The sequence below is a fragment of the Micromonospora sp. NPDC050980 genome (assembly GCF_040653835.1).
GTDB lineage: Bacteria > Actinomycetota > Actinomycetes > Mycobacteriales > Micromonosporaceae > Micromonospora.
The window spans coordinates 1-55308 of sequence record NZ_JBFAGS010000020.1 but is presented as its reverse complement, the minus strand read 5'-3'; the positions used below and the strand labels follow the sequence as shown (position 1 = coordinate 55308).

Here is a 55308-nt window from a genome sequence, read left to right as displayed (position 1 = left end):
CGCGTACCGGGGAGCGTTGCTCGTGGTCAGCCACGACCCGCGCTTCCTGGCCGCGATCGGCGTGGACCGGTGGCTGCGGCTGGCCGACGGCGCGCTGGTCGAGACCCGTGCGCCGGAGGAGGCTGGCTAGTCTGCCGGCATGGCAGATCCATTCCGGGTGCGCGTCACCGTGCGCGGCTACGAACTCGACACGCAGGGGCACCTCAACCAGGCGGTCTACCTTCAGTACGCCGAGCACGCCCGCTGGGAGTGCCTGCGCGCCGCCGGCATCGCTCAGGACCGGTTGCTCGCCGCGGGCGTCGGGCCGGTCGCCCTAGAGGCGACGGTGCGCTACCTGCGGGAGCTGCGCGGCGGCGACGAGGTCGACGTCACCTGCGAGTTCCGCTGGGGCGAGGGCAGGACGTTCCGGATCGGGCAGGAGTTCACCCGCCCGGACGGGACCCCGGTCGCGTCCGTGACCGGCGTCGGCGGCCTGCTGGACCTGGCGACCCGGCGGCTGGTGCCCGAGCCGCGCGAACGGTTCCGGGCGCTGGCCGCCGACCCGGCGCCGATGAGCCTCTGAGCACACCCGCCGCGCGGTCCGGGCTGATCGCGCGGTCCGGCCGGTCGCTCGGTCCGGGCCGGTCGCGAGGTCCGGCCCGGCGAGACGGGGCGGTGTCCGGTCAGCCCGGACGGCGTCCCCACGCCGAGATCAGCGGCGCGAGGGTGAGGTCGAGCTGGCCGGCGTCGACGGCGGTCAGGTGCGCGTCGATCTCGACGTCGTCGGCCAGCCCGGCGGCGAGCAACTCGGCGCGGACCATGCGCACCGTCGCGGCCTCCAGCCGGTCGCAGGCCACCCCGCCGACCGGGAAGCAGCCGGCCGCCGCGACGTCCACCAGACCCGCCGCCCGCAACGCCCCCGGCAGCGTCCGGCCGAAGCGCATGTCGGCGCCCCGGCGGGTCATCAATTCCCGGACGGCGCGCCGCAGCCGGTTGGCCCGTCGCTGCGCCGGGCCGGCCTCGTCCAGGCAGGCCAGCGGCTGCAACTCGGGGTCGGCGTCCTCCACCAGCAGCCACCCGCCGGGCCGCAGCGCGGCGACCATCGTGGCCAGCGCCCGGGCCCGGTCCGGCAGGTGCACGAGCACGAGCCGCGCGTGCACCAGATCGAACGTGCCGGGCTGCGGCGGCGGGTCCGCCACGACGTCGTGCCGGCGCACCTCGTAGCCACCGCGCGGGTCCAACCAGGCCGGGTCGATGTCCGTGGCGAGCACGTGACCGGTCGGGCCGACGGCCGCGGCGAGCGCCTCGGGAACGCCGGGACCGCCGGCGCCCACGTCCCAGCACCGCCACCCCGCCCGCAGCCCGAGCCGTCCGGCGTGCCCCCGCGTGACGTCGTCGAACAGCTCGGCGAGCCAGGTGAACCGTTCGCCCGCCTCCGTGCGCGCGTTGTCGAGCAGGTAGCGGTGATCCGGGCCGGACCCGGTCACCGGGTCGACGGCGTCCCGTGATGCGCTCATGAGCCCATCCTCACGCCCGGGGGCCGCGATGTCAGCACCACGATCGCGTGCCGGCTCAGCCACCGGCGCGCAGGTAGGCGAGCACGGCCAGCACCCGGCGGTTGGTGTCGTCGTCCGGCGGCAGGTCCAGCTTGGCCAGGATGTTGCCGACGTGCTTGCCGACCGCGGCCTCGGTGACGTGCAGCCGGGCCGCGATCGCGCCGTTGGAGTGGCCCTCGGCGACCAGTCCCAGCACCTCCCGCTCGCGCCGGGAGAGCGTGTCGAGCGGGTCGCGCGGGCGGCGCAGCAGGTGCCGCACCACGTCCGGGTCGACGGCCGTGCCGCCGGCGGCCACCCGGCGCAGCGTGTCGGCGAACTCGGCTACGTCGGCCACCCGGTCCTTGAGCAGGTAGCCGACCCGCCGGCCGTCGCCGCTGTCCAGCAGCGCCGCCGCGTACCCGCTCTGCACGTGCTGGCTCAGCACCACCACGGCGAGGTCCGGGCTCTCCGCGCGCAGCGTCACCGCCGCGCGCAGGCCGTCGTCGCGGTGTTCCGGCGGCATCCGGATGTCGGTCACCACGAGGTCCGGCCGGTGGGTACGGACCGCATCCACCAGCGCCGGGGCGGAGCCGACGGCGGCGGCCACCGCGAAGCCGAAACGGGTCAGCAGGCCCACCAGGCCCTCGCGGAGGAGGACCTCGTCCTCGGCGAGGACGACCCGGGTCACGGACGGCACGGCAGCTCCACCCGCAGGATGGTAGGCCCGCCGGGCGGGCTGGCCAGCAGCAACCTGCCGTCCACCGCGGCCACCCGGTCGGCGAGCCCGGTCAGGCCGGTGCCCCGGTCCGGGTCGGCGCCGCCCCGGCCGTCGTCCTCGACCTCCACCACCAGCCGGCGGCCGGTGTGGGCCAACCGCACCTGGGCCCGGGTCGCGCCGGCGTGCCGGGCCACGTTTCCCAACGCCTCGGAAACCACGTACCAGGCGGTGGTTTCGACCAGCTCCGGCGCGGGGCGGGACAGGTCCGCCCGCACGGTGACCGGGACCACCGACCGGGCGGCCAGGTCACCGACCGCGCCGGCCAGCCCCAGTTCGGTGAGCTGCCGAGGGCGGATGCCCTGGACGATGCCGCGCAGCGTCACCATCAGCTCCTTGGCCTGCTCGTGCGCCGCGTCGAGCGGTGGGGCGGCCGGGGAGTCGTCCGGCACGTCGAGACGGGCCAGCCCGAGCTGGAGGGTGAGGCTGGTCAGACGCGGCTGCGCGCCGTCGTGCACGTCCCGCTCGATGCGGCGGCGTTCCGCCTCGTAGGCGCCCATCAGGCGGGCCCGGGACCGGGTCACCTCGCGCAGCGCGGCGGCGTCGGGCGCGCCGTCGAGCAGCCACCGGGCCACCGCCGCCTGGCCGGCCACCAGCGGACCGGCCAGGTAGGCCAGCAGAGGCGCGGCGAGCACACCGGCGACGGCGTACGGGACCGCCCCGGCGGGGGAGTCCACCGTGTCCCAGACCAGCACGATCCGCTCCCCGCCGCCGGTCAGCCACGGACCGGCGACCAGCGCGACGTCGAGCAGCACCAGCAGGCCGAACGTCCCGTAGGCCAGCGGCACCACGGTGGCCAGCCAGGCGCAGTACGCGACCTCCCGCCAGGCGGCGGCGGTGAAGCGGCCGATCGGGCCGCGCCGGAGCGGGCCGGGCAGCGGCCGGGAGTCGACCAGGCCGAGCCGCCACCGCTCGACCGCCGCCACCGGCGCGACGGCCAGCGGCGCGACCGCCAGCGCGGCCAGCGCCAGCGCGGCGAGCACGGCCAGCGCCGGCACGTCGACCGGCCGGTCCCGCCGCAGCGCGCTCACCACCAGCAGCAGCGGCGCGACGACCACCGACCACGCGACCGCCAGGACACCGGCGACCGGCAGGGTGGTCGCGGCGTACGCCAGGGCCCGCCAGGGCCAGGCGGACAACGGGTAGTGGCGGCGGCGCAACGCCCCGGCCAGGTGCGACGGCTGAGTCATGGCCCGACGCTAGCCAGCGGGCGCGCGGCCGGCCCAGCCGTCCAGGCCCCGGTCCCGGGGTGGGTCTGGCCCCACCCCGGGCCGGCCCGCCACACCCCGTGCGCGCGGCCGGTGTGACGCGGTCGACTCGACGGATGACTCGTGACCGGCTCGCCGCGACCTGCTGGCTGCTCGCCACCGCGCTGTTCCTGACCGCCAACGTCGTGGTCGGGCTGGCCTGGCGGCAGCCCCGATTCGACTGGACCGAGCACAACCTCAGCGACCTGGGCAACGTCGGGTGCGGCGTGTGGGACACCACCCGGCCGCGGCTCGTGTGCTCGCCGTGGCACCCGGCGATGAACGCCGCCTTCGTCGCCGTGGGGGTGCTGCTCGCCGCCGGCGTCCTGGCCGGTCGGAGCGCGTTCGGTCGGGGTCGGGCGGCGGCCGTGGCCCGGGCGGGCACGCTCGCCGCGGCCGGCGGGTACGTGCTGGCCGGCGTCTGGCCGGCGGACGTGGACGAGAACCGGCACGTGCTGGGCGCGGTGCTGATCTTCGTGCTGGGCAACGAGGGTCTGCTCGCCGGGGCACGGGCCGTCCGTCCGGCTGCGCTGGACGACCGGTGTCGTGCCGGACTGCTCCTCGGTGCGGCCGGGCTGGTGGGCACCGCGTTCTTCCTGGCCCGGGTGGACGTGGGCATCGGCGTGGGTGGCATGGAACGGGTCGCGGTCGCGCCGCTGTTCGGCTGGGTGTCGTGGGCGGGCCTGCGGCTGCTCCGGGAGCGTCGGCCGGCGCGCCTATCCTGAGCCGATGGAGCTGGCGTTCAGCGGCGAGGTGTGGTTCTGGCGTGGGCCCGCGCCCTACCACTTCGTCACCGTGCCCGACGAGCAGTGCGCGGCGCTGGAGGCCGCGGCGGCCTCGGTCACCTACGGCTGGGGCATGGTCCCGGTGGGCGTCCGGATCGGCGACACTCGCTGGCGGACGTCGCTGTGGCCGAAGGACGGGCGCTACGTGGTCCCGCTGCGGGTCTCGGCGCGCCGGGCGGAGGGCATCGATCTGGGCGACCGGGTGGACGTCCGCCTGACGGTGGACGGGTGACCGCCGCCGGCGACCTGCCGGAGGCGGGCCGACTGCTCACCGCCGCGAGCCGGCCGGTGGTGTTCACCGGCGCCGGCACGTCGGCCGAGAGCGGCGTGCCGACGTTCCGGGACGCCCAGACCGGCCTCTGGCAACGGTACGACCCGAGCCGGTTGGCCACCCCGGCCGCGTTCCACGCCGACCCCGCGCTGGTCTGGGGCTGGTACGAGGGCCGGCGGCACGGGGTGCGCCGGGCCGAGCCGAACCCGGGGCACCGCGCGGTGGCCGCGATCCGGGCCCGGCTGCCGGCCACCGTCGTGATCACGCAGAACGTCGACGACCTGCACGAGCGGGGTGGCGTCCCCGATCCCGTGCGCCTGCACGGCAGCCTGTTCGCGCCCCGCTGCTCGGCCTGCGCCCACCCCGCGCCGGTGCCCGGTGACGCGGCGGAGCCACCGGCCGGCCCGCTCGACCCGCCGGCCTGCGCGCGCTGCGCCGCGCCGGTCCGGCCGGGCGTGGTGTGGTTCGGCGAAGCTCTGCCGGAAGCGGCGCTGGGTGCTGCGGTCGAGGCGGCGTCCCGCTGCGACCTGCTGCTCACCGTCGGCACCTCCGCGCTGGTCCACCCGGCCGCCGAGATCCCGCTGGTGGCGGCCCGCCTCGGCGTGCCCGTGGTGCAGGTGAACCCGGTGGCGACACCGCTGGACGCGGTCTGCGCGGTCAACCTGCGCGGGCCGGCGGGCGAGGTGCTGCCGGCGTTGGTCCGGGCCGCCTGGCCCGACGAGCACACCGGCTGAGCGGTGCCCCGCCCCGGGCAACGGGAGCCGCCCGGCCGGCCCTGACCGCGCCCGGCCGGCCCTGACCGCGCCCGACCGGCCCGGCGCGCCCGACCGGCGGCCGGCGCGCTCGACCGGCCCGGCTCGGCAGCCGGCGAGCCTCGGGCGGCGTGATCGGCGGAACAGCCCGACCGCCCGGCCGGGGCGGCCTACCGTCGGCGGGGGCGGTGCGGCGACGGTAGGGGGCGGGGCGTGGGCCGCGACGGGGTGCGCCGGCATCCGGCGTGGCCCCGCCCGCCCGGGCCGGCGGCGGAGGACCGCCGGGTCACGCCGTTCGAGATCTTCTTCGATCTGGTCTTCGTCTTCGCGCTCACCCGGATCATGGCGCTGGCCGGGCCGCACCCGACCCCGGTCGGGATGACGCAGGGCCTGCTGCTGCTCTGCTCTGGCTCGCCTGGTCGTCGTACACCTGGTTGGGCAACCAGACGCGGGCCGACGTCGGTGTGGTGCGCGGCGGGTTCCTGGTCGCGATGGCGGCGCTGTTCCTGGCCGCGCTGGTCACGCCGGGGGGCCTGGACGTCGGGTCCGGGCCTGGACGGGCCGCTGCTCGTCGTGCTCGCCTACGCGCTGCTGCGGGCGGTGCACCTGGCGCTGTTCCACTGGGCGGCGGCCGACGACGCGGCGCTACGCGCGCGGATCCGGTTCTTCGCGCTGATCAGCGTCGTCGGCTGGCTGACGTTGCTGCTCGGCGCCGCTCGGCGTGGTGCTGCCTCCGGTCCTGGCGCTGGTGGTGCTGGTCGGACTGCTGCTGGCCGCCGTCGGTCTGGACCGGCTCGGTGGGCCGCGCCGGGCGGGTGAGCCTCAGGTGCCGCGCGGCGCGCGCTTCGGGAAGACGGTGTAGGCCACCGGCCAGAACACCAGCCAGGCCGCCATGGCCAGGGTGAGCCGGCCGGCCCACGCCCACAGCTCGCCGGTCCGCTCGGCGTCGCCGACCAGGGCGATGCCGCCGAGCAGCACGGCACAGGCGACCGCCCAGCCGATCATGCCCTTGCCCCACTCCCGCCACTCGTGCCGGGCCCGGGCCCAGCCGTAACGGGGCGCGCGGCGCGGCGGCGGGCCGCCGGCGAAGCGGTGCGCGAACCGCTCGTCGGCCCAGCGGACCATGCTGTGCCCGAACGCGACCGAGAAGCCGAGGTACGCCGCGGCGAGGCCGTGGGCGAACGTGGCGGTGCCGCCGCCGCGCAGGTCGACGACGGTGGCGGCCAGCAGGACGAGGTCGACGGCCGGCACGGCGAGCAGCAGGGCGGCGCCGAGGCGGGGCCGGCGCAGCGGATACCGGGCGACCAGCCCGGCGGCCAGGAACAGCCAGAAGGCCACCTCGCACGCGACGATGACTCCGACGAGCATGCGACCTCCCCGTTTTAGTACGCTGTGCGACAAAGATTCTAGCAACCGCCGCCCATCAGCCGTCGGAGAGGCCCGTGCCCAAGATCGTCGACCATGACGCCCGCCGCGCGGAGCTGGCCGAGGCGATGTGGCGGGTCGTCTACCGCGACGGCGTCGGCGCGGCCACCGTCCGCAGCATCGCCGCCGAGGCCGGCTGGTCGCCCAGCGCCCTGCGCCACTACTTCGCCACCCAGACCGAGCTGCTGGTCTTCGCCATGGAGCACGTGATGGCGAAGGCGACCGAGCGGTTCACCGCCGAGCGCCGGACCGGCACCGTCCGCGACGTCGTCCAGGGGATGCTGGAGGAACTGCTGCCGCTGGACCGGCAGCGCGTCCGCGAGGCCGAGGTGTGGCTGCTGCTCGCCGCCCGGGCCCGGGCCGACCCGGCGGCCCGGAAGCGGATGACCGAGGCCGACGACGGCGTACGCCGCGCCGCCGAGATCGCCGTCGCCCAGCTCACCGGCGAACGGTCGCCCGACGAGGCGGCGGTCGCCCGCCTGCACGCCCTGCTCGACGGCCTCACCCTGCACGCGCTGCTGCACCCCGACCGGCTGCCCCCGAACCGGATGCGCGAGCTGCTCGCCACGCACCTCGACCAGATCGTTTGATACGCTCCGCCGGCGTCCTCGATCAACGTACGGAGGTGAGAGCCATGACCACCACAGTCCTGTGCTCCCACCCCGCAGCGAGGACGCCGCGGTCCTGAACGGGAGCACCATCGCCTCCGGAAGGACCCCATGACCGATCTGGTCATCCGCCCGCTGCACGCGGGCGAGGAGGAGCTCTACTATTCGCTGCCCGATCCCGCACTGGTGGGCCGGGCCGCCTTCGGCGACCCGTACCGCATCGCCGACTACCGCCCCGAATGGACCTGGGTCGCGCTGCGCGACGGCACGGTCGTGGCCCGGGCGGCCTGGTGGGGCGGCCCCGACGACGACCAGCCGCTGGCGCTGGACCACTTCGACTTCACCGACCGGGACGCCGCTGTCGAACTGCTGCGCACCGCGCCGTTCCGGACCGAACACGAGCTGCGGGTACCGCCCGGCTGGCGGGCCGAGCCGGCCCTGCGGGCGGCGGGCCAGGCCCGGATCAACGCGGCCGTCGCGGCCGGCATGTCGGTGCTGGTCGAGCGGTACCGGTACCGCTGGACACCGGAGTGCGGGCTGCCCGACCGTCCGGGTCGCCTGGAGTTCCGGCCGGAGCCCGACGACGGGGTGATCCTCGACGTGCTGCGCCGGATCACCGAGGGCACCCTGGACGCGCACGCCCGGCGGACGGTGGCCGGTTCCGGCGTCGAGGCCGCCGCGAAGGAGGACTTCGACCTCCTCACCTGGCTGCCGAGCCCACGCGACTGGTGGCTGCTGGCGTACACCGCGCACGGCGACCTCGCCGGTCTCACCGTGCCGGCCCGCAACCACACCGACCCGGTCGTGGCCCTCGTCGCCGTGCTGCCCGGGCAACGCGGCCGCGGCTACGCGTACGACCTGCTGGTGGAGGCGACCCACCGGCTGGTCGAGACGGGTGCCGACCGGATCGTGGCGGCCACCGACCAGAGCAACCACCCGATGGCCGCCACGTTCGCCCGGGCCGGCTACCCGGTCGACCTGGAACGCGTCGACCTGGTCTGGCCCGCCGGCTGAGCGCGAACATGTTAAGCGGGCCCCCCTGTACAACAAAAAGCGATAACAGGGGGCCCTTCCTTGCAGCGGATAGGGTCGCAACCGTGCGGACCAAGCAGGAGCTGTCGGCGGCGATCCGGGGACGACGGCGGGCGGCGCTGGTGGTCAACGCGCACTCCCGCCGGGGCCGCCGGCTCCACGACACCGTCCACTCGCGCCTGCGCGCGGCCGGGTTCACGCTGCTCGGCACGTTTGCGGTGGACCGGCCGGGTGAGCTGGACCGGGCGCTGGCAGAGGCGGCCGACCTCGGCCCGGACCTGCTGGTCACCGGCGGCGGCGACGGCACCATCGGCGCGGCGGCGCGGCTGCTCGCCCACCGCGACGTCGCCCTGGGCCTGCTGCCGCTGGGCACCACCAACAACTTCGCCCGCACCGTCGGCGTCCCGCTCGACCTCGACGCGGCGATCGCGGTGCTCACCGACGGCAAGGTGATCGACGTCGACCTCGGGCTGATCGGTGGCACCCGGTTCACCAACCACGTCGGGATCGGCCTGTCCGCCGACATCATGCGGGCCGCGCCGCCCCGGCTGAAACGCGCCGTGGGCCGGCTGGCCTACCCGCTGACCGCGTTCGGCCTGCTGACCCGGCACCGGCCGCTGCGGGTGACCGTCCGGGCCGAGGGACAGGAGCACACGTTCACCACGCACCAGGTGTACGTGGCCAACGGCGGGTTCCACGCCGGCCGGCCGATCACCGCCGACGCCGACGCCGACGACCGGCTGCTGGTCGCGTACCCGGTGGGTGGGGCGAGCCGGCGCGGGCTGCTGCGCGAGACGGCGCGCAACGCCGTGGCCGGCCGCCGCCGCACGCTGCGCGACGAGCCGTTCCTGGCCGTCCGTCAGCTCTGGCTGGAGACCGACCGGCCGGCGAGCATCGAGGTCGACGGCGAGCCCTACGGGCGGACGCCGGTGCGCATCGGCCTGGACCCGAACGCGCTGCGGCTGATGGCCCCGGCGGACAGCCCGGACCACTGACCGGTCACACCCAGCGTTCCTCGTCGGGCCGCGGGATCTCCTGGTTCTGCTCCACCGCGTCGGCCGGGGCGAGGTCGTCGCGGACCGACTCGCCCAGGCCGGCGCGGTCGCTCGGTGGGCGCAGCACACCCTGCTCGGCCAGGTCGGCGTCGGTCGCCTCCGGCACGGCGTCCGTCACCCGGTCGGCCGGGCCGACGACCGTCTCGTCCTGCCGCTGCTCCTGCGCGTCGGCCTCCGGCGGGCGGCGCAGCGCGTCGTCGCTCATCGCACCACCCTCACGCCGGGCGCCGGGCGACCGGCGCGCTCCGGTCGACCACGTCGCCGTACTCGGCCGGGAGCTGGGTGACGGCCTGCGCGTAGGCGGCCGGGTCGACGGCGTCGCGCAGCACGTCGAAGACCGCGGTCACCCCGTCGCGGGCCGCCGCGGCGTCGACGTCCGCGCGTCCGCCGACGCGCGTCACGAACTCGTCGAGCCCGAACCGCTCGGCGGCCTCCGCCGGGCCGAACGCGTACGCCCGCAGCGCCTCCGGGAGCCGGTCGGCCAGGTCGCGGGCCTCCCCGCCGTCGATCCGCTCGGCCAGCGTGGTCAACGTGGCCCGGGTGAGCGCGGTGGCCTGCTCCGCGGACGCGCCGCAGCGCATGGCCACCGCGCCGATGAACTGGTCCTGGTCCATCTCGCCGCCTCCCTCTGCCGGGACAGCGGGATTCCCGCGCTCGGCCGGCGCAAACTGTCCACCGACCGCGCCGGCCGGGTGGTGGCTCTCCCGCCGGCGGCCCCGAGGTGCCGCGCGGCACCGCCGGGAGTAGCGTGCGCTGCGGAAAGACCACAGCGAGGAGGTCGGGACAGTGCAGTCGGCGAACGTGGACGTGCCCACCGGCGACGGGACGGCGGACGCCGTGCTGGCCCGGCCGGACTCCGGCGGACCGTTCCCGGGCGTCCTGCTGTTCATGGACGCGTTCGGGCTGCGGCCCCGGCTGGTCGAGATGGCCGAGACGATCGCCGCCCGCGGTCACGTCGTGCTGGTGCCCAACCTGTTCCACCGCTCCGGTCGCACCCGGCCGGTCGACATGTCCGCGCTGGCCGACGACAGCCGGCGCGCCGAGCTGTTCGAACGATTCGGGCCGATGATGGCCGCGCTGACGCCGGACGCGGTGGCCCGCGACACGGCCGCCTACCTCGACTTCCTCGCCGCCCAACCGGACGTCGCGCCCGGCCCGGCCGCGATCACCGGCTACTGCATGGGCGGCACGAACGCGCTGCGGGCGATCGAGGCCCACCCGCACCGGATCGCCGCGGTCGCGGCCTTCCACGCCGGCCGGGTGGTCACCGACGCGCCGGACAGCCCGCACCTCGGCGTCGGGGCGGTGACCGGCGAACTCTACTTCGGCCACGCCGACCAGGACGCCTCGATGACCGCCGAGCAGATCGCCGTCCTGGAGAAGACCCTGGACGCGGCCGGCGTCACCTACCGTTCCGAGGTCTACCCGGGCGCCCACCACGGCTACACGCAGGCGGACACCCCGATGTACGACGAGCGGGCCACCGAGCGGCACTGGGCCGCGTTGTTCGATCTGCTGGACCGCACGTTCCGAGGCTGATCCGTCCGGCCCGCCCGGCCACAATGGTGCGGTGGCCGTCGAGCTGCTGCCGATGATCGCCACCGAGCGGCGCCGCGCGGCCGACCTGATCGACTCGCTCACGCCGGCCCAGCTGGACACGCCCAGCCTCTGCGGCGCGTGGACCGTGCGCGACGTCGCCGGGCACCCGGTGTCGCCGCTTGTCCAGTCGCCGTGGGCGCTGCTGCCGCTGCTGGTGGGCGCCGGGCTCCGGCCGCACGTGGCGAACGCGCGGCTGGCCCGGCGGCGGTCCCCCGGCGAGCTGGCCGCCGCGCTGCGCGACCGTGCCGAACACCGGTTCCGCCTGCCCGTGGTGGGCTGGCACGGCCAGCTCACCGGCCTTCAGGTGCACCGGCAGGACATCCGCCGTCCGCTGGTGCGCGGCCCGGGCGAGGCGTTGCTGCTCGCGTTGACCGGCCGCCGGGTGGTGCTGGCCGACCTCACCGGCGACGGCGTGACGAGGCTGGCCGGCCACTGACCGACACCGCGACGGCCGGCAGGCCACGGCGACGCAACTGGCACCTGCCGCCGCCGGCCCGGCTGGTTAGCGTCGGCCCATGGACACCGACCACACCACGCCGGCCGGGCGGTTCGCCGCGCTGACCACCGCCCACGTCGCCGACGCCTGCCTGCGGGCCGGGGTGCCGGTCCGCTGCGCCCCGGCCGGCGTACGCCCGCTGCGGGCCGGGTGGCGCCTGGCCGGGCGGGTGCGCCCGGCCCGGCACGCCGGCAGCGTCGACATCTTCCTGGAGGCGATCGACCGGGCGGCGCCGGGCGACGTGCTGGTGGTCGACGACGGCGGGCGCACCGACCGGGCCTGTGTCGGCGATCTGGTCGTGCGGGAGGCGCAGGCCGCCGGCCTGGCCGGTCTGGTGGTGTGGGGCGCGCACCGGGACACCGCGGAGCTGACGGCGGTCGGGCTGCCCGTGTTCAGCGTCGGCGCCACCCCGACCGGGCCGCTGGCGCTGGACCCGTCCCCGGCCGGGGCGCTGGGCTCGGCGCGGGTCGGCAGGTGGACGGTCGACGCCGGTGATCTGGCCCTGGCCGACGACGACGGCGTGCTCTTCGTGCCCGCCGACGCCGCCGGCGAGCTGTTCGACCTGGCCGGGTCCATCCGGGACACCGAGCGGCGGCAGGCCGACCGGATCAGCGGCGGCGAGTCGCTGCGCGGGCAGGTCCGTTTCGGCGACTACCTGGCCGCCCGGGCCGCGGACCCGGCGGTGACGTTCCGGGCGCACCTGCGGGCGGTGGGCGGCGCGGTCGAGGAGTGAGGCTCAGCCGCCGCGGGCCCACAGCGCCAGCCGGACCCGGTTGGGGCTGGCGGTCTTGGTCATCAGGCTGGTGATGTGGGTCTTCACCGTGGTCACGCCGATGTGCAGCCGCTCCGCGATCTCGGTGTTGGACAGCCCGTCCGCCACCAGGGCGAGCACGTCCTGCTCGCGGGCGGTCAACTCGGCCGTGCGCCGCGGCGTGTCGGCCCGGGCGCGCACCGCCCGGTGGACCAGCCGGCGCAGCACCTCCGGGCTGAACGGGCTGTCCCCGGCGGCGGCTCGCCGGACCCCGTCGAGCAGGTCGGCCGGCGGCGCGTCCTTGAGCAGGAAACCGCAGGCGCCCGCGGTCAGGGCCGGGTAGAGATGGTCGTCGTCGCCGAACGTGGTCAGCACCATGATCCGGGTGGCGGGCCGGTCGGCGAGGATCCGGCTGGTCGCGCTGATCCCGTCGACGCCGGGCATCCGCAGGTCCATCACCACCACGTCCGGGCGCAGCCGGGCGGCGAGGGCGGCGGCGTCCCGGCCGTTGTCGGCCTCGCCGACGACCTCGAGGTCGGGCTGGGCGTCGCAGAGCATGCGCAGGCCGGCCCGGATGAGGTGCTGGTCGTCGACCAGCAGCACCCGGATCACGCCGGCCCCGGCGTGGCCGGGCGGGGTGCCGGCGGCCCGGCGGCGGCGAGCCGTTCCGGCGCGTCCGGCGGCAGGACGGTACGCACCCGCCAACCGGACCCGGTCGGCCCGGCCTCCAGCTGCCCGCCGAGCACCTCCACCCGCTCGCGCATCCCGACCAGGCCGTGACCGCCGCCGGACGGCACCCCGGCCGGCGCGGCGCCGCACCCGTCGTCGGACACCGTCCAGTGCACCGCGCCGTCGACGACCGACACGGTCAGCCGGGCCCGGGCCGCCGTGCCCGCGTGCTTCGCCACGTTCGTCAACGCCTCCTGGGTCAGCCGCAGCACCGCCTGGCCGCGGACCGCGTCCAGCGTGCCGACGGCCGCGTCCACGTCGGCCTCCACCACGACCCCCGCCTGCCGGGCCCGGTCCACCGTCGCGTCGAGCGCCGCTGGCAGCGCCGCCGGCTCGATCACGGTCAGCGCCGCGTCGCCCGGCACGCCGTCGGGGTGGCGCAGCACCGCGACCAGCCGGCGCAGGTCGGTCAGCGCCGCCGTGCCGGTGCCGTGCACGTCGTCGAAGACCGCACCCACCCGTGGATCGAGGTCCGGCAGCACGTGCCGGGCCACCCCGACCCGCAGCACCATCGACGCGACGTGGTGGGCGAGCACGTCGTGCAGTTCGCGGGCGATGGCGCTGCGCTCGTCGGCGCGGGCGGCCCGGCTCTCCGACTCGCGCCGGCGCTGCTCCGCCGCGGCCCGCTCCTCGGCCTGCCGGCCCAACTCCCGGGTGGTCCGCACGACCAGCCCGAGCAGCAGCGGCAGGCCGACGGTGACGGCCAGCCCGAACAGCCCGGTGAGCGCCTGCCGGACCGGGTCGCCGACCAGGTCGGTCAGATCGACGGCGATCAGCAGCCCGGCCGCCAGCCCGAACGTCCGCGGCCGGCTGGCCCGCATGGTCAGCTCCAGCAGCGCCCAGCTCGCACCGACCTGATTGATCATCACGTCGTCGACCAAGCCGAACGCCGCGACCAGCAGGGCCGACTGGACCAGCAGGTTCACCAGCGGCCGGCGGTGGCACAGCAACGCCACGGCGAACGCCGCGAGCGCGAGCAGCCACTGCGTCGCCGTCGGCCCCGGCCGGCCGTGCGCGCCGACGACCAGATAGCCGACGCCGCTGAGATCCAGCAGCAGCATCCGCGCGAGCGTGTCCCGCGCGTCGAACAGCCGCCCCACCCAGCCCACCGGGTCAGCCTAGGCAACCGGGGCGACCGCGGCCACCGGCCGTCGCCACCGCTGCCGCAGTCCGAGGTGGACCCCCAGGCCGAGCGGGCCCAGCAGGATGGTCAGCACCAGCACCGGGGCGGTGACCAGGGCTGGGACGCCCCGCTCCCGGGCGTCCTGCCAGATCCACCGGCCGACGAAGAGGTCGAAGGCGATCATGTGGGCCCAGGCCGCCGCCGCGCCGTCGGCGGTGCCGAGCAGCTCCCGCAGGCCGTCCAGCGTGGGCGCGGTGACCACCGGCAGCACCGCGCCGAGCGCCGGCAGCACCAGCAGCGCGTACACCAGCAGCACCGGTGCCACGATCAGCGGCGAGCCGACGACGCGCGCGGTCCACGACCAGCGGGGCGTCAGGATCATCAGCGCCCAGAACGGCGCGGCGAGCGCGAACGTCAGACCGAACAACGCGGTGCTCATCCGACCAGCACCACCCGGGCGGCGCGGGAGGAGCGGGCCAGCACCAGGCCGGCGGCCGTCGCGGTGGCGAGCGCGAGCGCCGCCGCCACGGCCAGGGTGAGCCCGTCCGGGCGGGACAGCGGCTGCCCGCGCAGCGCCTGCCAGGTGAGCAGCAGCGTGACGGCGGCGTACGCGGCGCCGCCGACGAGCACCAGCCGGGCCCGGGTCACCTCGTCCAGCCGGGCGCCGAGGAACCGGTCGAGCAGGATCGCCAGCAGCGGCAGCGCCTGCAACGCGTGCAGCCCGACGAAGTGACCGACGCGCAGGTCGCCACCGGTGGTGCTCCAGCCGACCAGCGGCAGGCCCGGGCCGCCGTCGGGTACGCCGACGCTGTGCGCCCCGTCGACCCCGGCCGGCGTACCGGCCGGCCGGCGCGCCACCATCGGGACCGCTACCAGCATGCCGAGCAGCGACACGCCGAGGCCGAGGCGCACCGCGTACCCGCCGGCCCGGTCCGGCGTGCGCCGGCGCAGCAGGGCGACCGCGAGCGCGACCTGGGCCAGGAAGAGCACCATGATCGCCGCGCCCATGACGTCGAACAGCGCCGCGTTCAGCGCGGTGGAGACGTTGAAGTGGCTGGTGGTGCCGCGGATCACCTGGGCGACGATGACGACCATCTCGACCACCGAGACGGCCACGATCACGGTGGCCGCCCGTTCCGCGAGCCGGCTGCGGGTCGGCAACAGGGACAGCATCCAGGCGAGCGTCACGCCGTAGAGCACGAACGAGATCGCGAACTTCAACGGCTTGAGCCAGGCCGGCGCGCCGGTGAGCACCCGGGGATCGGCCACGACGCCGACCGCGGCGACGACGGTGAGCACCGCCATCGCGGACACGAGGAGCATCAGCGGGCGGTGCCATCCGGCCGCCCGGTTCCACATGGTAGTCATGCCTGTAGATGCTGGTGACGCGCTTGCCCGCGCGCGCCCGACCGGAGGCCGCGGTCGCGGCCACCGGTGCGGGGCACGTCTCCTACCGCGGGAGGAGGCGTTCAGGCCGGCAGCCGGGGCATCTCCATGCCCGGATCGCGCCCGAGCAGCACGCCACGGGTCAGCGCCCGCGAGCCGAACCGGTCCCGCACGGCGTCGACCGCGGCATCCAGCGCCGGCCCCGGCCCGGCGATGAACGGCAGGGTGAGTTGGGTGTGCCCACCGTCCAGGTTGCCCACCGAGACGCCCAGCAGGGTGACGCCGCACCGCTCGATCTGCGGCAGCGCGGCGCGCAGCAGCGCCCGGGCGGCGGCCCGTAGCGGCGCGGTCTGCGCGGTCGGCTTGTCTAGCGTGTGCGAGCGGGTGGCCCGGGTGTAGTCGGCGAAGCGTAGCCGCAGCGTCACCGTGCGCCCGGTGCGCCGGGCGTCGCGCATCCGCCCGGTGACCCGGTCGACCAGCCCGGCCAGCACGGCGTCCAGCTCGGCGGGGGAGTGCGGCGCGCGGCCCAGCGCGTGCTGCGCGCCCATCGAGGAGCGGCGGCGACCCACCTGCACCGCCCGCGGGTCACGGTTGTGGGCGAGGGCGTGCAGGTGCCGGCCGGTGCCGGCGCCCAGCAGCGACACCAGGGCCGGCTCGTCGAGGCGGGCGACCTGCCCGACGGTACGCAGACCGCGCTCGCGCAGCCGGCCGGCGGTGACCGGGCCGACGCCCCACAACCGTTCCACCGGCAGCGGGTGCAGGAAGGCCAACTCCCGCTCCGGCGCGACGACCAGCAGCCCGTCCGGCTTGGCCACTCCGCTGGCCACCTTGGCGAGGAACTTCGTGCGGGCCACGCCGACGGTGATCGGCAGGCCGACCTCCCGGCGGACCCGCCGGCGCAACTCGGCGGCGATGCCGGCCGGCGGCCCGACCAGCCGCCGCAGCCCGCCCACGTCGAGGAACGCCTCGTCGATGCTGAGCCCCTCGACGAGCGGGGTGGTCTGCCGGAAGATCTCGAACACCGCGCGGCTGGCCCGGGTGTAGGCGGCCATCCGGGGCGGCACCACGACGGCGTCCGGGCAGAGCCGCCGCGCCTGCCGACCGCCCATCGCGCTGTGCACGCCCCGCGCCTTCGCCTCGTAGCTGCAGGCCAGCACCACGCCGCCGCCGACGATCACCGGCCGGCCGCGCAGTCGCGGGTCGTCGCGTTGCTCGACCGAGGCGTAGAACGCGTCCAGGTCGGCATGCAGGATGGTGGCCTCGCCCGACACCCGGCCATCATCGCACACACGTTCGAATCACGCGGGTTGACCTGCCCGGACCCGGCCGGCCGGCGGGTGGACTCCGCCGGCCGGCCGGGCGGGTCACCGCCCGTAGACCTCGAACTCGTAGAGCGAGAACCCGTACGAGGTGGCCCGCTCGACCCCGTACATCCGCACGTAGCGGGCGTTGACCGGGGCGAAGGTGACGTTGTCGACGCCACCGTTGCCGGTGGTGGTGGCGAACACCGGCGTCCAGGAGCTGCCGTCGCCGGAGACCTCGATCCGGTACGACGTGCCGTACGCCGCCTCCCAGCGCAGCACCGCCCGGCTGACGGCACGGGTCGCGCCGAGGTCGACGCGCAGCCACTGGTTGTCCTTGTAGCTGCTGGCCCACCGGCTGCCCAGGCTGCCGTCGACTGCCTTGGCGGGGGTGTAGCTGGTCAGGAACTGGGTGCTCGACGCGGTGGCCGGGCGGCCCTGGGCCAGGTTGGTGACGTCGTCGCCGCGGCGCGCCGGGAACGACACCACCTGCTGGTAGGTGGGCCGGTTCTGCCAGGCGATCAGCGGGTGGGTGATGCCGCCCAGGCCGGACTGGGCGATCGAGTCGGCGCACCACTGGTCACCGGCGGAGCAGGACTTGTCGCCGGGGTAGACCGTGCTGGCCGGCGCGGCGGCGGCCTGGCCGAGCGCACCGAGCAGCGCCGTCCGGCAGGCGCCGAGGTCGCCGTTGCCGCAGTACGCGCGACCCAGCCCGCCGGCCACCGGGTCACCGAGCACGGTGCGCACGTCCTTGTCGACGTAGCCCCACCAGCCGTGCTGGAACGACGAGCCCTTGTGCGCCTGGCCCTGCGACGCCCAGCTCGCGGTGCCGTCGCGCCCACCGTTCTGCCCGCCCGACGGCGCCTCGTTGACCTCGATGGCGTCGACGAGCGCGGCGTAGAGGTCGGGCCCGAGCCCGGGACGGAACTCCGCCGAGGCCAGCAGCGGCCACCAGGCGTCGAAGATCCGGATGGCGTCGGCGTGCTGGTAGACCTTCGAGCCGGGCGACGTCTCCACCCGCCGGGTGCCGGCCTGCTGCCAGGCCCGCAGCTTGCCGACCGCGTCGGCCAGCGCCGGGTCGGTGACCGGCGCGCTGTCCAGCACCCGCAGCAGGTCGGGCAGGACCTGCTGGCCGCGCAGGTCGGTCACCGCCGCGTCCGCCATGATCTTCACGACGTCGGCGCGGCCCAGTTTGCGTTGGGCGATCGCGGCGCGCACCGGCCCGTCGAGCAACTGACCCCGGTGTACGGAGCCGAAGCTGAAGTTGCCGTCGGCCGCGGAGAAGTCCCGGGCCTGCTTGTTGTTCCAGCTCACGTAGTAGTCCTGGTCGACCGACTGCGGGTGCGCCGAGGCCGGGGTGTAGCTGGCGTCGTTGGTGTCCGGGTTCCAGCCGGCCCACTCGTACGCCGGCTCGGCCTTCGTCGGCAGGTTCGGGTCGGTGACCGGCGACCGGACCGGGTTCGAGCCGGAGTTGAAGTACGCCGCCTGGGTCGAGTTGACGTAGAACCAGTTGAACGCGTAGCCGACGCTGTTCGCGGACGCCTGGAACGCCGTCGCGCTGCCCATCGCCGACGGGTCGTTGAACGCCTGGAAGCCGATCGCCGAGTCGGCCTCGTGCCGGTAGGTGGAGCGGAGCTTGGTGAACGCGGTCGGCTGTCCGTTCACCAGCCCCCGGTAGGCGACCAGACCGTACTTGGTGCGCAGCGCGCGCAGCGTGTAGGAGCCGGCCGGGGTGGAGTCGGCGAGTGTCGGCGTCCAGGAGTTGCGTTGCTCCAACGTCTCCATGGCGAGGCACTGCCCGTGGTAGAGGTAGCGGTTGGTGCGCAGCGTCGGCGCGCTGCCGTCGGTGGTGCACAGCGGCACCGCGTACGTGTCGGTGAGGTCCTGCGAGGCCGACGTCGCGCTCCACGCGTAGTCCTGGCCGCGGCCGAGCAGCACGTAGAGGTTGAGCCCGGCGAACGCGGCGCCGCGGGCGCTGATCCCCGGCCCCTGCAACTCCTGGAGCATCAGCAGTTGCGGGGCGAAGTAGCCGGTCTGCGGCCCGAACACGGCGACCGGGTTGCCGGTGGTGGTGTGCCGGCCGGAGACCACCACCGCGTTGGACATGCCGTGCGCGCGCAGGTTGGCCAGGCCGCCGAGCAGGTCCTTGGTGGCGGTGCTGGCGCCGGTGCGGGCGGCGGCGCCGCCGGTGGCGTCGTAGGCGAGCGGCTCGGCGACCACGGAGCCGGCGTCGGGCAGCACCGCGCTGGTCGCGCCGGGCGGCGTCGCGCCGTACGGGAAGCTCTGCCCGTCGTGCAGGGTGAGCACGGTCTCCGGGTCGTTCTGGGAGCGGAACGCCGCCCACACCTTGTCGCCCTCGCTTGTGCCGTACTTGGCCCGGGCGGCGACCCGGACCAGCGCGGACTGGATCTCGCTGCCACCGCCGCCGCCGAACAGGCCGCCGATCACGCCGGCGGTGGCGATCAGGTCGGTCATCGTGAAGTGCTTCGGCTTGCCGGCGCCGGCGAGCACGTACTCGCCCGGGTAGTTGTCGTCGGCGATCGACTTGTCGATGTAGGCGTTGATGCCGGCGATGTAGTCGACCACGTCGGTGTAGAGCTGCTGGCCCCGGGCGCCCTTGGTGCGCAGCGCGTCCACCTGGGCCTGCAGGTCCGCCTCGGTGTAGGGCGAGTTGGCCCAGACGCTCTGCTCCAGCTCCCGGTTTCCGGGGGCGCCGCCGGCGAACGAGGTGACGTTGCCGCGGCCGACGTGCCGCAGCAGGTCCATCACCCAGAGCCGGTCCTGGGCCCCGGCGTAGCCGGCGCCGAACATGGTGCCGCCGCGGGTGGTGCCGGTGACGTGCGGGACCCCGGTGGCCTTGTCGCGCACGATGGTGACGTCCGGGCGCGGCGAGACGGTGCTCTCGACCTGCGCGGCCGGGACGCCGAACGAGGAGTCGTTGTAGAAGTGGGCGATCTGCTCGTCGGTCAGCCCGGCGTAGTTGTAGACCAGGTTCGCGTACTCGTCGAGCTGGTCGCTGGAGTGCGCCGGGCGGGTGCCGAGCGCCTGGTGGGCCAGGATGGCGACGAGCGTGGCATTGCCGTTCTGGCCGGGGGGCAGGATGTCGGCGCACTGGCCGAGGCAGTAGTCGTTCGGGGCGAACGTGGTGGCCGCGAGCGCCGGTGTCGGCGGGGTGACGGTCAGGACGCTCGCGGTCAGGGCGGCGGCGGTGAGCGCCGCGAGCCGGGCACGAAGTGGGCGACGGGGCATGGCGATTCCTCCGGGGACGCGGAGTCGGGCCGATCGGTTCGCCCGGCGGTCGGTGCCGACGTCTCGCCCTCCGCGCCCGGGCGTTCCACCCGGAGGTGAGAATGACTCATATCTATCTCCGGGCAATGATCGAGGGCGGACCGCCGCTCGGGATAGCCGTCGTTCACCAGCCGTGAATGCCGACCTTTCGCCCCAGGCTGGGTCCGGACGCGACGGTGGGGGCGGCGTCGTTGCCGCCCCCACCGTCCGCCCGGGCCGGTGCGCCGTCAGTGCTTGCGGAACGACTGGCGCACCACACCTCCCACCAGCGCGCACCAGGTGGTGGTGCTCAGCTTCCCGGTAGGCGGCAGGCCGTGCAGGCGTTGCAGATCCTTCACCGCGGCCCGGGTCGCGTGGTCGTACTCGCCGCTCGGGGTGACCTCCGGGTAGCCCTTGGACGCGAGCATGAACTGCGCCGCTACCACCGGCACACCGGTGTCGCGCTGGTCCAGCTCCGGGGCGAGCGTCTCCCAGGTGGGGGCGGTCAAGGTGGCGTCGACGTCGACCGGGATGCCGTTGCGGGCCTGCCAGTCCTGCACCGCCGCGACGGTGGCCGCGTCGAACACGCCGGTGACCGGCACGGTGTAGCCGCGGAACGTGAGCAGGTACTGCGCGACCCGGACCACCGGGCCGCCGACGAAGCGCCAGATGTCCGGCCAGCGCCGCGCCGGCACGTCACCCAGGTGGGTGCCCAGCTTCTTGAACACCCGGCGCCGCACCGCCGGGAACTCGCGGTAGAACGTCGCGCCCGGGCACTGGGTCTCCCGGAAGTCCCAGTGGCCGAAGATGTCGTGCGCGTGCAGCCCGTACTGCCGGCAGACCGCGGTGCAGAGCCGCACCAGCCCGTCGATCAGCTCCTCCGGCGGGGCCTCGGTGACGTAGGTGCCCTCGTTCTCGATGCCGATCGCCCGACCGTTCTCGCCCGGGCAGTGCGCGGCGATCATCTGCCGGTCGCCGGCCGCCAGGCGCTCCAGGCTGCCGTGCCGTCCTTCCAGGACGTGACCGCCCCGGCTCACCGTGAAGTGCTGCCCGGTGTCCGACCAGCCGTTGCCGTCCATGTGCAGGTCCTGGCAGTCCCGGGCGAGCTGCTCGGCGTGTTCCTCGGAGTAGTCGGTGACGTTCGGGAAGGCCATGTGGTGCAGGATGATCTTGTTGGTGGGGATGGCGCTGACCGACAGCGGGCCCGCCGGCGGGCGGGCGGCCCACTCGTCACAGCTGATGATCCAGTCGAGGTCCGGGCCCGGCGCGGCCTGCGCGGCGGCGGGGAGGGCGAGCTCGGTCCCGACGACCGCGACCGTCGCGGCGCCGAGCCCGGCCCGCAGCAGCGTGCGGCGGTCCAGCTCGGGGTGGTCGAAGTGCATGGCATCTCCTCGATGACCCGACCGACGTCGGGCGATGTAAAGGAACTCCAATGGCAGCGCGCAAAGTGGAGAATATTGCCACGACTGCGCGGTGCGCCAGAGGACAAAAGCCACCGGGCCGCCCGACGTGAGTGGTCCCGCCGGCGCGGGCGGGGAAGGCGGAGCGGACCGCCCGTAGGGTGGACGGGGCGGTCTGGACGGGGGAGGCGTGTGATGGGTGGTGCGGCTCGGGCCGACCGGCGCAGTGTGCTCGCCGCCGCGGGCGGACTGGTGGTCGCCGGGATCGGCGTACCGGTCGGGCTGGCCGTCACCCGCGACCGGCCGCCACCGCCCCGCGGGCGCCGGCCGATCAGCATGGCCATGCACCTGCACGCCTCCTTCAGCGAGGGCGTCGCCAGCTACGCCGCCCACCTCGACCAGGCCCGCCGCAACGCCGTCGACGTGCTCTGGTGGACCGACCACGACTTCCGGGTGGCCGCGCACGACCACCGCCGCGCCGTGCGCTTCGACGGCCCGCAGGAGCTGGAGGGCGAGCTGGCCTGGACCTGGACGTCGGCCACCGACGGGCGGCTCACCGACTCGGCGGCCGACTTCGTCGCCGCACCCGACGCCCCCGGCCGCGCGCTGCGCCTGACCGCTACCGGCGCCGGCACCCACTGGTACGCCGGCAAGGCGTGGAACTGGACGCACACCGGCAACATCTCCGACACCACACTGCACCTGGACGTGCGGCCCGAGTCCGCCGGCCCGGACGCCACGCTCACCGTCGAGGTCGCCCTGTCCCACCACCCGGCCGGACCCGGTCGACCCGCCGGCCAACTGGTGCTGCGCTACCGCCTCGGCGCGGCGGCCACGCCCCGGCACACCACCGACGGCCGGCACGGCACCGTCGACCTGCCCGCCCCGACCGGCGCCTGGCGGCGGCACACCTTCGACCTGCTCGCCGACGTCCGGCGGCTCTGGCCCGACCTGGTGGCCGGCGACAACTCGCTGCGCGGGCTGCGCCTCGGTGTGACCGTCGCCGGCGGCGCGCGCGGCGCGTACCTGGTCGACGGGCTGGTCTTCGACCGGGCCCGGCGCGCCGGGCAGGGCGGGGAGCGGTTGCGCGCCGAGGTGCTGCGCGGCTACGCCGGGGCGTACCCGGGGGTGACCCACCACCGGGCGTACGAGGTGTCGATGGTGCGCCACCTCAACTGGTTCGGCGGCGACGGCACGTTGCCGCGCTTCCCGTCCCCGCCCTACCGGGACAACGACGTCGACGCCACCGAACGGATGGTCGAGTTCCTGCACGCCCACGGCGGCGTGGTCTGCTGGAACCACCCGCTGGACGTGGAGCGACGTGACTCGCTGGCCCGGCTGCTGGTGGCCCAGCACGGGCTCGGCGCAGACCTGATCGAGATCGGACGGCGCCCGGTCGAGGACCACCTCTGGGCGTACGACGTGGCGGCCCGCAACGCGATCCCGCTGACCGCCGTCGGGGTGACCGACGACCACGACGGCACCGACTGGCGGGCCGGGCGGGACCGGTGGATCACCTCCGTCTGGGCCGCCTCGACCGGCCGCGACGACCTGGTCGCGGCGCTGCGCGCCGGGCAGGCGTGGTTCGCCGACCTGGTCGGCTACCGGGGCGCGCTCGACCTGGAACTCGGCGGTCGCAGCGCGATGGGCGCGTTGCCGACCGTCGCCGGCGACACCGTCACGGTACGGCTGCGCGCCACCGACCTGCCGGCCGGGGCCACCGTGGAGGTGGTCACCGGCGAGGTCGACCTGGCCGGAGCGGCGGACCCGACACCGGCGATCAGGACCGGACAGGTGCCGTGGCGGCAGGTGCGGCAGGGCTGGCACGACCTGTCGGTGCGGGTGGGCGGCGGCGCATACGTGCGCACCCAGGTGCGCGACCGCGACGGCGACATCGTCGCGGCGAGCAACCCGCTGTGGCTGCTGCGCCAGGCCCCGCCCCGGGGCGTCCCCGCGGCCCGCCGCTTCTGACCGGTGCCGCCCGGCCGGCTGCGGGGTTGCGCGGGTCTGCTGCAGTGGCGGTGTGTCCGCTACCGACCACCCGCCGCCCGGCCCCGTCCTGGCGGGACACCTCCGGTCCCGGCCCGCCGTCCGGCGTGCGGAAGCGTCCGTTGCGCCGATGGCCGGCGGCGCCGACGCGACCAGAATGACAAGCGAGGCGGCAACCGTCGGCCGTCCCGGGAGCGCGGTGGGGTTCGTCGCATGAGCGGCTGGCAGCTGTCCGGCTACACGCCGGTTCGTACGCTCGGCTCCGGGGCGTCGGGCAGCGTCGTGCTCGCCACCCACGACGCCACCGGCACCCCGGTCGCGATCAAATATCTGGTCCGCGACCTCGGCGCCGACTCCGCCTTCCGGGCCGCCTTCCGGGACGAGGCCCGGCTGCTCGGTGAGGTCGACGACCCGCACGTCAGCCGGCTCTACGAGTACGTGGAGTCGCCCCACGGCGCGGCCATCGTGATGGAACTTGTCGACGGCGTGTCGTTGCGGCAGATGCTGCGCGCGCACGGAGCGACCACACCGGAGGCGGCGTTGTGCGTGCTGAAGGGCTCGCTCGCCGGGCTCGCCGCCGCGCACGCCCACGGGGTGGTGCACCGCGACTACAAACCGGAGAACGTGCTCGTCACCGGCACCGGGTCGAGCAAGCTCGCCGACTTCGGCATCGCCATGCCGATCGGCCAGGGCTCGGACACCACCGTCTCCGGCACGCCCCGCTACATGGCCCCCGAGCAGTGGACCGGCGCTCCGGCCAGCCCGGCCTGCGACATCTACGCCGCCACCGCCACGTTCTTCGAGTGCCTCACCGGGCAACCCCCGTATCCGGGTCCGGGTCTGCTCTTCCTGCGCGACCAGCACGCCACCGCGCCGATCCCCACCGACCCGGCGCCCGCCGAGGTGCACGAGCTGCTGCGGCACGGGCTGGCCAAACGCCCCGACGACCGGCCGCAACCGGCTCAGGTCTTCCTGGCCCTGCTGGACCGGGTGGCCGGCGCCGGATACGGCGCGCAGTGGGAGGAGCGCGGGCTGCGCGAGCTGGCCCGGCGGGCAGCTCTGCTCGCCGCGCTGTGGCCGTTCCCCGACCGGGCGGAGGGCGCGACCGCGCTGGCCGGCACCGCGCTCGGCACCACGACCGGCCGGGGCGGCCGGTCCCGGCGGGGCCGCAAGCGGGTCGTGCTGGCGGCCGGCGCCCTGGTCGCCGCGGTGCTGGTCGGCGGCGCCGGCTACAGCTACGCCGCCCGCGACACCCCGGCCCCCGCCGCTGCACCCGGCGGCCCGACGCCGGCCGGTTCCGCCCCCACCGCGCCGGCCCCGACGGGGACCGCGCCACCGGCTGCCACCCCCACCCCGTCCGCCGGGCCGCCCGCCCTGCCCACGCCGCCGACGGCCACGCCGTCCACCACGCCGGACGCGACCCGGGCGCCGACCCGGCCCCCGGTACGCACCAGTGCGCCGACCCCCACCCCGTCGCGTCGCACCGCGCCGCCGCCCCCGCCGGACGTCACCGCGCCGGTCGTCGGCGGCGTCGGCGCCGACCCGGGTCAGCTCGAACCGAAGGGCTGCCCGTTCGGGGTCCAGAGCAGCACCGTCACCGCCACCGTCACCGACGACCGCGACGCTCCGGCCACCCTGACGGTCACCTTCCGCTACACCCTCGACGGCGCCACCGGGACGGTCCGGATGGCCGCCGCCGGGCGCGGCGTGTTCACCGGCACGCTCGGTCCGCTGGCCGCACCTAAGCAGAGCAGTCGCATCCCGATCCACGTCACCGCCGTCGACGCCGCCGGCAACGCGGCCACCTCGGCGAAACCGGTGTACGTGACGCTTTACCACTACTGCACCCCCGGCTAGGAGTACGACGTGCCCGCTGCCCAGCACCGCGACCCGGACCGGGGACGGCCAACGTGACCCGGCCGGAGGAGCCCACCGTCCACCTCGTTCCGCCCCGGCCACCGGTCGACACCGACGCCACCGCGCCGCTGACCGTCGACCCCGCCTCCGAGGCGACCGCGCACCTGGCCCGCCCGCAGGCGGCCCCCACGGCCGGAACCGCCGCGACGGCGCACCGCGCCGACCCGGCCGCGCCCGTCCCGGCCGGCGCGGAGCCGACCGTGCCGTTCGGTGCACCTGCCGCGGGCGGCGCGGAGCCGACCGTGCGCTTCGGCGGTGCCGCCCCCGGCGGACCCGAGTCGACCGTCCACCTGGACTCGCCGCGGCGGCCCGATGGACAGCCAACCGCCGGGTACCCGCCGACGGCCACCGGACCGATCGTGCCGACCGCGCCCGCCGGGGCGTACCCGCAACCGACGGCGCGGGCGGTGAGCGGCGGGTTCGGGCCCGCGCCCGGCGGTGAGCTGCGCTTCGGTCCGGGCGTGCCGGCGACGCCGCCGCCGGCCCCGCCCTGGCCGGTCGCACCGCCGGCCCGCCCGCCGCGCCCGGTCTGGCGCCGGATCGTCTCGGTCCTGTCCACAGTGCTCACCGCGGCGCTGCTGGTGGTGGTGGGGCTCTACCTGTGGCAGCGGCTGCGGCCGTTGGAGATCGAGCAGGTCTCCGTGGCCGTGCCCCGGCCGGCCGGGGTGGCCTGCGACGTGACCGTCGACGTGGTCGCCACCGTGCGCACCAACGGGCGGGCCGGGACCATCCGCTACCAGTGGTTGCGCTCGGATGCGCCGCCCGGCGCGCTGCTGCGCGAACGGGTCGGCAGCGGGCAGCGGACCGCCACGCTCACCCTCAGGTGGACGTTCAGCGGAGTCGGCGCGACCACCGGGACGGCCACCGTCAACATCGTCGAACCGACACCGATCCAGGCCGGCGCCCGGGTCGGCTATCGCTGCCCGCGCGGCTGAGCGTTTCCCCGCGCTCCGGTGCGGGTAGGGCCCCCCGGTACGACCCTGACATCCCTGCGTGGAGGCCCTTCGATGAGAGACAACTTCGGTGACGCGGTGGGCGACGCGTTCCGTTCGGTAATGCTCTTCCTGCCCAAGGCGGTCGCGTTCATCGCCATCCTCGTCGTCGGCTGGCTGGTCGCCAAGGCCGTGCGGAAGCTGGTGGACAAGGTCCTGGAGCGGGTGCACTTCGACCGGGCCGTGGAACGTGGCGGCATCAAGACCGCGCTGGCCCGTTCGAAGTACGACGCCAGCGACATCGTCGCGAAGCTGGCCTACTACGGGGTGCTGCTGGTCACGCTCCAGCTCGCGTTCGGCATCTGGGGCCCCAACCCGATCTCCGACCTGATCGCCGGCGTGGTCGCCTGGCTGCCCCGGGCGTTCGTCGCGATCGTCATCGTGGTGGTGGCCGCGGCCATCGCCCGGGCGGTGAAGGACATCATCTCCAGCGCCCTCGGCGGCCTGTCCTACGGCCGGGTGCTGGCCAACCTCGCGTCGGTGTTCATCCTCGGCCTCGGCGTCATCGCCGCGCTCAACCAGATCGGCGTCGCCACCGCGGTGACCACGCCGGTGCTCATCGCGGTGCTGGCCACCGTCGGCGGCATCCTGGTGGTGGGCGTCGGCGGCGGTCTGGTCCGGCCGATGCAGAGCCGCTGGGAGAGCTGGCTGACCCGGGCCGAGGAGGAGTCCCGGACCATCGCCACCCACGCCCGCGCCTACCAGGCCGGCCGGCGCGACGTGGCGGCCCGGCTCGCCGCGGACCGCGAGGCCGAGCCGATCCGGCCGGTGGCCGGCGACACCGAGGCCGACCGCACCCGCCCGGGGCCGGCGTACCCGGACCCGGCCGAGTCGACCCAGGTGCTGCCGACGCGGGCCGCCGACGACACGACGCCGGCCGCCGGGGAGACCACCCAGGTCATCCCGTCGCTCGCCGACTCCGAGCGCACCCAGCCGACCACGCCGCGCCAGCCCACCGCCGAGCAGGCCGCGGACAGCGAGGAGACGATGGTCATCCCGCAGGCGGACGCGGACAGGTTCCGCCGCTGAACCGAGCGGGCAGCGAGCGGGGCGGGATCCGATCGGGTTCCGCCCCGCTCGCCGTCCCGGGCGGCGAGCCGAGGGACCACGGGCGGACGACCTCGCGGCTAGGATCGTTCGCATGACCTGGCGATGTTGATGCCCGCCTGAACGACGGGGCCGCGGGCCACCGCGGACACCACGCACTGCGACCGGTGTCCGTCTAGTCCCGTGGGAAGGCCCCATGCTCGTCGCTCCTGCCCGCGTGCCCGCGCCCCGCCGCCTCGCGGCGACGCTCTACGGCTACGCGTTCCTCACCGACCTCGTCCTGCTCTACCCGCTCTACGTGCTGCTGTTCGCCGACACCGGGCTGTCGGTCGGGCAGATCTCCTCGCTCTTCGTCCTCTGGTCGACCGCCGGCATCGTGCTGGAGGTGCCCTCCGGGGCGGTGGCCGACGCGCTGTCCCGCCGGCTGCTGCTCTGCCTGGCCCCGCTGCTCGCCGCCGCCGGCTTCGCGCTCTGGGTGGCGCTGCCGTCCTACCCGGCGTTCGCCGCCGGCTTCCTGCTCTGGGGCGCCGGCGGCGCGCTGCGCTCCGGCGCGCTGGAGGCGCTGGTCTTCACCGAGCTGGACCGGCTCGGCGCGGCCGACCGGTACGCCCGGCTGATCGGTCGGGCCCGCACCGCCGAGGTGCTCGGCGCGGTCGGCTCCGGGGCGCTCGCCGGGCCGGTGTACGCGCTCGGCGGCTATCCGGCGGTCGGCGCCGCCAGCGTGCTGACCTGCCTGCTCGCCGCCGCCGTCGCGGCCCGCTTCCCGGAGCACCGGTCGCCGGTGGCCGGTCCGTCGCCGGTCGTCGACGCGGGCCGGCCGGCGGCGGCGAACGCGGACTCCCCGCCGCAGAGGCGGCCGACCGGGGATGAGCGCGGCTGGTGGGACAGCCTGCGCGGCGGTCTCGCCGAGGTGCGGGCCGACCGCGCGGTCCGCGTCGCCGTGCTGCTGGTCGCCGGCGTGGCCGCGATCTGGGGTGGGCTCGACGAGTACACCGGGCTGCTGGCGCGGGACACCGGCGTCGCCGAGGCGACCGTTCCGCTGCTGCTCCTGCTGGTGTGGGTCGGGATGACCGTGGGCGGGCTGCTCGCGCCGCTGGGCGAGCGGCTGTCCCACCGGGGTCACGCCGGCCTGCTGGTGCTCGCGGCGGCGGCGACGGCAGGCGGGGCGCTGCTGCGCCACCCGGCCGGCTTCCTGCTGCTGGCGCTCGCGTTCGCCGCGTTCCAGCTCGCCACCGTGCTCGCCGACGTGCGGTTGCAGGCGCGGATCACCGGCGACGCCCGGGCCACCGTCACCTCGCTGGCCGGGATGGCCACCGACCTGACCACCGTCGCCTGCTACGCCGGGTACGGGCTGCTGGCCGGTGCGCTGGGCAACCCGGCCGCGTTCGCGGTCGCCGTGCTGCCGTACCTGCTGGTGGCGTTCTGGTTGCTCGCCGGTCGGGGATGACTCGGCCGAAAAGGAAAAAGCCACCGCATTCACGACTACGGTGGCTCCGTGACCCTGGAAGCAGAACGCACCCTGCACGACGAGGACCTGACCGGGCTGGCGGAGCTGGCCGCGCAACTGCGGGTCGACGCCATCCGGTGCAGCACGACGGCCGGCTCCGGCCACCCCACCTCCAGCCTCTCCGCCGCCGACCTGCTCGCCGTGCTGATCGCCCGGCACCTGCGCTACGACTGGTCCTACCCGGGCAACCCCGGCAACGATCACCTGATCTTCTCCAAGGGCCACGCCTCACCGCTGCTGTACGCGGTGTTCCGGGCCGTCGGCGCGATCAGCGAGCAGGAGCTGCTCGAGACGTACCGGCGGGCCGGCTCGCGCCTGCAGGGCCACCCCACCCCGGTCCTGCCGTGGGTCGACGTCGCCACCGGCTCACTCGGGCAGGGCCTGCCGGTCGGGGTGGGTGTGGCGCTGGCCGCGCAGTACCTGGACCGGTCGCCGGCGCGCGTCTGGGTGCTCTGCGGCGACAGCGAGACCGCGGAGGGCTCCATCTGGGAGGCACTGGACAAGGCCGGCCACTACGGCCTGCGCAACCTCACCGCGATCGTCGACGTCAACCGGTTCGGCCAGTGCGGCCCCACCGAGCTGGAGTGGGACCTGGACACCTACCGGCGGCGGGTCGAGGCGTTCGGCTGCCGGGCGATCGTGCTCGACGGGCACGACCTCGGCGCGGTCGACGAGGCGTACCGGCAGGCCCGCGACGGCACCGGACCGACGGTGCTGCTGGCCCGCACGGTCAAGGGCAAGGGCGTGCCCGACATCGAGAACGACCCGTCCTGGCACGGCAAGCCGCTCGATCCCGAGCTGGCTGACCGGGCCGTACGGGCGCTCGGCGGGCCACGGCGGATCCGGGTCACCGGACCGAGGCCGCTCGGCACGCCACGCGCCGAACCGGTCGGGCCCCGCCGCCCGGAGCTGCCCCGCTACGAGCGCGGCACGAAGGTCGCCACCCGGGACGCCTACGGCGACGCGCTGCGCGCCCTGGGCGCCGCCCGGCCGGACGTGGTCGCCCTCGACGGCGAGGTCGGCGACTCCACCCGGACCGACCGCTTCGCCGCCGCGTACCCGGACCGGTTCTTCCAGATCTACATCGCCGAGCAGCAGCTCGTCGCCGCGGCCGTGGGCCTGGCGGTCCGTGGCCGGCGGCCGTTCGCGGCCACCTTCGCCGCGTTCTGGTCCCGGGCCTACGACTTCATCCGGATGGCCGGCATCTCCCGCGCCGACATCGCCCTCGTCGGCTCGCACGCCGGCGTGGAGATCGGCCCGGACGGGCCGTCCCAGATGGGGTTGGAGGACGTCGCCGCGCTGCGCGCCGTGCCCGGGTCCACGGTGCTCTGCCCGGCCGACGCGGTCTCCTGCACGGCCCTGGTCGCCCAGCTGCCCGACCGCCCCGGCGTGGCCTACCTGCGCACCACGCGCGGGGCGTACCCGGTGCTGTACGCCGACGGCGAGGCGTTCCCGATCGGCGGCAGCCGGGTGGTGCGCGCCGGCGGCGACGTGGCGCTGCTCGGCGCCGGCGTCACCGTGCACGTCTGCCTCGCCGCCGCCGACGAGCTGACCCGGGAGGGGATCGACGCCCGCGTCGTGGACCTCTACTCGATCAAACCGGTCGACCGGGACCGTCTGCTCGAGGCGGTCCGGGACACCGGCGGCCGGCTCGTCGTGGTGGAGGACCACTACCCGGAGGGCGGCCTGGGCTCGGCCGTGCTGGAGGCGCTGGCCGACCTGGCCGAGCCGGTCCGCGTCCGGCACCTCGCCGTGCGCGGCGTGCCCGGCTCCGGCACCCCGACCCAGCAGCTCGACCGCGCCGGGATCGGCGTGCACGCGGTCGTCTCCGCCGCCCGCACCCTCGCCTGAGGTGCAAGGAGGGGCCCCTTGTTAACGCATTCCGCAGAGCAGGGGTCCCTTATTAACACCCGCGCTCAGCCCTCCATGTGCAGGAACGACCACTGGTGGCCGTCCGGATCCCGGAAGCCACGCATGTAGAGGTGCCCGAGGTCCCGCCCCGGCCCGAGCACCTCGCCGCCCGCCGCCACCGCCCGCTCCACCAGCGCGTCGACCTGCTCGCGCCGATCCACCCCCAGCCCGATGATCACCTCCCGGGCCGTCCCGGTGTCACAGACCGGGGAACCGGCGAACGCCTCGAAGACGGCCGGAAGGTGGAGCACCAGGTGAATGCCGTCGAAACGGAGCTGTGCGCTGTCCGCGCCGGGCCGTCGCGGCCCGGCGGCGAAGCCGAGTGCGGTGAAGAACCCCACCGCGACGTCGAGGTCGCGGACCGGGAGGTTGACGAAGACGCCGGCGCTCATCGGGCCACCTCCCGCTCCAGCATCGCCTTGAGCGCGCCCAGGCGGTCACGCCAGTACGCCTTGAGCCGGTCGGCCTCGTCCGCGTCGGTCAGCTTCTCGTGCTGCACGGCCACCCGCGTCTTCGCGCCGGTGACCGGCGTCAGCCCGACCACGATCCGGCTCGGCCCGCCGGCCCAGTCCGCCCGGAACGTCTTCGGCGCGGTGGCGGTGCGCACCCGCACCTCCACGTCGGGCAGCCACCGCCGGCGGGTCGGCTCGTCGGCGAACGCGCGGAACAGGGCCTCCATCGGTACGCCGACGGTCCGGCTGCCGGTCGCCTCGAACCCGCCGCCCCGGCGTTGCCCGGGCGCGCGCAGCCCGCGGGCCTGCTCGTAGCCGACGGTGACGGTCTGCGCCCACCAGCCCGGCACGCCGTGCTCGTCGGCCAGCCAGCGAGCAATTTCGGCGTGGGTGCGCTCCACCGCGCCCCACGCGTCGAGCCGGGCGCACCACCCCGCCCAGTCGAGCCCGGTCCGCTCGCGCAGCAGCGCGTCGGAGATCCGGTCCTGCTGGGTCTGCCCGACGGGGCGGGGCTCGGCCGGCGTCGGGTCCGCCCCGGTCCTGGTGAGCAACTGGCGGCGGGCGGTCGTGTAACTCTCGCCGGTCTTGTCCATCCGGGTGCGTACCCGGGTCTTGAACGACTTCTGACGGGTCATCGCGCGCTCCCTGTCACGGCGCGGCCGGGAAACTCACGCTTTCGTCGACCATGCCGTGTGCGGTGGACGCGCCGGTGGTCAGATGTCGCGTCCCGAGGGCTCCAGGCCCCCTTTGCCTCCGCGGGCCGGTGGCGTGAGCACCGGAAAGGAGGTGTGGCGCGGGACGGCGCCGGTGCCCAGCATAGCCCGGACGGCTGCCTGGCGCGCCCTCACTCCGGCAGCGCGTCGAGGTAGACCCAGCGGCCGTCCTCGCGGACGAAGCGGCTCCGCTCGGCCAGCACGCCGGCCCGGCCGCCCTCCCGGTAGTGGGCCCGGAAGCGGACCGTGCCGGTGCGGTCGAAGAGGCCGCCCTGCCCGGTCTCCAGCACCTCCAGGCGGGTCCACCGGGTGCCCGGGTCCAGCTCCAGCCGCCCGGGCCGGGTGCGGGAGTGCCAGCTGTGCCGCAGGTAGTCGGCGTCGCCGAGGACGAACGCGCTGAACCGGGACCGCATCAGCGCCTCGGCGGTGGCCGCCGTCGCGACGCCGCGGTGCACCGGGGCGCAGCAGTCCTCGTACGGCGGGCCGGATCCGCACGGGCAGGCCGTGCCGCGGTTCACCATCCGACGATTCTCGCCCGCCCCATGCCCGCGGGTGCGCAGGGCCCCTGCCGACACGCCCGGTTCAAGCGGGGCGCGTGTCTCTACTGGAGGCGTTAACAAGGGGCCCCTGCTTACCTGCGGGGCAGCACGGGGCGGGTCGGCGCACTAGGGTTCAAAGATCATGAGCGCGAGTCCGACGCGGCGCGATCTCGACCCGGAGCAGGTCCGCCGCTACCTGACCGTCTCGCTCGGCCCGACCGCCGAGGTCGCCGGCTGCGGGCCGCTGGCCGGCGGCGGTTTCGCCGCGGTGTGGTGGGTGCGCCTCACCGACGGGCGCGACGTGGTGCTCAAGGTCGGGCCGCCGCCGCACGTGCCGCTGCTGCGCTACGAGCGCGACATGATCGGCGCGGAGGCCCGCTACCTGCGTCTGGTGGCCGCCCGCGCGCCCGCGGTGCCGGTGCCGTCGCTGCTGCACCACGGCCGCCACCCCGAACTGGGTGACTGGCTGCTCACCGCGCGCCTGCCGGGGCGCACCCTCGCCGACCTGACCCGGGCCGGCGCGGACGTCGGCCCGCTGCGGGCGGAGTTCGGCCGGGCGCTGGCCGCGCTGCACGTCGTCACCGGTGACCGGTACGGCTACGACGGCGGTCGGGCCGCCGCTGCCACCTGGGGGGACGCCTACACCGCGATGGTGGACGGCCTGCTCGCCGACGCGGCGGACTGGGCGGTGCCGCTGCCCGCGCCCGCGACCCGGATCCGGGAGTTGGTCGCCCGGCACGCCGCCGTCCTCGACGTGGTGCGCCGCCCGGTGCTGGTGCACTTCGACGGCTGGGCCGGCAACGTGCTGGCCGTCGACGGACCGGACGGCACGCCCCGGCTCAGCGGCCTGGTCGACGGCGAACGGCACCTGTGGGCCGATCCGCTGCTGGATCTGGTGTCGCCGCTGCTGTTCCGCCGCGCCGAGGACGAGCCGGACGATCCGCTGGTGCGCGCCTACCGGACGGTGGCGCCGTTCGCGTGGAACGCCGGGGTGCGGCGGCGTCTGGGGCTCTACCGGCTGCATCTGTATCTGCTGATGACGGTGGAGATGCCCAGCCGCGGCATCACGGCCGCGTCGGAGGCGGGCCGGGTGGCGCGGCTGGCCGAGTTGCTCGACGCCGAGCTGGCCGACCTCGGCCGCCCGGCTCCGGGCCCGGTGTCCGAGTAGACCGCCCGTTCGGAAGCCGGGGTCAACGCACGGCGGTCGCGAAGACCACGATGTTGTCGGGGTAGCTGCCGGTGCGCGGGTCGAACCGGCCGCCGCAGGTGATCAGGCGCAACCGGGCCGCCGCGTCGCCGCCGTACACCCGCTCGGTGGGAAAGCGGTCCTTCGGGTACGCCCCGACACCGTCCACGGTGAACGCCGCGCTCCGGCCGTCGGCGCGGACCACCCGGACGGTGTCGCCGGGGCGTAGCCGGCCCAGGTCGAAGAAGACCGCCGGCCCGCGCTGCGAGTCGACGTGTCCGACCAGCACCGCGTTGCCGGCCTGGCCGGGCGCGGGGCCGGGGCGGTACCAACCGGCGACCTCCGGGTGGGCAAGGGGCGGCACCTCCAACGCGCCGTTGTCGTCGGTGGCGACCGGGACGACGCCGGCGTCGACGCCGATGCGGGGGATGACGACCCGCAGCGGCGCCGCGCGGGGCAGCGTCGGGCCGGCGGAGCCGGGACGCTCGGTGGCCGGAGCGGCGGCGGCGCCGGGTTGCGGCGGCGCGGTCGAGGTGCTGCCCAGGCCGGCCGAGACCAGCCCGGCGCCGGTGGCGCCGGCGAGGGTGACGGCGGTGACGACGATCGCGGTGCGGGCGCGCGCCGGGCCGCCCGCCTGGCGCTTCGACGAGGACACCGTTTCCACCTCCGTCCGACGTGGACGCGGGGCCCGCGCCGGGGTGGGCCGGCGCGGGCGATCCGCTCGGTGAGCCGGTCAGGCGGTGGCGTCCGCCCGCCGCCGGCGCCGGACGAGGACGTACGTCCCGCCGGCCAGCGCGCCGGCGGCCAGCGCGCCGCCCGCGACCAGGACGCCGGTGTCGCCGTCCCGGCCACCGGCGCCGGCCTGCGCGCCGCCGATCGGGGTGACGGCGAACGTGGCGCTGCCGCCGTCGCTGCCGTCGCCGCAGGTGGCGGCGACCGTGTACGTGCCGAGCGTGAACCCGGCGGTGAACAGTTCGGCGCTCAGTCCGCCGCCCGCGGCGGCCGTGGTGGACCGGACATTCTGGTCGCGGTCCGGGCCGGTGACCCGGAAGATCGCGTCACCGGCGTTCGGATTGCACGTCGTGGTGAGCACGACGGTGCCGCCGACCGGGGTGGTGGCCGGTGAGACCCTGGTGTCCGCCAGCGCGGCGGCCGGGAGCAGCAGTGCGCCGAGGCCCGCGCCGACCGCCGCCGGTCCGAGAAATGACTGTGCCTTCATCCGCGTCTTCCCTCACTTTTCGTCCGCTGTCTGCGTGGGACGTCGTTCGGGTGGCCAACTCCGTGACTAGCACCGGTGTGGCCAACACTAGGAGGGTTGCGGCGGTCACTGGGGGTAATTGAGAATTCTTCGTTGCCGTCCGGTGTTCCCCGTCTCGCCGCCCACGACGGACATGCCGTGACGATGCGGCACCGAGCGGACGGACGGTCACCCGGCCGGCGGTTCCGGCCGGACCAGCCCGGTGTCGTACGCCAGGACCACCGCCTGGATCCGGTCGCGCAGGCCCAACTTGGTGAGGATCGCGGACACGTGCGTCTTCACGGTGGCGGTGCTCAGGTGCAGCCGGGCGGCGATCTCCGCGTTGGACAGGGCCCGCGCGGTCAGCGTGAGCACCTCCACCTCGCGGGCGGTCAGCGCCGCGAGCGCCCGCTCGGCGGCGGGCGCCGGGCCGGGCAGCCGGCCGGCGAACCGGTCCAGCAGCCGCCGCGTCACGGTCGGCGCCAGCAGCGCCTCGCCCCGGGCCACCACCCGCACCGCCTCCGCCAGGTCGGCCGGCCGGGTGTCCTTGAGCAGGAAGGCGCTCGCCCCGGCCCGCAGCGCGGCATAGACGTGCTCGTCGACGTCGAAGGTGGTGAGCATGACCACCCGGGCCGGGTTGCCGGCGGCGACCAGCTCGCGGGTCGCGGCGATGCCGTCCTGGCGCGGCATCCGCACGTCCATCAGCACCACGTCCGGCCGGGTGCGCGCGGCCACCGCGACCGCCTCGACGCCGTCGGCCGCCTCGCCGACCACGGTCAGGTCCGGCCGCGCGTCGAGGACCATCCGCAGCCCGGCCCGGATCAGCTCCTGGTCGTCGGCGACCACCACGCGCACGCTCACCGGGCCACCGCCGTCACGGGGAGCTGCGCGCGGACCCGGAAACCGCCGGCCGGCAGCGGATCGGCGTCGAGCGTGCCGCCGAGCAGCCGGGCCCGTTCCCGCATGCCCACGATGCCGCGTCCACCCACCGCGCCGGGCCGGCGGGCCGGCGCCGGGCCGTCGTTGACCACCTCCAGCCACAGCACCCCGTCGCCGTAGCGGACGTCGACGTCGGCCCGGGTGGCGTGTCCGTGCCGCAACGCGTTGGTCAGCGATTCCTGCACGATCCGGTACGCCGACAGTTGCACCCCGCCGGGCAGCGCCTCGCAGTCGCCCTCCCGGCGCAGCGACACCGGCAGCCCCACCGCCCGCACGGCGTCGACAAGCGCGTCGAGCTGGGCCAGTCGCGGCTGCGGCCCGTCCGGGTCGGACCCGTCGTCGGCGGTCAGCGCGTGCAGCATGGCCCGCAGCTCGGTCAGCGCGGCGCGGGCCGCCGCGTTTATCGACCCCAGCGCGGCCCGGACCTGCTCCGGCTGCTGGTCGAAGACGTCCTCGGCGGCGACGGCCTGCACCGCGATCACCGCCACGTGGTGGGCGACCACGTCGTGCAGCTCGCGGGAGATCCGTTCCCGCTCGGTCGCGCGCACCTGCCGCTCCCACTCGCAGCGCCGCTGCGCCCGGGCACGCATCAGCTCGCCCACCGACCAGCTCAGGCCGAGCGCGGTCACCGCGAGCAGCAGGTCGCGCCAGCCGCCGCTGACCAGCTTCCACGGCGTGGGCGCCATCAGCAGGGCGAGCGCGACGAGCGAGAGGCGGGGCGGCCCCAGCCGGGCCACGTAGGACAGCGGCGCGGCCACCAGGCCGAGCCAGCCGAGCGTCGGGCAGAGCGCCTCCAGGCCGACGCCGGCGAGCGCGGCCACCGCGAGCGCGTACCCGGGTCGGTGCCGGATCCACAGCAGACAGCTGGCCTGGAGCGCGGCGAGGCCGACCGCGACGGCGGTCCCGCCCGGGGTGGCCGGGCCGGTGTCGGTGGTCAGCAGCACGAGCAGCGACACGACCAGGACGACGGTGGCGATGCCGCCGTCGATCAGCAGCAGCACGGATCGGGAGCGGGACGGGCACCTCATGTCCCGGATGCTAGGCCGCCGGGCCGCCGGCCCTCATCGGCCGCCAGACGGAGATCCGGCCGGTCCCTGGTCCCCGCGACGGAGCCGGGAACCGGTCGCCGGCGCGATCCGCGCGGCACCCCGCCGCCCCTAGCGTTTCCCGGCAGTCGATCCCGCCGCACCGGAGGTACCACCGATGGAGACCACGATCCCGAGCACCGCCGCCCGTGCGGCCCACCGCCGCCGTGACCGGCTGTTCACGGTCCTCGCCGCGACCGCGGCCACGCTGTCGGGTTGGGCCGTCGCGGTGCCGCTGGCCGGGGTGGAGTTGACCGTCCGCGGCGGCGGCGTCGAGCAGCGGGTCACCCCGGTGGCCGTGGCGGTCAGCACGCTGCTCGCCGGGCTGGCCGGCTGGGCGCTGCTGGCCCTGCTGGAGCGGTTCACCGGCCGGGCCCGGCCGGTCTGGACGGTGGTCGCGGCGCTGGTGCTGCTGCTGTCGCTGCTCGGTCCGCTGACCGGGGGAGCGGGCCGGTCGGCCACGGCGACGTTGTTGGTCCTGCACCTGCTCGCCGGTGCGGTGCTGCTGCCCGGCCTGCGGCGTACGGCCGGCTGATCGACCGCAGTCGGGACCGCCGCCACGGGGGCAGGCGGTCCCGACGGTGGTCACGTGCGGTGACCTCCGAGTGTGAAAGGGGGGCTCGATCTACACCGTCACACTCGGTGACGACAATCCCGCCTACCGGCTAGCCTCCTAGGATGCCCGGCGAGTGGAGTCCGCACTCACCGATCCGGCCCCCGGCGCAGCCGGACCACGCCGAGACGTACCACCCGCTGCCGGGGACCAAATCCACTCGGCCGGTCGCGACGGCGCTGGTAACTTGCCTCGTCGTGACGGGGGAACGGCTGGGCGGGCGCTTCGCCCGACTGTGGGCCGCGAGCACGTTGTCCGCGCTGGGCAGCGGCACGGCCACCGTGGCCGCCCCGCTCTACGTCGCCTCCCGCACCGACGATCCGCTCGTCATCTCCGCCGGCGCGGCGGTCTCCTGGCTGCCGTGGCTGCTGTTCGCGCTGCCCGGCGGTGTGCTGGCCGACCGGGTGGACCGGCGCCGGCTGATGGTGCTCATCGACTGGGTGCGGGTCGCCGCGTTGGTCGTGCTGGCCGCCGCGATGCTCACCGACCGGGCCGGGGTGGCGCTGCTCTACCTGGTGCTGTTCGTGGTCAACACCGGCGAGGTGGTGTTCCGCACCGCCGCCCAGGCGGTCCTGCCGGCGGTGGTGCCCCGATCCCGGCTGGAACGGGCCAACGGCTGGCTCAACGGCGGCACCCAGGTCACGCAGAACATGGTCGCCGGCCCGCTCGGCGGGTTCCTGTTCGTGCTCGCGGCGGCGGCCCCGTTCGCGCTCAACGCCGGCACCTACGCGCTCAGCGCCGTGCTCGTCGGCCTGCTCGCTGGCACGTACCGCGGGCAGGGGGCGAGGACCGGGCCGCGCTCGGCACGGGCGGAGATCGCCGAGGGGTTCCGGTGGCTGCTGTCGCAGCGGCTGCTGCGCACCATGGCGGCGCTGATCGGGCTGCTCAACGTCACCCTGACCGCTGCGGTCGCGGTGCTGGTGCTGCTCGCGACCGGGCGCCTGGGCCTCGGTTCGGTCGGCTACGGCGCGTTGTTCACCTGCATGGCGGTGGGCGGGCTGCTCGGGTCGGTCATCGGTGACCGGCTGATCGCCGCCATCACCGCCACCTGGACGGTCCGGGTGGGTCTGCTGGTCGAGGCCGGCCTGCACCTGGCACTCGCCGCCTCACGCAGCGCGGCGGTGGTCGGCGTCGCGCTGTTCGCGTTCGGGGTGCACAGCGCGCTGTGGAACATCGTGGCCAACTCGCTGCGGCAGCGGCTCACCCCGCCGGCGATGATGGGCCGGGTGGGCAGCACCACGCTGTTCGTCGCGGCCGGTGGCAACTGCGTCGGCGCGCTGCTCGGCGGGGCGCTCGCCACCCGCTACGGGATCACCGCCCCGTACTGGGTGGGCTTCGCGGTGGCGGTCGGGGTGATCGCCGCGACGTGGCGGGTCTTCGACCGGGCCACGGTGGCCGCCGCGTACGCCGAGCCGGCCGCCGCGGACACCCCCGAACCGGTCACCGGATAGCGGCTCGGTGCGGCGGGGCGCCCGGCGGCGCTGCCCGCCGGTGTGGCAGCGTGGGCGGGTGCCCGCAACCTCCCCGGTCGACGTCGACCTCGCGCTGGTCGGCGGCGGCGGCGCCGCCTCGCTGGTCCTCGCCGCCCTGCACCGGCACCGGGTGGCCGGGGTGCGGGTGGCCGTGGTGGACCCGGTGCGCAAGCGCGGGCAGGACCGCACCTGGGCGTTCTGGGGTGCTCCCGGCGGGGACCTGGAACCGCTGCTGAGCGCGAGCTGGTCGCGGGTCGAGGTGGTCACGCCGGCGGGCCGCCGTGACCTGTCGCTGGACCCGCTGCGGTACGCCATGCTGCGCTCCGCCCCGGTCTACGACCGGGCTGCCGAGGCCGAGCGGTGGCTGAACGCGGTGCGCGTCGGCGCGCCCGCGGGGGAGCTGCGCGACGACGGTGACCGGGTGACCGTGTGTGACCTGGAGGACCGGGCGCTGGTGCGGGCCGGCTGGGTGCTCGATTCGCGTCCCCGCCCGCCGGCGCGGCCCGGGCGCACCAGTTGGTTGCAGCACTTCCGGGGGTGGTGGCTGGCGGCCGAGAAGCCGACGTTCGACCCGGGTTGGGCGGTGCTGATGGACTTCCGCACCCCGCAGCCGCGGCGCGGGGTGTCGTTCGGTTACGTGCTGCCGGTCGACGAGCGGTTCGCGCTGGTGGAGTACACCGAGTTCGGGCCGGCGCTGCTCGACGACGCCGGCTACGATGCGGCGCTGCGCGGCTACGCCGCGCTGCTCGGGCTGGACCTGGCCGCGCTGCGGGTGCGGGAGGTGGAGAACGGCGTGATCCCGATGACCGACGGCCCGTTCGTCACCCGGCCGAGCGCTCGGGTGGTGCGGTTGGGCACCGCCGGCGGGGCGACGCGCCCGTCCACCGGGTTCACCTTCTCCGCCATGCTCCGCCAAGCCGACGAGGTGGCCGCGGCGGTCGCGGCGGGCCGTCCGCCGGTGCCCGCGCCGGCCTATCCGGGCCGGCACCGGTGGATGGATGCGGTGGCGTTGCGCGCGCTGGACCGGGGGCACGTGGGCGGGGTGGAGTTCTTCGAGCGGCTGTTCGACCGCAACCCGCCGCAGCGGGTACTGCGGTTCCTCGACGGCACCACCAGCCCGGCCGAGGACCTGGCGGTGATGCGGTCCAGCCCGTTGCTGCCGATGACCGGCGCGGTGCTCGGCGACGCCGCCGGCCGGTTACGCGCCCGGCTGCGTCCCGCCACTTCGTGACCTGGTCCGCGTTAATCACGGTCCGAGTGATGCTCGCATTGTCCGCCATCTGCATCTCTGCTTTTTTCTGTTTTCGGGTACCAGCGGCGATGGTATTTTTGCTCTGGGTTTTCGAAACGCTCCGGGAAAGTGGACCGCAAGCCGATTCATGAGCGATTCTCGGCGAATTTTTTTGTTGTCGACACCGGTGCTTTCGAGGTGGTCCGTGGAGGAGTAGAACATGGACGGGTGTGCAGTTCGGAGAAGACACAAAACTCTCTTCGCCCCAGGTCGTAAACGGCCGGTGGGTGCGTTCATGCTCACGGGGCTGGCGTTGTTGTTGGTGGCGACCGGCGGACCGGCGGCACGGGCCGCCAACCAGCCTCAGCCCCCACCCCCACCGTCACCTGCCTCGGCGTGGCTCGACGACGTGGTCTCCGTCTCCGTCGGCGGCGGTTACAGTGGCGCGTTGCGCTCGGACGGCACGGTTCTGATCTGGGGCGAGATCATTGACGATGAAATCGAGTTCCGTGCGGGGCAACCGTTTCCGAGGCAGGTCTGCGACGTCGGTCAGTTGCCGCCCTGCACCCGGTTTCTCGACCGGGTGACCGCGATCGCCGTCGGAAACGACCATGCTCTGGCGCTGCGCTCGGACGGCACCGTCGTCGGCTGGGGCCTCGGCGTTCCTTACGGGGCCGGCGTCGGCGACGGAACGAACCGGAACTCGGGCCGTCCGACGCAGGTCTGCGATGTCGGTCAAGTCGCCCCCTGCACCCGGTTCCTCGACCGGGTGACCGCAATTTCTGTGAGCCACGGCTACAGCATGGCGTTACGCTCGGACGGCACCGTCGTCACCTGGGGCACCGGATACGTCGGTGACGGCACCACCGGTACTCGCCTGACTCCCCTCCAGGTCTGTGACGTCGGTCAGACTGCGCCCTGCATCCGGTTCCTCGACCGGGTGACGGCCATCTCCACCAGCGGCGAACAGGGCATGGCGGTGCGTGCCGACGGCACGGTCGTCACCTGGGGCACGAACCTGGACGGCGTACTCGGAAACGGCCTTCAGGGCACTCCCGGCGACGGCGATGACCGCCTGACTCCGGTGCGTGTTTGTGACGTCGGTCAGAGCGCGCCCTGCACCACCTTCCTGGACCGGGTGGTCGCCGTCGCCGGCGACTACCAGACCGGCGTGGCGTCCCGCTCGGACGGCACGGCCGTCGCCTGGGGCACCGGATACACCGGGGACGGCACCGTCGCTGCTCGCCTGACTCCCGTGCGGATCTGTGACGTGGGCCAGACCGCGCCCTGCACCCGGTTCCTGGACCAGGTGACGGACGTCAGCAGCGAACTCCTGTTGCGTGCGGACGGCACGGTCGTTGGCCGCGTCGGGCGCACCCGGACTCCTGAGCCGGTGTGCGATGTCGGTCAGACCGAACCGTGCACGCGGTTCCTCGACCGGGTCACCGCCATCGCCCGCGGCTTCGACTCTGGCGCGCACCTGGCGGTGCGCTCGGACGGCACGGTCGCCGCCTGGGGTTGGAACCGGCTCGGTCAGCTCGGCGACGGCACCACCATCTCGCGCCCGACGCCGGTGCTGGTGTGCAACGCGGGTCGTACCACGCCTTGCCCGATTGGCCCCTGACCGGCCGACCTGGGGCGACCCGTCAGGATCCGTCGGGCGGGCGGAGTGCTTCGGCGACCCGGTCGCGCACCAGCACCCGTAGCCGTTCCATCGGGTCGCCGTCGCCCGCGCCGAGCCGGTTGCGCACCGCCGCCACGGTCAACCCCAGTTCCGGGTACGCGAACGCGAGGCTGCCGCCGCTGCCGGCGGTGCCGAACGACCCGTCGTCGTCGACGGCGTAGCCGAGCCCGAACGTGCTCTCCTGCCCGAACACCCACTCCTGCGCGCGGACCGCGGGCGCGCAGACCGCGCGCAGCCGGTCGGGGGAGATCAGCCGGACGCCGTCGACGGGGCCGAGCAGCGCCGCGTACATCCGGGCGACCGCTCGGGCGCTCATGGTGCCGACCGACGGCACGTCGGCGCGCAGCACGTCGGGGTTGCCGCCGATCGTGGCGTCCGGGCGGACCGCGGGCGGTGCCACCGCGTCGAAGTGCGGCAGGTTGGCGCCGGCCCAGGTCATCAGCCGGCGGACCACCTCGCCGACCAGCCAGCCCCACGTCCAGGCGTGGTACGCCAACCGCTCGCCGGGCGCCCACGACGGCTGCGCGTCGGCGAGCAGCCCGCACACGCGGTCCCAGTCGGTGACGTCGGCGGGGGTGACGTCGGCGTCATCGGCCGCCCCGTCCCGGTGTCGGCCAGGCCGGCCTGCTCCTGCACGATCGGCGTCCCGTCGAGGTAGGCGGCCACCTGCACGCCGGCCTCCCGGCCGGAGGAGACCAGTTCGTCGCCGGCGGCGCGCACCTCGGCCCGCAGGCCGTCCCAGCGACTGTCCACGATCAGCGAGCCTGCCAGAGCGCCCCGTCGCCGTCGTGCGGTTTTTCCTCGTCGACGAGCAGCCGGGCGCGCAGCGCGGCGATGGTCTTCTCGCGCACGCCGAGGCGCCCGGTGACGTAGCCGCGCACCGAGCCGTGCGCGGCGACCAGCTCGGCCAGCACCAGCCGGATCAGCTCGGCCGGCGCCCGCCCGAACGCCGGCCAGCGTGGCGTCGCGCCGCCGTTGCGTTGCCGCCACTCGTCGACCAGCCGGTCGGTGGCCTGCTCGGTTCGGGCGAAGTCCGCCGCGATCTGTTCGTCGTCCACTCCGAGCAGGGCCAGCACCAGCGCGGCGAGCAGCCCCGTGCGGTCCTTGCCGGAGGCGCAGTGGAACACCAGCGGATGTTCCCCCTCGGCGATCACCTCCAGCGCCCGACGCAGCTCCACCACGCCGTCCTCGGCCACCTCGGCGTACCGGTCGGCCAGGTAGCGCCATGGGTCCACGTCCGGGTCGATGTCGGCCTGCGCGTAGGGGCGGTGCTCGATGCTCAGGTTGTGCCAGGTGACGTCCTCCGGCGCCCGGCCGCGCTCGGCGATCTCCCACGGGTAGCGCAGGTCGATGACGGTGCGGACGCCCAGCGCGGCGAACCGGGCGAGGTCGTCGCCGGCGAGCTTGGCCAGGGAGTCGGAGCGGTAGAGGCGGCCCCGGGCGACGGCGCGGCCGTCGGGCGTGCGCCAGCCGCCCAGGTCCCGGAAGTTGCACAGCGTGTCGAACTGCGGGGGTGCGGTCATGTCTGCGCACGGTAGCCGGATGTCGCGGGTCGGGTGGTCCCGCCGGGCGGCGTACCGGGTAGGTTGCCGGGCATGGTGGCGGCGGAGACCGGCCGGGTCGTGGAGATCTGGACCGACGGCGCGTGCAGCGGCAATCCCGGGCCCGGCGGCTGGGGCGCGGTGCTGCGCTGGGGCGATCGTGAGCGGGAGTTGTCCGGCGGCGAGGCGACCGCCACCACCAACAACCGGATGGAGCTGACCGCTGCGATCCGGGCGCTGGAGAGCCTGACCCGCCCGGTCACCGTGCGGCTGCACACCGACAGCACCTACGTGCGCAACGGCATCACCGGCTGGTTGCACGGGTGGAAGCGCAACGGCTGGGTCACTGCCGCGAGGCAGCCGGTGAAGAACGCCGACCTGTGGCAGCGGCTGGAGGCAGCCTGCGCCCGGCACGACGTCACCTGGCTGTGGGTCAAGGGCCACCACGGGCACCCGGAGAACGAGCGCGCCGACGCGCTGGCCAACCGGGGGATGAGCGAGGCGCGGGGCGCCGGCGCACCGGCCACCCCGCGCGCGGCGTCGGGTCACCGCAGCGGGCGGCCCTCCTCGATCTCCTCCGGCCCGTCGGCCGGGTCGGCGGTGCCGGAGACGGCGTCCACGTCGTAGCCGGCTCGGCTGGTGTCCCGGGCGGAGCGCCGGTCCTCGGCGGGCAGGTCGGCGAAGTCGTCGCCGGTGTCGTCCGTGGTGTGCAGGGATTCGCCGGGCGGGCGCAGCGACGCCTCGTACGCGGTGGCACCGTCAGGCTCGTCGCCGGCGGCGCGGCCGAAGGACTCTTCACTGGTCATGTCGCACTCCTGCCCGCATCCGGTGGCGGCAAACGTTCAGCGGGGCGCGTCCGGGTGGGTCGGCATCGACGAGCCGCCCGAGCTGCTGCCGGAGGCCCCGCCGGCAAGGACCGATCCGTCGTCCTCGGTCGCCTTGTCTGGTCGTGGCGCCGCCTACCCGCACCACCTCCGCCGAAACTCACCCTTCCCGGCCCTCGCCCGCCGGTGGTCAAGGGGGTTGGTGTCGGGCGGGCCGCCTTGATCACCGCATGCGCTCAGGGCGGCCCGGTCGGCGGGGGGTGGGGGTGAGCGGCAGGGCGGACCAGTGCGCGGGGCGGCGCAGGCCGGGTGGCAGGACGGTGCGGTGGTCGCCGCGGGCGGCGTCGAGTTGAAACTGGTGCAGGAACAGACACTCGCCGAGGTCGGCGCCGCGCAGGTCCGCGCCGCGCAGGTCGGCTCCGGTCAGGTCGGCGGCGCCGAGCCGCACGCCGCGCAGGTCCGCGCCGATCAGCGTGGCGCCGCGCAGGTTCGCCCCGGCCAGGGCGGCGCGGCGCAGGTCGACGCCGATCAGCGTCGCGCCCCGCCGGTCGGGGCCGGCCCGCCCGGCGCGGGCCCGCTCGCCGGCGCGGAACAGCAGCCGGTTGACCCGGTGCCGGTGGGCGTCGACGGCGACGGCGAGCAGCTCCTCGGGGGTGCCGTCGGTGAGCCGGCCCGTCTCGTCCAGGATCGCGGTCAGGTCGTCGCGCAGCGGGCCGGGCGGGGTGATCCGCAGCGCCTCGGTCAGATACCACAGCAGTTCGTGCATCGGCCGCAGCACGTCGAACGGTGTCGAACATGCGTCGTGCGACGTCCGGGTCGGTGCGCCAGTCGTGGCCGGCGAACGTGCCCTGGGTGAGGTGCTGGCCGGCGCCGAAGCAGTCGAAGACGGCGCATCCGGGGAAGCCTCGTTGCCGTAGTTCGGAGTGGATGCCGCAGCGGGAGTCGGCGCGCAGGTTGGGGCAGGGCCGCCCGGCCGGCTTGTCGATGGCGAAGTCGGCCGACGCGGCGAACGCCGGCGCGACGCAGCAGACGCCGGCGCAGCGCGTGCAGTCCGCCCGCAGCTCCCACCCGCCGCCCACCGCACCCTCACTCACCCCCACATCCTCCCCCACCCACCCCCGGGCCGTCGATCATGAAGTTGCCGGTGACGGATCGGACGATCGGCACCGCCAGCTTCATGATCAACCGAGGGGTGGATGGGTGGCCAGAAGGTGAAGAGGGCGGCGGACATCGTGTGCACCGGGCCGCTCAGAACCCTAGGTGGACGGTGTGAACGCGAAGAGTCACGAGTGTTACGCCCGCAGCCTGCGCCAGCCGACCGGTGTGACATCGGCGGCGAACATCCGGACGGTGAGGGAGGTGCCCCGGGGCCTCAGGTGCGCAGCACGTTGGCGTAGATGAGCCAGGCCAGCGCGGACTTGGCCGCCAGGCTGAGCGCGATGTACGAGATCTCGCCGTAGCGGTAGTCCCGCCATCGGCCGCGCTGGGCGTACTGCAACGCCATGTTGACCGCGAAGCTCGCGAAGAGCAGGAACTGGACGATGATGATCGCCCACACGAAACCGGGGATCTCCGGCGGCTGGGCCACGTAGACGGCGACCGCCAGCCAGGGCGCCAGGCCGACCAGCGAACCGAACCAGAACGCGCTCCAGTCGGCGCGGCCCGGTGTCTGCTGCCGCTCCATCAGCAGACCGAACAGGATCATCGCGGTGTTCGCGGCGAAGATCCCGATGACCGCCGCGAGATCGCGGATCCCGACGAACAGACCGATCAGCACGATCATGATCGACGCGCTGACCGAGTACTCGATCCAGCGCGCGTAGTTGGCCCGCCGATCCAGGTTGCGCTCGTACCAGCGGTGCGCTCCCGGGGCCGCGGTCACGAAGTGGTCGACGGCGGCGAGCAGCAGGAACACCGCCACCGCCGGCCCGACGGCGATCCGGAAGGCCACCTCGGGCAGCGTGGCGTCGCGGAGGGTCACCGGGTCCGCCGTCAGGTACGACGCGGTCACCGGCAGGGACAGGTCGTTGCTGGCCGCCCACATCCAGATGCCCTCGGCGGCCAGCAGCAGACCGACGAGCACGTTGACGCCCCGCAACCGCCGATAACGGTCCCCGCCCGCCGTCGCGTGATGCCCCATGCGCGCCACGGTAGGCGATCCCGCAGGCCGGCCGCCGGGTTCCCGAACCCGGTCACCCGCAGGAGGCGGGCGGGGGCAGCCGCGTCCGGTGGCGGGAGGGGCACCCGCGCCGCGGGACCGGTGGGGCGCCGGCGGGGGTTCACCCGGGTGGTGTGCCCGGCGGCGCGGTGGTGCGGTAGATCGCGGTCAGCCAGACGTCGAGCAGCACGTCGACCACGTCCCGTTCGGCCACCGCCGGCCCGTCGCCGGCGAAGGTGGCGTACCAGACCCGCTCGTTCATCGAGTTCAGCGCGATGGCGAGGTCCCGGGCGGGCAGCCCGTCCGGGGCCGCGCCGCGGGCGCGTTCCACCTCGATCGCGGCCTGGACCGCGCGGACCCAGCGTTCCAGCACCTCGGCCCAGAGCCGCCGGACCTCCGCGTTGGTGCCGCGCACCTGGGCGCAGGCGAGCACCACGTCGCGGTGGTCGCCGAAGGTGGCGTGGAACCGGGCGATCAGCTCCCGCCAGCGGACGCGCGGGTCGTCGGCGAGCCGCTCCAGCACGCCGCCGGCGGCGGCGTCGGCCTCCTCGGTGACCCGGTCGAGCAGGGTGAGCAGCACCGCGTCCTTGGACGGGAAGTAGAAGTAGAACGTGGGACGGGAGATGCCCGCGCCCCGGGCCAGGTCGTCGATGGAGATGTCGCCGAAGGGGCGCTCGCGCAGCAGCCGCTCGGCGGTGGCCAGGATCGCGCCCTCCCGGTCGTCGCCGGTGGAGCGGCCGGCGCGTCGTCCGCGCGTCGGCGCGGCGCCGGTCGGCGTGCGGGCGGGGCTCATGTCGGCCGATGCTACACCCGGTCGACACCCTGTCGACCGGACTCGACAGGGTGTTGACCGGGGTCGAGCGCGGTGGATAGGGTCCGGTCCACCGCCGGGCGAGAACAGGAGAGGCCATGGCCTGCGAGCACGTCGACGTCCTCATCGTCGGCGCCGGCCTGTCCGGCGTCGGCGCCGCCGTCCACCTGGGACGCGAGTGCCCCGGCAAGACCTACGCGGTGCTGGAGGCGCGGGGCGCGATCGGCGGCACCTGGGACCTGTTCCGCTACCCGGGCGTGCGCTCCGACTCGGACATGTACACGCTCGGCTACTCGTTCAAGCCGTGGACCGACCCGAAGGCCATCGCCGACGGCGAGTCGATCCGCCGCTACGTGCGCCAGACCGCCCGCGAGCACGGCGTGCCGGACCACATCCGCTTCCACCACCGGGTGGTGCGCGCCGAGTGGGACAGCGAGACCGCCCGCTGGACCGTGCACGCCCACCGCGACGACACCGGTGAGGACACCACGCTGACCTGCGGGTTCCTGTTCACCAACTCCGGCTACTACCGCTACGACGAGGGCTACACGCCCCGGCTGCCCGGCGCCGAGCGGTACGCCGGCACGCTCGTGCACCCGCAGCACTGGCCCGACGACCTGGACTACACCGGCCGGCGGGTGGTGGTGATCGGCAGCGGCGCCACCGCGGTCACCCTGGTCCCGGCCATGGCCGAACGGGCCGCCCACGTCACGATGCTCCAGCGCTCACCGACGTACGTGATCTCGCTGCCCTCGCGCGACGCGTTCGCCGACGCCGCGCGGCGCTGGCTGCCCCCGACGGCCGCGTACGCGGTCACCCGGTGGAAGAACGTCGCGCTCGGGGTGGCCAACTTCCAGCTCAGCCGGCGCGTGCCGGGCCTGGTGAAGCGGTTCCTGCGCCGGGCCGCGAAGCGCCGGCTCCCGGTCGGGTACGACGTCGACCGCCACTTCGCCCCCCGCTACGACCCGTGGGACCAGCGGCTGTGCGTGGTGCCGGACGGGGACCTGTTCACCGCGCTGGGCGAGGGACGCGCGACGGTGGTGACCGACACCATCGACACGTTCACCGAGCACGGCATCCGGCTCGCCTCCGGCGAGGAGCTGCCCGCCGACGTCGTGGTCACCGCCACCGGCCTCAACCTGCTCGCGCTCGGTGGGATGGCGCTCAGCGTCGACGGGACCGACGTCGACCTCGCCGGCACGATCGCCTACAAGGGCATGATGCTCTCCGGCGTACCGAACTTCGCCATGACGATCGGCTACACGAACGCCTCCTGGACGCTCAAGGCCGACCTGGTCGCCACGTACGTCTGCCGGCTGCTGCGCCACCTCGACGACACCGGGCAGCAGATCGTCATCCCGGTCGCGCCGGACACCGACGATCTCGCGCCGATCATCGACCTGCGCTCCGGGTACGTGCTGCGCGCCGTCGACCAACTGCCCAAGCAGGGTCCCCGCGCGCCGTGGCGGCTGCACCAGAACTATCCCCGGGACGTACGTCTGATGCGGCACGGGCCGCTCACCGACGGCGTGCGGTTCGCCCGGGCCGGCGCGCCCGCCACCGTGGCGGCGGCCACCTCGGGAGGCGGCGATGCGTGACCTGGCGTTCCCGGGAGGCACCGCGGTGCTCACCGGCGCCGCGAGCGGCATCGGCGCGGCGTTGGCGCACGGCCTGGCCCGACGCGGCGCCGACCTGGTCCTGCTCGACCGGGACGCCGACGGCCTGGCCGAGGTGGTCGCGGCGATCCGGGCCGCGCACCCGGACCGTCGGGTCGAGACGCACCTGGTCGACCTCGCCGACGCCGACGCCACCGACCGGGTCGCCGCGGAGATCCGCCGCGCCCATCCCCGGATCCGGCTGCTGATCAACAATGCCGGGGTGGCGCTCGGCGGCCGGTTCGACCAGGTCACGTTGGATGAGTTCCTCTGGGTCGTCGAGATCAACTTCCGGGCCGTGGTGCGGCTGACCCACGCGCTGCTGCCCGCGCTCAAGGCCGAGCCCGGCGCCCACCTGGTCAACGTGTCCAGCCTGTTCGGCCTCATCGCCCCGGCCGGGCAGGCCGCGTACGCGGCCAGCAAGTTCGCCGTCCGCGGGTTCACCGAGGCGTTGCGGCACGAACTGGTCGACGACGGGATCGGCGTCACCTCGGTGCACCCGGGCGGCATCCGGACCCGGATCGCCGAGCGCGCCCGCGTCGGCAGCGGCGTCCCGATCGAGGAGTACGAGGCCGGCCGGCGGCAGTTCGAGAAGCTGCTCACCATCGACCCGGCGACCGCCGCCGAGGTGATCCTGCGCGGCGCCCAGCGCCGTCGCGGCCGGGTGCTGATCGGCTGGTCGGCGAAGCTGCCCGACCTGCTCGTCCGGATCGCGCCCGCCGGGTACGGCGCGGTGTTGGCGCTGGCCGTGCGCTCCCGCCCGGTCCGGGTACCGGCCGCGCGTGCCGCGTCCGCCGAGCGAGCCCCGCGTGCCGCGCCGGCCGCGGTCGCCCCCGGCGGCCCGACGTCCTCGTCCGCGATGGCCCCCGGCGAGCCGGTCCCCGACGCCGGCACGCCGGCCGCGCGGCCCGCTGACCAGGGGGACGCCCGGGAGTCCGGACGGTCGGCGTGACGCTCGCGCTGCCACCGGCGGACCAGCTCACCGTGGCCGGGCTGCCGATGCGTTGCCGGATCACCGGCGACGGCCCGCCCGTGGTGCTGCTGCACGGCATCGGTCGTACGCTCGACGACTTCACCGCGCTGCACACCGCGCTGGCCCGGGACCACCGGGTGCTCGCCGTGGACCTGCCCGGGCACGGCGGCTCCACCCCGCTGGACGGACCGCACACGCTGCCCGCGCTGGCCGGCGCGGTCGCCGGTTTCCTCGACGCCGCCGCCGTCGTCGACCCGGCCCACATGGTCGGCAACTCCCTCGGCGGGGCGGTGGCCATGCGCCTCGCCGCCGACGCACCGCACCGGGTGGCCGACCAGGCGTTGCTCAACAGCGCCGGCTTCGGCCGGGAGGTGACGGTGGCGCTGCGGCTGCTCGCGGTGCGGCCCCTGGCCCGGCTGCTGCTGCGCCCGCACCCGGCGATCGTCCGCCGCACCGAGCGGGCCATCTTCTTCGACCCCGCCCACGTCACGGACGAGCGGGTCGCCACCGCGCTCACGGTGGCCCGGCAGCCGCACGCCGCCCGGGTGATGCGGGAGCTGGTGCGCGACCTGGGCACCTGGCGCGGGGTACGCCCGGGGTGGCGCGCCGAGCTGCTCGACGCGGTGGCCGCGCTCGACCTGCCCACGCTGCTGGTCTGGGGCGAGCGCGACCTGATCCTGCCGGCCGCGCACCTGGACCACGCGCGCACCCGACTGCCACGGGCACGGGCCCACCTGTTCCGCGACACCGGTCACATGCCCCAGATCGAGCGGACCGCCGACCTGGAATCCCTGCTCCGCGACTTCTGGCAGGCGCCGGTGCCGGCCTGAGCGCGGGGGCCGGTCAGCGCCGCCGCCGGTGGGTGAGCGAGTCCAGCATCAGGGTCACGCCGGCGCCGACCAACCACACGTCCTTGGCCGGACCGATGCCCGCCTGGCCGGGGCGCAGGCTGGTGCCCTCGCGCATCCCGGGGGTGATCGGCGGTAGGTTCGGCGTGGACCCGACGGTGCCGGTCCGATGGGCCCGGCAGTCGCGATCGAGGGAGGCAACACGGTGAGTCAGGAAGTCCGGGGAGTCGTGTCGCGACGCAAGGGCGCGCCGGTGGAGGTCACCACGATCCTGGTGCCCGACCCGGGGCCGGGTGAGGCGGTGGTCCGCGTCCAGTCCTGCGGCGTCTGCCACACCGACCTGCACTACCGCGAGGGCGGCATCAACGACGACTACCCGTTCCTGCTCGGCCACGAGGCCGCGGGCGTCGTGGAGCAGGTGGGCGACGGCGTCACCGACGTGGCCCCCGGCGACTTCGTGGTGCTCAACTGGCGGGCGGTCTGCGGGCGGTGCCGCGCCTGCCGGCGGGGCCGGCCCTGGCACTGCTTCGCCACCGGAAACGCGGCGCGGAAGATGACCCTGACCGACGGCACCGAGCTGACGCCCGCGCTGGGCATCGGCGCGTTCGCCGAGAAGACGCTCGTGCACGCCGGCCAGTGCACCAAGGTCGACCCGTCCGCCCGGCCGGCCGCCGTCGGCCTGCTCGGATGCGGCGTCATGGCCGGTCTCGGCGCGGCCATGAACACCGGCAACGTGACCCGGGGCGACTCCGTGGCGGTGATCGGCTGCGGCGGCGTCGGCGACGCGGCGGTGGCCGGCGCGGCCCTGGCCGGCGCGACCACGATCGTCGCGGTGGACACCGACGCCCGCAAGCTCGACCAGGCGCGGCGGTTCGGCGCCACCCACACCGTCGACGCCTCCTCCGGCGACCCGGTCGAGGCGATCCGCGCGGCCACCGGCGGCTTCGGCGCCGACGTGGTGATCGACGCGGTGGGCCGCCCGGAGACCTGGAAGCAGGCGTTCTACGCGCGCGACCTGGCCGGCACGGTCGTGCTGGTCGGCGTGCCCACCCCGGAGATGACAGTCGACCTGCCGCTGCTCGACGTGTTCGGTCGCGGCGGCGCGCTCAAGTCCAGCTGGTACGGCGACTGCCTGCCCAGCCGGGACTTCCCGATGCTCACCGAGTTGTACCGGCAGGGCCGGCTCGACCTGGACGCCTTCGTCTCCGAGGAGATCGCCCTCGACCAGGTGGAGGAGGCGTTCACCCGGATGCACCACGGTGACGTGCTGCGCTCGGTGGTGGTCTTCCCGTGACCGCCCGGGTGGACCGCACCGTCACCTCCGGCACGTTCTCCCTGGACGGGCAGACGTTCGACGTGGACAACAACGTTTGGGTGATCGGCGACGACGTCGAGTGCGTCGTGGTCGACGCGCCGCACGACGTGGCCGCCATCCTCTCCGTCGTCGGTGACCGCCGGGTGCTGGCGATCCTGGCCACCCACGCCCACGACGACCACGTCCGGGTCGCCCCCGAACTGGCCCGGGCCACCGGTGCGCCGGTGCTGCTGCATCCGGCCGACCGGGTGCTGTGGGACCAGGTCCACCCGGACGCGCCCCCGGACGGCGACCTCACCGACGGGCAGACCGTGACCGTCGGCGGCGCCACGCTGCGGGTCCTGCACACCCCGGGCCACAGCCCAGGGGCGTGCAGCCTGTACGCACCGGAGTTGGAGGCGGTCTTCACCGGCGACACCCTGTTCGCCGGCGGCCCGGGCGCGACCGGCCGTTCGTTCAGCGACTTCGGCACCATCGTCGAGTCGATCCGCACCCGGCTGCTCACCCTGCCACCGGAGACCGTGGCGCACACCGGGCACGGCGACGACACCAGCATCGGCGCGGAGGCGCCGCACCTGGACGAGTGGATCGCCCGCGGCCACTGAGCGAATCGTTCCAGCGCATCGGCGCCGAGGGGCTCGGGCCGGCCGGGCACTAACCGGCTGGCCTCCCGGCGCCGGTCCCGCGATACTCGCCTGATGTCCGGGCCGACGCTGACCGCCGCGCAGTCCGCCGCCCTGCGACACGTGCGCGACGTCGCCCTGCGGGGCCGGCCCGCGGCGCTCGCCGTGATCGCGACCCACCTCGCCGGTTCCGGCACCGGCATGCGGTACGAGGAACTGGTCGCGGCCGTCACCGGGCACGGCCGGTTGACCCTCAACTTCCACCCCGACCGGTTGCTGCGCGACGGCCGTACCGTCATCGAGGCGCTCGACGCCGACGGCGAGTACCGCAGCCAGTTCTGCACCGGCATCGGCAACGGCGGCCTGACCGCCTTCCCCGGGGGCGACCGGGATGTCTGGGAGCGGACGCTCTTCGGCGGCGCGTACCAGCGTCCGGGCGTACGACCCGCGGAGCGCCCGAAGTACGGCGGGCTCAACCTGCTCGACCATCCCGACGGCGCGTCTCCCCGGTTCGGCTCCTGCCACCTGCGGCTGCGTCCGCAGGTGCTGACCCGGACCACGTTCACCTTCGGCGACAGCCATCTCGGTCCGACCGACGTCGGCACCGTCACCGTCTTCGAGCCGGTGCTCGCCGCGTTGCTGACCGCCACCGAGGGCACCGGCGTCAGCCTTGGCGTGTCCGGGATGGACACCGGCACCCTGCTGCGGACGCTGCTGTCCCGCCGGGAACGGGCGTCCCGGCGCGCCGGCCGTGCCCTGGACGACTACATCGAGGCGCAGGTGCACGGCGAGGTGAGCCTCGCCCGGGACGTGGAAGCCGTGGTGGCCGACCCGTCGTTCCGCGGCACCGACGTCGGACGATGCCTCGCCGCGACGGCCGACCGGCACGGTTTCGCGCTGGACTGGCACGCGGGCTTCGAACTGCCCGTCGACGAGGTCGACGCCGACTTCCGCGGTCCGGACATCCCGCCGCTGGCCGCCCGCGTGCACGCCGAGTTCGCCCGGCCGGGGGAGCCGCTGCACGCCGCGCTCGTCGGTCGCGCGGCCGCATCCCTGGCACGCGAGCCGCAGCGCTGGGCCGACCGCGGGCCGGCCGAGGTCACGTGGCAGCACCTCAAACAACTCTGGCACGTCCTGGTGTGGTTCGGCCGTCCGGCCCCGATCGTCCCGTCTGCCGGAGTGAGACGCCAGTTGTCCGGTGTCCCGGGTGACCTGGACCGCAGCCCGCGCCGAGCCTGACATTTCCGGAATGACCGACAGGCCGGGCTGGTTGTGTCCCCCGTACCGTCGGTGCCCAAACCCGTGCCGCCGGTCGACCCCCGAGGGGCGCTCACCCCGGAGCGCGTCGTAACGATCGAAAGGGCAACCATCGTGAAGCAGCACGTCACCCGATGGCTCCCCGCCGTCGCGAAGACCGCCTACGCGAGGACCGCCGTCGTCGCCCAGAACCGCCGCGCCGCGCTGACCGTCGCGGGCGTGGCCGCGCTGGGTGGACTGGCCTTCGCCCCCACCGCCGTCGCCGCCCCGGTGACCAGCGGGCCGCACGCCGGCGCGGTGGCCGCCATCGACCTGGCCACCGGCAAGAAGACCGCCACCGAGGCGGTGACGTCCGACCTGACCACCGGCGGCGACAAGGTGCCGGCGAAGGCCGACCGGCCGACCCGGGAGAAGCTGATGCCGCACGGCGTCGAGGGCGCGCAGTCGCGCATCCCGCTCGACGACGCGCAGCTCGCCAACGCCAAGGCCATCGTCACGGCGGCCAAGGAGACCGGCGTGGGGGAGCGGGGTGCGGTGATCGGCGTCGCCACCTCGCTGCAGGAGTCGAAGCTCTACAACCTGGGTCACCTCGGCGCGTACAACGACCACGACTCGGAGGGCCTGTTCCAGCAGCGTCCGTCGTCCGGTTGGGGCACGTCCGAGCAGATCACCGACCCCGACTACGCCAGCAAGGCGTTCTTCGGCGCGCTGAGGAACGTCGGCGGCTGGCAGGATCTGCCGCTGACCGCCGCGGCGCAGACGGTCCAGGTCTCCGCCTACCCGTACGCGTACGCGCAGTGGGAGGAGCAGGCGGCCGACATCGTCCAGCAGCTCTGGTGAAAGGCGGGGCCCCTTCTTAACGCATTCGGTAGAGGAGGGGCCCCCGCTTAACACCCCCGACCGTCAACGACCGCGAGCCGCCATGGGCGGAACTTCGCGGGTGTTGAGCGGGGCCTTGCGGCACCCGTGGTGTTCCCGCCGACCACATCGGCGTTGGGCGGCACGCCATGGGTGCCTGTCGGTCGTCGGCGACGGGGCACGTGGCGGATGGCCCCGTGGGGTGTCTTGGAAGTTCCGAGTGGGGCGGATGTCCGGTTCGGCGATGCTGGGCGGCACCCGGGCCGGCTCCCGCCCCCGGGTGATGACCGGCCTCGCCCTGGCCGGGGAATGATGGCGGCCGGCCGGTGGTTACACATGGACCCGGCGCCGTGACGAGGCCGCCCGCGCCCCGCGAGCAGCCGGGATCCCCGATCTTCTGAGCGCCTGACGGTGC

At 75.2% G+C, this 55308-nt stretch carries 57 protein-coding genes and 1 pseudogene (1 of these 58 only partly in view); 31 read left to right on the top strand and 27 right to left on the bottom strand.

Annotated features, from left to right (window positions below; all coding sequences use genetic code 11):
* Window positions 1-130, top strand: the 3' end of a protein-coding gene (locus AB0H28_RS24640; RefSeq protein ID WP_358044567.1) for an ABC-F family ATP-binding cassette domain-containing protein. The gene continues 1511 nt to the left of window position 1, outside the view; only the last 130 of its 1641 coding nucleotides appear in the window; its start codon lies off the left edge, out of view; the stop codon is at window positions 128-130.
* Between the two features lie 9 nt (window positions 131-139).
* Window positions 140-562, top strand: coding sequence for a thioesterase family protein (locus AB0H28_RS24635; protein ID WP_358044564.1), 423 nt, complete (start codon window positions 140-142; stop codon window positions 560-562).
* A gap of 100 nt (window positions 563-662) precedes the next feature.
* Here AB0H28_RS24635 and AB0H28_RS24630 read toward each other — a convergent pair whose 3' ends face one another.
* From AB0H28_RS24630 to AB0H28_RS24620, 3 genes are read right to left on the bottom strand one after another with little or no spacing between them, the layout of a single operon-like run.
* Window positions 663-1496, bottom strand: a complete 834-nt coding sequence (locus AB0H28_RS24630; RefSeq protein ID WP_358044561.1) for a methyltransferase — start codon at window positions 1494-1496, stop codon at window positions 663-665.
* A 55-nt stretch (window positions 1497-1551) separates the two neighbouring features.
* On the bottom strand, window positions 1552-2211 hold the full coding sequence (locus AB0H28_RS24625) for a response regulator transcription factor (protein WP_358044558.1): 660 nt from the start codon (window positions 2209-2211) through the stop codon (window positions 1552-1554).
* Window positions 2199-3479: a histidine kinase gene (locus AB0H28_RS24620; protein WP_358044555.1), complete on the bottom strand. Its 1281-nt coding sequence runs from the start codon at window positions 3477-3479 to the stop codon at window positions 2199-2201. The genes AB0H28_RS24625 and AB0H28_RS24620 overlap by 13 nt, the downstream gene beginning before the upstream one ends.
* A gap of 134 nt (window positions 3480-3613) precedes the next feature.
* On the opposite strand from AB0H28_RS24620, the gene AB0H28_RS24615 reads away from it, so the two are divergent.
* The 4 genes from AB0H28_RS24615 to AB0H28_RS24600 all read left to right on the top strand — a co-directional run bounded on the left by AB0H28_RS24615 (window position 3614) and on the right by AB0H28_RS24600 (window position 6163).
* On the top strand, window positions 3614-4261 hold the full coding sequence (locus tag AB0H28_RS24615) for a DUF998 domain-containing protein (protein ID WP_358044552.1): 648 nt from the start codon (window positions 3614-3616) through the stop codon (window positions 4259-4261).
* A 4-nt stretch (window positions 4262-4265) separates the two neighbouring features.
* A complete protein-coding gene (locus tag AB0H28_RS24610) occupies window positions 4266-4553 on the top strand; it encodes a DUF1905 domain-containing protein (protein WP_358044549.1) in 288 nt (95 codons plus the stop codon).
* Window positions 4550-5326 carry an NAD-dependent protein deacylase gene (locus tag AB0H28_RS24605; RefSeq protein ID WP_358044547.1) on the top strand — a complete coding sequence of 259 codons (777 nt, stop codon included), beginning with the start codon at window positions 4550-4552 and terminating at the stop codon, window positions 5324-5326. The genes AB0H28_RS24610 and AB0H28_RS24605 overlap by 4 nt, the downstream gene beginning before the upstream one ends.
* A gap of 231 nt (window positions 5327-5557) precedes the next feature.
* Window positions 5558-6163: a low temperature requirement protein A gene (locus tag AB0H28_RS24600; RefSeq protein ID WP_358044544.1), complete on the top strand. Its 606-nt coding sequence runs from the start codon at window positions 5558-5560 to the stop codon at window positions 6161-6163.
* A 3-nt stretch (window positions 6164-6166) separates the two neighbouring features.
* Here AB0H28_RS24600 and AB0H28_RS24595 read toward each other — a convergent pair whose 3' ends face one another.
* Window positions 6167-6712 carry a hypothetical protein gene (locus tag AB0H28_RS24595; protein ID WP_358044541.1) on the bottom strand — a complete coding sequence of 182 codons (546 nt, stop codon included), beginning with the start codon at window positions 6710-6712 and terminating at the stop codon, window positions 6167-6169.
* Between the two features lie 74 nt (window positions 6713-6786).
* On the opposite strand from AB0H28_RS24595, the gene AB0H28_RS24590 reads away from it, so the two are divergent.
* The 3 genes from AB0H28_RS24590 to AB0H28_RS24580 all read left to right on the top strand — a co-directional run bounded on the left by AB0H28_RS24590 (window position 6787) and on the right by AB0H28_RS24580 (window position 9404).
* Window positions 6787-7359 carry a TetR/AcrR family transcriptional regulator gene (locus AB0H28_RS24590; RefSeq protein WP_358044538.1) on the top strand — a complete coding sequence of 191 codons (573 nt, stop codon included), beginning with the start codon at window positions 6787-6789 and terminating at the stop codon, window positions 7357-7359.
* A gap of 129 nt (window positions 7360-7488) precedes the next feature.
* Entirely contained in the window at window positions 7489-8391 is a 903-nt protein-coding gene (locus tag AB0H28_RS24585; RefSeq protein ID WP_358044535.1) for a GNAT family N-acetyltransferase, read from the top strand.
* Between the two features lie 83 nt (window positions 8392-8474).
* The gene (locus AB0H28_RS24580) at window positions 8475-9404 is read left to right on the top strand and encodes a YegS/Rv2252/BmrU family lipid kinase (protein ID WP_358044532.1); all 930 of its coding nucleotides are present in this window, start codon (window positions 8475-8477) and stop codon (window positions 9402-9404) included.
* Between the two features lie 4 nt (window positions 9405-9408).
* Here the strand turns inward: AB0H28_RS24580 and AB0H28_RS24575 are convergent, their stop codons facing one another.
* Both AB0H28_RS24575 and AB0H28_RS24570 read right to left on the bottom strand, forming a co-directional pair.
* Window positions 9409-9669, bottom strand: coding sequence for a hypothetical protein (locus AB0H28_RS24575; RefSeq protein WP_358044529.1), 261 nt, complete (start codon window positions 9667-9669; stop codon window positions 9409-9411).
* A 10-nt stretch (window positions 9670-9679) separates the two neighbouring features.
* Window positions 9680-10078 (bottom strand): DUF2267 domain-containing protein, encoded by a 399-nt coding sequence (locus tag AB0H28_RS24570; RefSeq protein ID WP_358044526.1) that lies wholly within the window; start codon window positions 10076-10078, stop codon window positions 9680-9682.
* A 172-nt stretch (window positions 10079-10250) separates the two neighbouring features.
* Here AB0H28_RS24570 and AB0H28_RS24565 point away from each other — a divergent pair, with 172 nt between their 5' ends.
* The 3 genes from AB0H28_RS24565 to AB0H28_RS24555 all read left to right on the top strand — a co-directional run bounded on the left by AB0H28_RS24565 (window position 10251) and on the right by AB0H28_RS24555 (window position 12292).
* Entirely contained in the window at window positions 10251-11003 is a 753-nt protein-coding gene (locus AB0H28_RS24565) for a dienelactone hydrolase family protein (protein ID WP_358044524.1), read from the top strand.
* 31 nt (window positions 11004-11034) lie between these two features.
* A complete protein-coding gene (locus tag AB0H28_RS24560; protein WP_358044520.1) occupies window positions 11035-11499 on the top strand; it encodes a maleylpyruvate isomerase N-terminal domain-containing protein in 465 nt (154 codons plus the stop codon).
* Between the two features lie 79 nt (window positions 11500-11578).
* Window positions 11579-12292 (top strand): RraA family protein, encoded by a 714-nt coding sequence (locus AB0H28_RS24555; protein WP_358044517.1) that lies wholly within the window; start codon window positions 11579-11581, stop codon window positions 12290-12292.
* A 3-nt stretch (window positions 12293-12295) separates the two neighbouring features.
* Here the strand turns inward: AB0H28_RS24555 and AB0H28_RS24550 are convergent, their stop codons facing one another.
* The 7 genes from AB0H28_RS24550 to AB0H28_RS24520 form a co-directional block, all read right to left on the bottom strand.
* Window positions 12296-12922 carry a response regulator transcription factor gene (locus AB0H28_RS24550; protein WP_358044514.1) on the bottom strand — a complete coding sequence of 209 codons (627 nt, stop codon included), beginning with the start codon at window positions 12920-12922 and terminating at the stop codon, window positions 12296-12298.
* A complete protein-coding gene (locus tag AB0H28_RS24545; RefSeq protein ID WP_358044511.1) occupies window positions 12919-14148 on the bottom strand; it encodes a histidine kinase in 1230 nt (409 codons plus the stop codon). The genes AB0H28_RS24550 and AB0H28_RS24545 overlap by 4 nt, the downstream gene beginning before the upstream one ends.
* Before the next feature lie 9 nt (window positions 14149-14157).
* Complete coding sequence (locus AB0H28_RS24540) at window positions 14158-14601, bottom strand: ABA4-like family protein (RefSeq protein WP_358044508.1); 444 nt, start codon at window positions 14599-14601, stop codon at window positions 14158-14160.
* The gene (locus tag AB0H28_RS24535) at window positions 14598-15530 is read right to left on the bottom strand and encodes a hypothetical protein (protein ID WP_358044505.1); all 933 of its coding nucleotides are present in this window, start codon (window positions 15528-15530) and stop codon (window positions 14598-14600) included. Before AB0H28_RS24535 ends, AB0H28_RS24540 begins: the two co-directional genes overlap by 4 nt.
* A 101-nt stretch (window positions 15531-15631) precedes the next feature.
* A complete protein-coding gene (gene dinB, locus AB0H28_RS24530; protein WP_358044502.1) occupies window positions 15632-16819 on the bottom strand; it encodes a DNA polymerase IV in 1188 nt (395 codons plus the stop codon).
* Between the two features lie 93 nt (window positions 16820-16912).
* Entirely contained in the window at window positions 16913-20098 is a 3186-nt protein-coding gene (locus tag AB0H28_RS24525; RefSeq protein ID WP_358044499.1) for a penicillin acylase family protein, read from the bottom strand.
* A gap of 266 nt (window positions 20099-20364) precedes the next feature.
* Window positions 20365-21498, bottom strand: coding sequence for an N-acetylmuramoyl-L-alanine amidase (locus AB0H28_RS24520; RefSeq protein ID WP_358044496.1), 1134 nt, complete (start codon window positions 21496-21498; stop codon window positions 20365-20367).
* Between the two features lie 213 nt (window positions 21499-21711).
* On the opposite strand from AB0H28_RS24520, the gene AB0H28_RS24515 reads away from it, so the two are divergent.
* From AB0H28_RS24515 to AB0H28_RS24490, 6 genes are all read left to right on the top strand, one after another.
* Window positions 21712-23487 (top strand): hypothetical protein, encoded by a 1776-nt coding sequence (locus AB0H28_RS24515; protein ID WP_358044494.1) that lies wholly within the window; start codon window positions 21712-21714, stop codon window positions 23485-23487.
* 231 nt (window positions 23488-23718) lie between these two features.
* Entirely contained in the window at window positions 23719-25362 is a 1644-nt protein-coding gene (locus AB0H28_RS24510) for a serine/threonine-protein kinase (RefSeq protein ID WP_358044490.1), read from the top strand.
* 53 nt (window positions 25363-25415) lie between these two features.
* On the top strand, window positions 25416-26357 hold the full coding sequence (locus AB0H28_RS24505) for a hypothetical protein (RefSeq protein ID WP_358044487.1): 942 nt from the start codon (window positions 25416-25418) through the stop codon (window positions 26355-26357).
* 72 nt (window positions 26358-26429) lie between these two features.
* The gene (locus tag AB0H28_RS24500; RefSeq protein WP_358044484.1) at window positions 26430-27443 is read left to right on the top strand and encodes a hypothetical protein; all 1014 of its coding nucleotides are present in this window, start codon (window positions 26430-26432) and stop codon (window positions 27441-27443) included.
* Between the two features lie 214 nt (window positions 27444-27657).
* Window positions 27658-28908, top strand: coding sequence for an MFS transporter (locus AB0H28_RS24495; RefSeq protein ID WP_358044481.1), 1251 nt, complete (start codon window positions 27658-27660; stop codon window positions 28906-28908).
* Window positions 28909-28956: 48 nt separating this feature from the next.
* Entirely contained in the window at window positions 28957-30819 is a 1863-nt protein-coding gene (locus tag AB0H28_RS24490; RefSeq protein ID WP_358044478.1) for a transketolase, read from the top strand.
* Between the two features lie 65 nt (window positions 30820-30884).
* Here the strand turns inward: AB0H28_RS24490 and AB0H28_RS24485 are convergent, their stop codons facing one another.
* From AB0H28_RS24485 to AB0H28_RS24475, 3 genes are all read right to left on the bottom strand, one after another.
* Window positions 30885-31271 carry a VOC family protein gene (locus AB0H28_RS24485; protein ID WP_358044475.1) on the bottom strand — a complete coding sequence of 129 codons (387 nt, stop codon included), beginning with the start codon at window positions 31269-31271 and terminating at the stop codon, window positions 30885-30887.
* On the bottom strand, window positions 31268-31966 hold the full coding sequence (locus tag AB0H28_RS24480) for a hypothetical protein (RefSeq protein WP_358044472.1): 699 nt from the start codon (window positions 31964-31966) through the stop codon (window positions 31268-31270). Before AB0H28_RS24480 ends, AB0H28_RS24485 begins: the two co-directional genes overlap by 4 nt.
* 209 nt (window positions 31967-32175) lie before the next feature.
* Complete coding sequence (locus AB0H28_RS24475; RefSeq protein ID WP_358044469.1) at window positions 32176-32565, bottom strand: YchJ family protein; 390 nt, start codon at window positions 32563-32565, stop codon at window positions 32176-32178.
* A 160-nt stretch (window positions 32566-32725) separates the two neighbouring features.
* Between AB0H28_RS24475 and AB0H28_RS24470 the strand changes: the two genes are divergently transcribed.
* Window positions 32726-33751 carry a phosphotransferase gene (locus tag AB0H28_RS24470; RefSeq protein WP_358044467.1) on the top strand — a complete coding sequence of 342 codons (1026 nt, stop codon included), beginning with the start codon at window positions 32726-32728 and terminating at the stop codon, window positions 33749-33751.
* A gap of 22 nt (window positions 33752-33773) precedes the next feature.
* Here the strand turns inward: AB0H28_RS24470 and AB0H28_RS24465 are convergent, their stop codons facing one another.
* The 4 genes from AB0H28_RS24465 to AB0H28_RS24450 all read right to left on the bottom strand — a co-directional run bounded on the left by AB0H28_RS24465 (window position 33774) and on the right by AB0H28_RS24450 (window position 36973).
* Window positions 33774-34424, bottom strand: coding sequence for a class F sortase (locus tag AB0H28_RS24465; protein ID WP_358044464.1), 651 nt, complete (start codon window positions 34422-34424; stop codon window positions 33774-33776).
* A gap of 78 nt (window positions 34425-34502) precedes the next feature.
* Window positions 34503-34988 (bottom strand): hypothetical protein, encoded by a 486-nt coding sequence (locus tag AB0H28_RS24460; RefSeq protein ID WP_358044461.1) that lies wholly within the window; start codon window positions 34986-34988, stop codon window positions 34503-34505.
* A gap of 207 nt (window positions 34989-35195) precedes the next feature.
* The gene (locus AB0H28_RS24455) at window positions 35196-35867 is read right to left on the bottom strand and encodes a response regulator transcription factor (RefSeq protein WP_358044459.1); all 672 of its coding nucleotides are present in this window, start codon (window positions 35865-35867) and stop codon (window positions 35196-35198) included.
* Complete coding sequence (locus tag AB0H28_RS24450; protein ID WP_358044456.1) at window positions 35864-36973, bottom strand: histidine kinase; 1110 nt, start codon at window positions 36971-36973, stop codon at window positions 35864-35866. The genes AB0H28_RS24455 and AB0H28_RS24450 overlap by 4 nt, the downstream gene beginning before the upstream one ends.
* Before the next feature lie 175 nt (window positions 36974-37148).
* Here AB0H28_RS24450 and AB0H28_RS24445 point away from each other — a divergent pair, with 175 nt between their 5' ends.
* The 4 genes from AB0H28_RS24445 to AB0H28_RS24430 all read left to right on the top strand — a co-directional run bounded on the left by AB0H28_RS24445 (window position 37149) and on the right by AB0H28_RS24430 (window position 41970).
* Window positions 37149-37565 (top strand): DUF6069 family protein, encoded by a 417-nt coding sequence (locus AB0H28_RS24445; RefSeq protein WP_358044453.1) that lies wholly within the window; start codon window positions 37149-37151, stop codon window positions 37563-37565.
* 275 nt (window positions 37566-37840) lie between these two features.
* On the top strand, window positions 37841-39094 hold the full coding sequence (locus AB0H28_RS24440) for an MFS transporter (RefSeq protein WP_358044450.1): 1254 nt from the start codon (window positions 37841-37843) through the stop codon (window positions 39092-39094).
* Window positions 39095-39134: 40 nt separating this feature from the next.
* Entirely contained in the window at window positions 39135-40346 is a 1212-nt protein-coding gene (locus tag AB0H28_RS24435; protein ID WP_358044698.1) for a lycopene cyclase family protein, read from the top strand.
* Between the two features lie 295 nt (window positions 40347-40641).
* Complete coding sequence (locus tag AB0H28_RS24430) at window positions 40642-41970, top strand: hypothetical protein (protein WP_358044447.1); 1329 nt, start codon at window positions 40642-40644, stop codon at window positions 41968-41970.
* Between the two features lie 22 nt (window positions 41971-41992).
* On the opposite strand, the gene AB0H28_RS24425 is transcribed toward AB0H28_RS24430, so the two are convergent.
* Together AB0H28_RS24425 and AB0H28_RS24420 are read right to left on the bottom strand one after the other, a co-directional pair.
* Window positions 41993-42577 carry a serine hydrolase domain-containing protein gene (locus AB0H28_RS24425; RefSeq protein WP_358044444.1) on the bottom strand — a complete coding sequence of 195 codons (585 nt, stop codon included), beginning with the start codon at window positions 42575-42577 and terminating at the stop codon, window positions 41993-41995.
* Window positions 42578-42785: 208 nt separating this feature from the next.
* Window positions 42786-43553, bottom strand: coding sequence for a tyrosine-protein phosphatase (locus AB0H28_RS24420; RefSeq protein WP_358044441.1), 768 nt, complete (start codon window positions 43551-43553; stop codon window positions 42786-42788).
* A gap of 72 nt (window positions 43554-43625) precedes the next feature.
* Here AB0H28_RS24420 and rnhA point away from each other — a divergent pair, with 72 nt between their 5' ends.
* Window positions 43626-44198, top strand: coding sequence for a ribonuclease HI (gene rnhA, locus AB0H28_RS24415; RefSeq protein ID WP_358044438.1), 573 nt, complete (start codon window positions 43626-43628; stop codon window positions 44196-44198).
* On the opposite strand, the gene AB0H28_RS24410 is transcribed toward rnhA, so the two are convergent.
* The 4 genes and pseudogenes from AB0H28_RS24410 to AB0H28_RS24395 all read right to left on the bottom strand — a co-directional run bounded on the left by AB0H28_RS24410 (window position 44117) and on the right by AB0H28_RS24395 (window position 47346).
* A complete protein-coding gene (locus tag AB0H28_RS24410) occupies window positions 44117-44377 on the bottom strand; it encodes a hypothetical protein (RefSeq protein ID WP_358044435.1) in 261 nt (86 codons plus the stop codon). The two genes, rnhA and AB0H28_RS24410, sit on opposite strands and share 82 nt — an antisense overlap.
* Window positions 44378-44618: 241 nt before the next feature.
* Window positions 44619-45474: pseudogene (locus AB0H28_RS24405) on the bottom strand (pentapeptide repeat-containing protein).
* A gap of 293 nt (window positions 45475-45767) precedes the next feature.
* Window positions 45768-46535 (bottom strand): heliorhodopsin HeR, encoded by a 768-nt coding sequence (gene heR / locus AB0H28_RS24400; protein ID WP_358044432.1) that lies wholly within the window; start codon window positions 46533-46535, stop codon window positions 45768-45770.
* 139 nt (window positions 46536-46674) lie between these two features.
* Window positions 46675-47346: a TetR/AcrR family transcriptional regulator gene (locus AB0H28_RS24395; RefSeq protein WP_358044430.1), complete on the bottom strand. Its 672-nt coding sequence runs from the start codon at window positions 47344-47346 to the stop codon at window positions 46675-46677.
* Between the two features lie 116 nt (window positions 47347-47462).
* Between AB0H28_RS24395 and AB0H28_RS24390 the strand changes: the two genes are divergently transcribed.
* The 3 genes from AB0H28_RS24390 to AB0H28_RS24380 are packed head-to-tail and all read left to right on the top strand — an operon-like array spanning window position 47463 to window position 50822.
* On the top strand, window positions 47463-48962 hold the full coding sequence (locus tag AB0H28_RS24390; RefSeq protein WP_358044428.1) for an NAD(P)/FAD-dependent oxidoreductase: 1500 nt from the start codon (window positions 47463-47465) through the stop codon (window positions 48960-48962).
* The gene (locus AB0H28_RS24385) at window positions 48955-49971 is read left to right on the top strand and encodes an SDR family NAD(P)-dependent oxidoreductase (RefSeq protein WP_358044425.1); all 1017 of its coding nucleotides are present in this window, start codon (window positions 48955-48957) and stop codon (window positions 49969-49971) included. The genes AB0H28_RS24390 and AB0H28_RS24385 overlap by 8 nt, the downstream gene beginning before the upstream one ends.
* On the top strand, window positions 49968-50822 hold the full coding sequence (locus AB0H28_RS24380) for an alpha/beta fold hydrolase (RefSeq protein ID WP_358044422.1): 855 nt from the start codon (window positions 49968-49970) through the stop codon (window positions 50820-50822). The genes AB0H28_RS24385 and AB0H28_RS24380 overlap by 4 nt, the downstream gene beginning before the upstream one ends.
* A gap of 13 nt (window positions 50823-50835) precedes the next feature.
* On the opposite strand, the gene AB0H28_RS24375 is transcribed toward AB0H28_RS24380, so the two are convergent.
* Window positions 50836-50958, bottom strand: a complete 123-nt coding sequence (locus AB0H28_RS24375) for a hypothetical protein (RefSeq protein ID WP_358044419.1) — start codon at window positions 50956-50958, stop codon at window positions 50836-50838.
* A gap of 87 nt (window positions 50959-51045) precedes the next feature.
* Here AB0H28_RS24375 and AB0H28_RS24370 point away from each other — a divergent pair, with 87 nt between their 5' ends.
* From AB0H28_RS24370 to AB0H28_RS24355, 4 genes are all read left to right on the top strand, one after another.
* On the top strand, window positions 51046-52134 hold the full coding sequence (locus AB0H28_RS24370) for an S-(hydroxymethyl)mycothiol dehydrogenase (RefSeq protein ID WP_358044416.1): 1089 nt from the start codon (window positions 51046-51048) through the stop codon (window positions 52132-52134).
* On the top strand, window positions 52131-52760 hold the full coding sequence (locus AB0H28_RS24365; protein ID WP_358044412.1) for an MBL fold metallo-hydrolase: 630 nt from the start codon (window positions 52131-52133) through the stop codon (window positions 52758-52760). The genes AB0H28_RS24370 and AB0H28_RS24365 overlap by 4 nt, the downstream gene beginning before the upstream one ends.
* Window positions 52761-52853: 93 nt before the next feature.
* Window positions 52854-54017, top strand: coding sequence for a DUF3626 domain-containing protein (locus AB0H28_RS24360; RefSeq protein ID WP_358044409.1), 1164 nt, complete (start codon window positions 52854-52856; stop codon window positions 54015-54017).
* Window positions 54018-54149: 132 nt separating this feature from the next.
* Window positions 54150-54875, top strand: coding sequence for a hypothetical protein (locus AB0H28_RS24355; protein ID WP_358044406.1), 726 nt, complete (start codon window positions 54150-54152; stop codon window positions 54873-54875).
* Window positions 54876-55308: the final 433 nt, after the last annotated feature.

Bases quoted from the DNA above. Each gene is read 5' to 3' on its own strand.
- AB0H28_RS24450 (WP_358044456.1), bottom strand. From the start codon at position 36,973: ATGAGGTGCCCGTCCCGCTCCCGATCCGTGCTGCTGCTGATCGACGGC.
- AB0H28_RS24525 (WP_358044499.1), bottom strand. From the start codon at position 20,098: ATGCCCCGTCGCCCACTTCGTGCCCGGCTCGCGGCGCTCACCGCCGCC.
- AB0H28_RS24535 (WP_358044505.1), bottom strand. From the start codon at position 15,530: ATGACTACCATGTGGAACCGGGCGGCCGGATGGCACCGCCCGCTGATG.
- AB0H28_RS24475 (WP_358044469.1), bottom strand. From the start codon at position 32,565: ATGGTGAACCGCGGCACGGCCTGCCCGTGCGGATCCGGCCCGCCGTAC.
- AB0H28_RS24375 (WP_358044419.1), bottom strand. From the start codon at position 50,958: ATGCGCGAGGGCACCAGCCTGCGCCCCGGCCAGGCGGGCATCGGTCCG.
- heR (WP_358044432.1), bottom strand. From the start codon at position 46,535: ATGGGGCATCACGCGACGGCGGGCGGGGACCGTTATCGGCGGTTGCGG.
- AB0H28_RS24430 (WP_358044447.1), top strand. From the start codon at position 40,642: ATGCTCACGGGGCTGGCGTTGTTGTTGGTGGCGACCGGCGGACCGGCG.
- AB0H28_RS24410 (WP_358044435.1), bottom strand. From the start codon at position 44,377: ATGACCAGTGAAGAGTCCTTCGGCCGCGCCGCCGGCGACGAGCCTGAC.
- AB0H28_RS24480 (WP_358044472.1), bottom strand. From the start codon at position 31,966: ATGACCCGTCAGAAGTCGTTCAAGACCCGGGTACGCACCCGGATGGAC.
- AB0H28_RS24585 (WP_358044535.1), top strand. From the start codon at position 7,489: ATGACCGATCTGGTCATCCGCCCGCTGCACGCGGGCGAGGAGGAGCTC.
- AB0H28_RS24635 (WP_358044564.1), top strand. From the start codon at position 140: ATGGCAGATCCATTCCGGGTGCGCGTCACCGTGCGCGGCTACGAACTC.
- AB0H28_RS24495 (WP_358044481.1), top strand. From the start codon at position 27,658: ATGCTCGTCGCTCCTGCCCGCGTGCCCGCGCCCCGCCGCCTCGCGGCG.
- AB0H28_RS24515 (WP_358044494.1), top strand. From the start codon at position 21,712: ATGGGTGGTGCGGCTCGGGCCGACCGGCGCAGTGTGCTCGCCGCCGCG.
- AB0H28_RS24395 (WP_358044430.1), bottom strand. From the start codon at position 47,346: ATGAGCCCCGCCCGCACGCCGACCGGCGCCGCGCCGACGCGCGGACGA.
- AB0H28_RS24610 (WP_358044549.1), top strand. From the start codon at position 4,266: ATGGAGCTGGCGTTCAGCGGCGAGGTGTGGTTCTGGCGTGGGCCCGCG.
- AB0H28_RS24510 (WP_358044490.1), top strand. From the start codon at position 23,719: ATGAGCGGCTGGCAGCTGTCCGGCTACACGCCGGTTCGTACGCTCGGC.
- rnhA (WP_358044438.1), top strand. From the start codon at position 43,626: ATGGTGGCGGCGGAGACCGGCCGGGTCGTGGAGATCTGGACCGACGGC.
- AB0H28_RS24500 (WP_358044484.1), top strand. From the start codon at position 26,430: ATGAGAGACAACTTCGGTGACGCGGTGGGCGACGCGTTCCGTTCGGTA.
- AB0H28_RS24630 (WP_358044561.1), bottom strand. From the start codon at position 1,496: ATGAGCGCATCACGGGACGCCGTCGACCCGGTGACCGGGTCCGGCCCG.
- AB0H28_RS24470 (WP_358044467.1), top strand. From the start codon at position 32,726: ATGAGCGCGAGTCCGACGCGGCGCGATCTCGACCCGGAGCAGGTCCGC.
- AB0H28_RS24445 (WP_358044453.1), top strand. From the start codon at position 37,149: ATGGAGACCACGATCCCGAGCACCGCCGCCCGTGCGGCCCACCGCCGC.
- AB0H28_RS24555 (WP_358044517.1), top strand. From the start codon at position 11,579: ATGGACACCGACCACACCACGCCGGCCGGGCGGTTCGCCGCGCTGACC.
- AB0H28_RS24390 (WP_358044428.1), top strand. From the start codon at position 47,463: ATGGCCTGCGAGCACGTCGACGTCCTCATCGTCGGCGCCGGCCTGTCC.
- AB0H28_RS24570 (WP_358044526.1), bottom strand. From the start codon at position 10,078: ATGGACCAGGACCAGTTCATCGGCGCGGTGGCCATGCGCTGCGGCGCG.
- AB0H28_RS24615 (WP_358044552.1), top strand. From the start codon at position 3,614: ATGACTCGTGACCGGCTCGCCGCGACCTGCTGGCTGCTCGCCACCGCG.
- AB0H28_RS24460 (WP_358044461.1), bottom strand. From the start codon at position 34,988: ATGAAGGCACAGTCATTTCTCGGACCGGCGGCGGTCGGCGCGGGCCTC.
- AB0H28_RS24485 (WP_358044475.1), bottom strand. From the start codon at position 31,271: ATGAGCGCCGGCGTCTTCGTCAACCTCCCGGTCCGCGACCTCGACGTC.
- AB0H28_RS24420 (WP_358044441.1), bottom strand. From the start codon at position 43,553: ATGACCGCACCCCCGCAGTTCGACACGCTGTGCAACTTCCGGGACCTG.
- AB0H28_RS24520 (WP_358044496.1), bottom strand. From the start codon at position 21,498: ATGCACTTCGACCACCCCGAGCTGGACCGCCGCACGCTGCTGCGGGCC.
- AB0H28_RS24385 (WP_358044425.1), top strand. From the start codon at position 48,955: ATGCGTGACCTGGCGTTCCCGGGAGGCACCGCGGTGCTCACCGGCGCC.
- AB0H28_RS24540 (WP_358044508.1), bottom strand. From the start codon at position 14,601: ATGAGCACCGCGTTGTTCGGTCTGACGTTCGCGCTCGCCGCGCCGTTC.
- AB0H28_RS24360 (WP_358044409.1), top strand. From the start codon at position 52,854: ATGTCCGGGCCGACGCTGACCGCCGCGCAGTCCGCCGCCCTGCGACAC.
- AB0H28_RS24595 (WP_358044541.1), bottom strand. From the start codon at position 6,712: ATGCTCGTCGGAGTCATCGTCGCGTGCGAGGTGGCCTTCTGGCTGTTC.
- AB0H28_RS24620 (WP_358044555.1), bottom strand. From the start codon at position 3,479: ATGACTCAGCCGTCGCACCTGGCCGGGGCGTTGCGCCGCCGCCACTAC.
- AB0H28_RS24575 (WP_358044529.1), bottom strand. From the start codon at position 9,669: ATGAGCGACGACGCGCTGCGCCGCCCGCCGGAGGCCGACGCGCAGGAG.